This is a genomic window from Ralstonia condita (genome assembly GCF_958405655.1).
GTDB lineage: Bacteria > Pseudomonadota > Gammaproteobacteria > Burkholderiales > Burkholderiaceae > Ralstonia > Ralstonia condita.
Window position 1 is genome coordinate 397,831 of sequence record NZ_CATYWO010000002.1, and the last position, 56,329, is coordinate 454,159.

General features: G+C 64.9%; 55 protein-coding genes (2 of these 55 running past the window's edge). 28 read left to right on the plus strand and 27 right to left on the minus strand.

Annotation, left to right across the window (positions count from 1 at the left end; translation table 11 throughout):
- The 12 genes in view from R2N03_RS08385 to R2N03_RS08440 are tightly spaced (at most 57 nt apart) and all read left to right on the plus strand, a layout consistent with a single transcriptional unit that may run on beyond the window.
- A protein-coding gene (locus tag R2N03_RS08385; protein WP_316657220.1) for a glycosyltransferase family 2 protein crosses the window boundary here: on the plus strand, nt 1–69 show its 3' portion. Its footprint begins 1,653 nt before the window's first position; the window shows 69 of its 1,722 coding nt (coding positions 1,654–1,722); the start codon falls outside the window, past its left edge; its stop codon occupies nt 67–69.
- Nucleotides 62–1,660 (plus strand): HAL/PAL/TAL family ammonia-lyase, encoded by a 1,599-nt coding sequence (locus R2N03_RS08390; protein ID WP_316657221.1) that lies wholly within the window; start codon nt 62–64, stop codon nt 1,658–1,660. The genes R2N03_RS08385 and R2N03_RS08390 overlap by 8 nt, the downstream gene beginning before the upstream one ends.
- A complete protein-coding gene (locus tag R2N03_RS08395; protein ID WP_012430727.1) occupies nt 1,647–2,081 on the plus strand; it encodes an acyl-CoA thioesterase in 435 nt (144 codons plus the stop codon). The genes R2N03_RS08390 and R2N03_RS08395 overlap by 14 nt, the downstream gene beginning before the upstream one ends.
- On the plus strand, nt 2,069–2,725 hold the full coding sequence (locus tag R2N03_RS08400; RefSeq protein ID WP_012430728.1) for a LolA family protein: 657 nt from the start codon (nt 2,069–2,071) through the stop codon (nt 2,723–2,725). Before R2N03_RS08395 ends, R2N03_RS08400 begins: the two co-directional genes overlap by 13 nt.
- On the plus strand, nt 2,722–5,130 hold the full coding sequence (locus R2N03_RS08405) for an MMPL family transporter (protein ID WP_316657222.1): 2,409 nt from the start codon (nt 2,722–2,724) through the stop codon (nt 5,128–5,130). Before R2N03_RS08400 ends, R2N03_RS08405 begins: the two co-directional genes overlap by 4 nt.
- Nucleotides 5,127–6,308 (plus strand): beta-ketoacyl-[acyl-carrier-protein] synthase family protein, encoded by a 1,182-nt coding sequence (locus R2N03_RS08410; protein WP_012430730.1) that lies wholly within the window; start codon nt 5,127–5,129, stop codon nt 6,306–6,308. The genes R2N03_RS08405 and R2N03_RS08410 overlap by 4 nt, the downstream gene beginning before the upstream one ends.
- A 2-nt stretch (nt 6,309–6,310) precedes the next feature.
- Complete coding sequence (locus R2N03_RS08415; protein WP_316657223.1) at nt 6,311–6,784, plus strand: hotdog family protein; 474 nt, start codon at nt 6,311–6,313, stop codon at nt 6,782–6,784.
- The gene (locus tag R2N03_RS08420; protein WP_316657224.1) at nt 6,781–7,509 is read left to right on the plus strand and encodes a 3-ketoacyl-ACP reductase FabG2; all 729 of its coding nucleotides are present in this window, start codon (nt 6,781–6,783) and stop codon (nt 7,507–7,509) included. The genes R2N03_RS08415 and R2N03_RS08420 overlap by 4 nt, the downstream gene beginning before the upstream one ends.
- Nucleotides 7,509–8,735 (plus strand): beta-ketoacyl-ACP synthase, encoded by a 1,227-nt coding sequence (locus R2N03_RS08425; protein WP_012430733.1) that lies wholly within the window; start codon nt 7,509–7,511, stop codon nt 8,733–8,735. The genes R2N03_RS08420 and R2N03_RS08425 overlap by 1 nt, the downstream gene beginning before the upstream one ends.
- On the plus strand, nt 8,735–10,033 hold the full coding sequence (locus R2N03_RS08430) for a beta-ketoacyl synthase N-terminal-like domain-containing protein (RefSeq protein ID WP_316657225.1): 1,299 nt from the start codon (nt 8,735–8,737) through the stop codon (nt 10,031–10,033). The genes R2N03_RS08425 and R2N03_RS08430 overlap by 1 nt, the downstream gene beginning before the upstream one ends.
- Nucleotides 10,030–10,464 carry a hypothetical protein gene (locus R2N03_RS08435; protein WP_316657226.1) on the plus strand — a complete coding sequence of 145 codons (435 nt, stop codon included), beginning with the start codon at nt 10,030–10,032 and terminating at the stop codon, nt 10,462–10,464. Before R2N03_RS08430 ends, R2N03_RS08435 begins: the two co-directional genes overlap by 4 nt.
- 57 nt (nt 10,465–10,521) lie before the next feature.
- Entirely contained in the window at nt 10,522–10,956 is a 435-nt protein-coding gene (locus R2N03_RS08440; protein ID WP_012430736.1) for a hypothetical protein, read from the plus strand.
- A gap of 44 nt (nt 10,957–11,000) precedes the next feature.
- On the opposite strand, the gene R2N03_RS08445 is transcribed toward R2N03_RS08440, so the two are convergent.
- Nucleotides 11,001–11,729, minus strand: a complete 729-nt coding sequence (locus tag R2N03_RS08445) for a class I SAM-dependent methyltransferase (RefSeq protein WP_316657227.1) — start codon at nt 11,727–11,729, stop codon at nt 11,001–11,003.
- A 151-nt stretch (nt 11,730–11,880) separates the two neighbouring features.
- Here R2N03_RS08445 and R2N03_RS08450 point away from each other — a divergent pair, with 151 nt between their 5' ends.
- Nucleotides 11,881–13,140: an NAD(P)/FAD-dependent oxidoreductase gene (locus tag R2N03_RS08450; RefSeq protein WP_316657228.1), complete on the plus strand. Its 1,260-nt coding sequence runs from the start codon at nt 11,881–11,883 to the stop codon at nt 13,138–13,140.
- Between the two features lie 47 nt (nt 13,141–13,187).
- On the opposite strand, the gene R2N03_RS08455 is transcribed toward R2N03_RS08450, so the two are convergent.
- From R2N03_RS08455 to flgB, 12 genes are all read right to left on the minus strand, one after another.
- Nucleotides 13,188–13,931 carry a YoaK family protein gene (locus tag R2N03_RS08455; RefSeq protein ID WP_012430739.1) on the minus strand — a complete coding sequence of 248 codons (744 nt, stop codon included), beginning with the start codon at nt 13,929–13,931 and terminating at the stop codon, nt 13,188–13,190.
- A 62-nt stretch (nt 13,932–13,993) separates the two neighbouring features.
- On the minus strand, nt 13,994–14,953 hold the full coding sequence (flgL, locus tag R2N03_RS08460; RefSeq protein ID WP_316657229.1) for a flagellar hook-associated protein FlgL: 960 nt from the start codon (nt 14,951–14,953) through the stop codon (nt 13,994–13,996).
- A gap of 67 nt (nt 14,954–15,020) precedes the next feature.
- On the minus strand, nt 15,021–16,958 hold the full coding sequence (gene flgK / locus R2N03_RS08465; protein WP_012430741.1) for a flagellar hook-associated protein FlgK: 1,938 nt from the start codon (nt 16,956–16,958) through the stop codon (nt 15,021–15,023).
- Nucleotides 16,959–17,073: 115 nt separating this feature from the next.
- Nucleotides 17,074–18,159: a flagellar assembly peptidoglycan hydrolase FlgJ gene (gene flgJ / locus R2N03_RS08470; protein ID WP_316657230.1), complete on the minus strand. Its 1,086-nt coding sequence runs from the start codon at nt 18,157–18,159 to the stop codon at nt 17,074–17,076.
- Nucleotides 18,160–18,175: 16 nt separating this feature from the next.
- Nucleotides 18,176–19,294 (minus strand): flagellar basal body P-ring protein FlgI, encoded by a 1,119-nt coding sequence (locus tag R2N03_RS08475; RefSeq protein ID WP_316657231.1) that lies wholly within the window; start codon nt 19,292–19,294, stop codon nt 18,176–18,178.
- A 10-nt stretch (nt 19,295–19,304) separates the two neighbouring features.
- On the minus strand, nt 19,305–20,048 hold the full coding sequence (locus tag R2N03_RS08480) for a flagellar basal body L-ring protein FlgH (protein ID WP_316657232.1): 744 nt from the start codon (nt 20,046–20,048) through the stop codon (nt 19,305–19,307).
- Between the two features lie 33 nt (nt 20,049–20,081).
- On the minus strand, nt 20,082–20,864 hold the full coding sequence (flgG, locus tag R2N03_RS08485; protein WP_012430745.1) for a flagellar basal-body rod protein FlgG: 783 nt from the start codon (nt 20,862–20,864) through the stop codon (nt 20,082–20,084).
- Between the two features lie 36 nt (nt 20,865–20,900).
- Entirely contained in the window at nt 20,901–21,638 is a 738-nt protein-coding gene (gene flgF, locus R2N03_RS08490) for a flagellar basal-body rod protein FlgF (protein ID WP_012430746.1), read from the minus strand.
- Between the two features lie 29 nt (nt 21,639–21,667).
- Nucleotides 21,668–22,876, minus strand: a complete 1,209-nt coding sequence (gene flgE / locus R2N03_RS08495) for a flagellar hook protein FlgE (protein ID WP_012430747.1) — start codon at nt 22,874–22,876, stop codon at nt 21,668–21,670.
- 39 nt (nt 22,877–22,915) lie between these two features.
- Nucleotides 22,916–23,563 (minus strand): flagellar hook assembly protein FlgD, encoded by a 648-nt coding sequence (locus R2N03_RS08500; RefSeq protein WP_316657233.1) that lies wholly within the window; start codon nt 23,561–23,563, stop codon nt 22,916–22,918.
- A gap of 37 nt (nt 23,564–23,600) precedes the next feature.
- Entirely contained in the window at nt 23,601–24,008 is a 408-nt protein-coding gene (flgC, locus tag R2N03_RS08505) for a flagellar basal body rod protein FlgC (protein WP_012430749.1), read from the minus strand.
- Nucleotides 24,009–24,165: 157 nt separating this feature from the next.
- Nucleotides 24,166–24,621, minus strand: coding sequence for a flagellar basal body rod protein FlgB (gene flgB / locus R2N03_RS08510; protein WP_316657234.1), 456 nt, complete (start codon nt 24,619–24,621; stop codon nt 24,166–24,168).
- 395 nt (nt 24,622–25,016) lie between these two features.
- Here flgB and flgA point away from each other — a divergent pair, with 395 nt between their 5' ends.
- The 4 genes from flgA to R2N03_RS08530 all read left to right on the plus strand — a co-directional run bounded on the left by flgA (nt 25,017) and on the right by R2N03_RS08530 (nt 28,056).
- The gene (flgA, locus tag R2N03_RS08515) at nt 25,017–25,892 is read left to right on the plus strand and encodes a flagellar basal body P-ring formation chaperone FlgA (protein WP_316657235.1); all 876 of its coding nucleotides are present in this window, start codon (nt 25,017–25,019) and stop codon (nt 25,890–25,892) included.
- 111 nt (nt 25,893–26,003) lie between these two features.
- On the plus strand, nt 26,004–26,324 hold the full coding sequence (gene flgM, locus R2N03_RS08520) for a flagellar biosynthesis anti-sigma factor FlgM (protein WP_012430752.1): 321 nt from the start codon (nt 26,004–26,006) through the stop codon (nt 26,322–26,324).
- 121 nt (nt 26,325–26,445) lie between these two features.
- Nucleotides 26,446–26,907, plus strand: coding sequence for a flagella synthesis protein FlgN (locus R2N03_RS08525; RefSeq protein ID WP_012430753.1), 462 nt, complete (start codon nt 26,446–26,448; stop codon nt 26,905–26,907).
- 453 nt (nt 26,908–27,360) lie between these two features.
- A complete protein-coding gene (locus R2N03_RS08530; protein ID WP_316657236.1) occupies nt 27,361–28,056 on the plus strand; it encodes a LuxR C-terminal-related transcriptional regulator in 696 nt (231 codons plus the stop codon).
- A gap of 112 nt (nt 28,057–28,168) precedes the next feature.
- Here the strand turns inward: R2N03_RS08530 and R2N03_RS08535 are convergent, their stop codons facing one another.
- The 3 genes from R2N03_RS08535 to R2N03_RS08545 form a co-directional block, all read right to left on the minus strand.
- Entirely contained in the window at nt 28,169–29,227 is a 1,059-nt protein-coding gene (locus R2N03_RS08535; protein ID WP_012430755.1) for a porin, read from the minus strand.
- A 260-nt stretch (nt 29,228–29,487) separates the two neighbouring features.
- Complete coding sequence (locus R2N03_RS08540; protein ID WP_012430756.1) at nt 29,488–30,216, minus strand: GntR family transcriptional regulator; 729 nt, start codon at nt 30,214–30,216, stop codon at nt 29,488–29,490.
- 105 nt (nt 30,217–30,321) lie between these two features.
- Nucleotides 30,322–30,612, minus strand: coding sequence for an H-NS histone family protein (locus R2N03_RS08545; protein WP_012430757.1), 291 nt, complete (start codon nt 30,610–30,612; stop codon nt 30,322–30,324).
- A 931-nt stretch (nt 30,613–31,543) separates the two neighbouring features.
- Between R2N03_RS08545 and R2N03_RS08550 the strand changes: the two genes are divergently transcribed.
- The gene (locus R2N03_RS08550) at nt 31,544–34,201 is read left to right on the plus strand and encodes a putative bifunctional diguanylate cyclase/phosphodiesterase (protein ID WP_316657237.1); all 2,658 of its coding nucleotides are present in this window, start codon (nt 31,544–31,546) and stop codon (nt 34,199–34,201) included.
- A gap of 45 nt (nt 34,202–34,246) precedes the next feature.
- Here the strand turns inward: R2N03_RS08550 and R2N03_RS08555 are convergent, their stop codons facing one another.
- The 6 genes from R2N03_RS08555 to R2N03_RS08580 all read right to left on the minus strand — a co-directional run bounded on the left by R2N03_RS08555 (nt 34,247) and on the right by R2N03_RS08580 (nt 40,894).
- Nucleotides 34,247–34,450: a YMGG-like glycine zipper-containing protein gene (locus R2N03_RS08555; RefSeq protein ID WP_012430759.1), complete on the minus strand. Its 204-nt coding sequence runs from the start codon at nt 34,448–34,450 to the stop codon at nt 34,247–34,249.
- 477 nt (nt 34,451–34,927) lie between these two features.
- Complete coding sequence (locus R2N03_RS08560) at nt 34,928–36,514, minus strand: isocitrate lyase (RefSeq protein WP_012430760.1); 1,587 nt, start codon at nt 36,512–36,514, stop codon at nt 34,928–34,930.
- A 508-nt stretch (nt 36,515–37,022) separates the two neighbouring features.
- Nucleotides 37,023–37,619 (minus strand): nucleotidyltransferase family protein, encoded by a 597-nt coding sequence (locus R2N03_RS08565; RefSeq protein WP_316657238.1) that lies wholly within the window; start codon nt 37,617–37,619, stop codon nt 37,023–37,025.
- Entirely contained in the window at nt 37,619–38,053 is a 435-nt protein-coding gene (locus R2N03_RS08570) for an organic hydroperoxide resistance protein (RefSeq protein WP_012430762.1), read from the minus strand. The genes R2N03_RS08565 and R2N03_RS08570 overlap by 1 nt, the downstream gene beginning before the upstream one ends.
- A 119-nt stretch (nt 38,054–38,172) precedes the next feature.
- On the minus strand, nt 38,173–40,416 hold the full coding sequence (locus R2N03_RS08575) for a xanthine dehydrogenase family protein molybdopterin-binding subunit (protein WP_316657239.1): 2,244 nt from the start codon (nt 40,414–40,416) through the stop codon (nt 38,173–38,175).
- A gap of 19 nt (nt 40,417–40,435) precedes the next feature.
- On the minus strand, nt 40,436–40,894 hold the full coding sequence (locus R2N03_RS08580) for a (2Fe-2S)-binding protein (protein WP_012430764.1): 459 nt from the start codon (nt 40,892–40,894) through the stop codon (nt 40,436–40,438).
- Between the two features lie 647 nt (nt 40,895–41,541).
- Here R2N03_RS08580 and leuA point away from each other — a divergent pair.
- From leuA to cadR, 3 genes are all read left to right on the plus strand, one after another.
- On the plus strand, nt 41,542–43,254 hold the full coding sequence (gene leuA / locus R2N03_RS08585) for a 2-isopropylmalate synthase (protein WP_012430765.1): 1,713 nt from the start codon (nt 41,542–41,544) through the stop codon (nt 43,252–43,254).
- Nucleotides 43,255–43,381: 127 nt separating this feature from the next.
- Nucleotides 43,382–43,768 (plus strand): four-helix bundle copper-binding protein, encoded by a 387-nt coding sequence (locus R2N03_RS08590; protein ID WP_012430766.1) that lies wholly within the window; start codon nt 43,382–43,384, stop codon nt 43,766–43,768.
- A gap of 17 nt (nt 43,769–43,785) precedes the next feature.
- Nucleotides 43,786–44,256: a Cd(II)/Pb(II)-responsive transcriptional regulator gene (cadR, locus tag R2N03_RS08595; RefSeq protein ID WP_316657240.1), complete on the plus strand. Its 471-nt coding sequence runs from the start codon at nt 43,786–43,788 to the stop codon at nt 44,254–44,256.
- Nucleotides 44,257–44,307: 51 nt separating this feature from the next.
- Here cadR and R2N03_RS08600 read toward each other — a convergent pair whose 3' ends face one another.
- Nucleotides 44,308–46,659 (minus strand): heavy metal translocating P-type ATPase, encoded by a 2,352-nt coding sequence (locus R2N03_RS08600; RefSeq protein WP_012430768.1) that lies wholly within the window; start codon nt 46,657–46,659, stop codon nt 44,308–44,310.
- 51 nt (nt 46,660–46,710) lie between these two features.
- Nucleotides 46,711–47,259 (minus strand): RBBP9/YdeN family alpha/beta hydrolase, encoded by a 549-nt coding sequence (locus R2N03_RS08605; RefSeq protein WP_012430769.1) that lies wholly within the window; start codon nt 47,257–47,259, stop codon nt 46,711–46,713.
- A 189-nt stretch (nt 47,260–47,448) separates the two neighbouring features.
- Between R2N03_RS08605 and R2N03_RS08610 the strand changes: the two genes are divergently transcribed.
- From R2N03_RS08610 to R2N03_RS08640, 7 genes are all read left to right on the plus strand, one after another.
- A complete protein-coding gene (locus tag R2N03_RS08610) occupies nt 47,449–48,747 on the plus strand; it encodes a CitMHS family transporter (protein ID WP_012430770.1) in 1,299 nt (432 codons plus the stop codon).
- Between the two features lie 4 nt (nt 48,748–48,751).
- Nucleotides 48,752–50,107, plus strand: a complete 1,356-nt coding sequence (locus R2N03_RS08615; RefSeq protein WP_012430771.1) for an acyclic terpene utilization AtuA family protein — start codon at nt 48,752–48,754, stop codon at nt 50,105–50,107.
- A gap of 1 nt (nt 50,108) precedes the next feature.
- On the plus strand, nt 50,109–50,429 hold the full coding sequence (locus tag R2N03_RS08620) for an AtuA-related protein (protein ID WP_012430772.1): 321 nt from the start codon (nt 50,109–50,111) through the stop codon (nt 50,427–50,429).
- 26 nt (nt 50,430–50,455) lie between these two features.
- On the plus strand, nt 50,456–51,355 hold the full coding sequence (locus tag R2N03_RS08625; protein ID WP_316657241.1) for a LysR family transcriptional regulator: 900 nt from the start codon (nt 50,456–50,458) through the stop codon (nt 51,353–51,355).
- A 93-nt stretch (nt 51,356–51,448) separates the two neighbouring features.
- Nucleotides 51,449–51,916 carry a universal stress protein gene (locus R2N03_RS08630; RefSeq protein WP_316657242.1) on the plus strand — a complete coding sequence of 156 codons (468 nt, stop codon included), beginning with the start codon at nt 51,449–51,451 and terminating at the stop codon, nt 51,914–51,916.
- Between the two features lie 113 nt (nt 51,917–52,029).
- On the plus strand, nt 52,030–52,473 hold the full coding sequence (locus tag R2N03_RS08635) for a nuclear transport factor 2 family protein (RefSeq protein ID WP_316657243.1): 444 nt from the start codon (nt 52,030–52,032) through the stop codon (nt 52,471–52,473).
- Between the two features lie 54 nt (nt 52,474–52,527).
- Nucleotides 52,528–53,532 (plus strand): NAD(P)H-dependent flavin oxidoreductase, encoded by a 1,005-nt coding sequence (locus R2N03_RS08640; RefSeq protein ID WP_316657244.1) that lies wholly within the window; start codon nt 52,528–52,530, stop codon nt 53,530–53,532.
- A gap of 4 nt (nt 53,533–53,536) precedes the next feature.
- On the opposite strand, the gene R2N03_RS08645 is transcribed toward R2N03_RS08640, so the two are convergent.
- The 3 genes from R2N03_RS08645 to R2N03_RS08655 form a co-directional block, all read right to left on the minus strand.
- Complete coding sequence (locus tag R2N03_RS08645; protein WP_316657245.1) at nt 53,537–54,076, minus strand: PadR family transcriptional regulator; 540 nt, start codon at nt 54,074–54,076, stop codon at nt 53,537–53,539.
- Nucleotides 54,077–54,497: 421 nt separating this feature from the next.
- The gene (locus R2N03_RS08650) at nt 54,498–54,920 is read right to left on the minus strand and encodes a hypothetical protein (protein WP_012430778.1); all 423 of its coding nucleotides are present in this window, start codon (nt 54,918–54,920) and stop codon (nt 54,498–54,500) included.
- A 196-nt stretch (nt 54,921–55,116) separates the two neighbouring features.
- On the minus strand, nt 55,117–56,329 hold the 3' portion of the coding sequence (locus R2N03_RS08655) for a serine hydrolase domain-containing protein (protein ID WP_316657246.1). 50 nt of this gene lie beyond the right edge of the window; 1,213 of the gene's 1,263 nt are visible here — the last part of the coding sequence; its start codon lies off the right edge, out of view; it ends in the stop codon at nt 55,117–55,119.

Here is a 56,329-nt window from a genome sequence, read left to right on the forward strand (position 1 = left end):
CAATGGTTCAACTTTTTCGATTTTTGGGCGCGTCCCAAAGCCGGGAACAACATGGACGCCCATGGCTGAACACGATCTGAACATGCCTGCACAGGAAGGGGCGCGCTCTCGACTGCCCGCCGTCGTCATCGGCAACCGCCACCTGACAATCGAAGACGTCGTAGCCATTGCGCGTGACGCACACCCGGTGTCGCTCTGCGCCGATACCGCGTGGCGTGATCGCATCGAGCGCGGAGCGCAGTTCCTGCGTGAGCGTCTGGCAGCGGGCGCGACCGTCTACGGAGTCAACACGGGTTATGGCGACGCTTGCCAGGTGAGCGTGCCGGCAGCACTGGTGGAAGCGCTGCCGCTGCAGCTCACGCGCTACCACGGCTGCGGCATGGGCCGCTACCTGGAGCCCGCCGAAACCCTTGCGGTGGTCGCCGCGCGGTTGAACTCGCTGGCGCACGGCTACTCTGGCGTGCGCCATCTTCTGCTGCAGCGGCTGGCGGATCTCATCAACCACCGCATCCTGCCCCGCATCCCGGCGGAAGGCTCGGTGGGCGCGAGCGGCGATCTCACGCCACTCTCCTACGTGGCAGCGGCGCTCGTGGGCGAGCGGGACGTCCTGTTTGCCGGACGCCAGCAGCCCGCCGCCGACGCGTGGCAGCAGATCGGTCACGCGCCAATCACGCTGGCGCCGAAGGAGGGACTCGCCCTGATGAACGGCACGGCCGTCATGACGGGCCTGGCCTGCCTTGCGTATGCGCGCGCCGAACACCTCATCCGGCTGTCTGCCCGCCTGACGGCGCTGGCCACGGTGGCGCTCGACGGCCGCGCCGCGCACTTCCATCCGACCATCTTCCACGCCAAGCCGCATGCCGGCCAGGCCGAGGTAGCAGGATGGATCCGCGACGATCTGGCGCAGTGGGACGACGCATCCGCGCACCGTGTGCAGGACCGCTACTCGATCCGCTGTGCGCCGCACGTGATCGGTGTAGCGCGCGACGCCCAATCGTGGATCCGCCGCGACATCGAGAACGAACTCAACAGTGCCAACGACAACCCGCTGGTCGATCCCGATACGAAGGAGATCCTGCACGGCGGTAACTTCTATGGTGGGCACATCGCGTTTGCGATGGATGCACTCAAGACCGCCGTCGCCAATCTGGCCGACCTGATGGACAGGCAGCTCGCGCTTCTGGTGGATGACAAGTTCAGCAACGGCCTGCCCCGAAACCTGTCGGGTGCCACGGCAGAACGCGCGCCCATCAACCACGGCTTCAAGGCGGTACAGATCTCCTCGTCCGCATGGACGGCAGAGGCGCTCAAGCTGACCATGCCGGCCAGCGTGTTCTCGCGTTCGACGGAGGCACATAACCAGGACAAGGTCAGCATGGGCACGATTGCGGCCCGCGACTGCCTGCGCGTGCTCGAGCTGACAGAGCAGGTGGCCGCCGCCCATACGCTTGCAGCGGTGCAGGCGGTGCGACTGCGCTGCCGGCTGGATCCCTCGATTCAGGTTCCCGCACCCGTACAGGCGTTCATCGCGCGCGTGGGGGCGTTGTCCTCGTTCGTGACCGAAGACCGCCCGCTGGAATCCGACCTGCGCACCGTCGCGCTCGCCATCGAGCAAGGCCGGCTCGGCGATGAACAAGGAAGCCACCATGACCGCACGTGATCTGCCGCCGCTTGTCGCCAGCGCCCGCGTGGAAGTGCCATTCCACGACGTCGACGCCATGGACGTCTGCTGGCACGGCCACTACCTGAAATACTTCGAAATCGGCCGCGCCGCCCTGCTGCGCTGCTTTCACTACGACTACCGGGAGATGCGCGACTCGGGCTTTCTGTGGCCCGTGGTCGAAGCGCACCTCAAGTACATCAAGCCGGCCACGTATGGCCAGCAGATCGAGGTGCGCGCCACGCTGATGGAATACCAAAACCGTCTCAAGATCGGCTACGAGATCGTCGATTGCGCTTCCGGCATGCGGCTGACGAAGGGCCACACCACGCAAGTCGCGGTGTGCGCGCGTACGGGTGAGCTGCAGTTCGTCTCGCCGCCCGTGATGGTCGAACGTGTGGAGCGCGCATGGCCACGCTGATGGGGACCGTACGCGCAGGGTGCATCAGCTTATTGCTGACAACCGCCAGCACATTCGCTCACAGCGCTCCCAGCGCGACGCAACAGAGCAGCGCGCTTGTCTCGCAGGTGGCAGCGCAACTTGCACAGGCCAATGGCGTGCGCGCTCAGTTTGTGCAGACGCAATCGCTGCAGGCCATGCAGCGGCCGCTGGTAAGCAGCGGCACGCTGCTGTTCCTTCGCGAACATGGCGCGATCTGGCGGGTCGAGCAGCCACACCGCATGACGTATGTGATGACGGACGCGGGTGTCACCACGCTCGATGCCGATGACAAGCCCGTGGCGCGCGGCGCACGCAATGCCGCCGGGGTGGCCCAGGTCTCGCGCATGATGCGCGCCATGCTGACGGGCGACCTGTCGGCGCTGTATTCGCAGTTTGACGTCAACGCCCAAGGCAGCGTCAGCCGATGGCATCTGCGGCTGATTCCCGCTCAGCCTCAGCTTGCCCAGGCATTGCGCGGACTTGATCTGGCAGGCGACACCTACGTGCGCAGCATCCGTGTGCAGTCGGCCAATGGCGACGAAACACGCATCGAGTTCACCGGCAGCACGCGCGTGGAGGCACCCAATGCCGCCGAACGCGCCCTGCTTGGGGCGCCCCGATGACGCAGCAGTTGGCGATACGCCCGTCGGTGCAGTCTGCTTGGGCCATCCGGCTCGGCTGGCTCGCGCTGGTGCTGGCCGCCGTGCTCTATTGCGCCGTGCGGCTGCACGATGGCACGGCACTTCAGACGAACCTGCTGGCGTTGTTGCCTGCCACCGAGGCCGATCCGGTCGCGGAACAGGCCGTGGATACGCTGGCGGCATCCCTGGGCGACCGCACCGTGTTCCTGCTCAGCAGTCGCGACGCCGAGCACGCCAAGGCCGCCGCCATTCACCTTGGCGCACAGCTCAAGCGCAGTGGTGCCTTCCGTAGCGTGATTGCCGAGCTTCCGCCATTCGATGCCGGCCAGATCACACGGTCCTACCTGCCCTACCGGTTCGGCCTGCTGAGCGCCGCCGACCGCGCCGCGCTGGATCGCACGTCGACGGCGCTGCCAAGGCTGCTGGCGCAGCGGCTCTATGCGCCCGTCGAGGCCGGCTTGAGCGCCCCGCTGGCCGATGATCCGTTTGGATGGCTCGGGCACTGGCTGGCGGACCTCCCGCTGGCGACGACGCGGCTGGAGCTCGAAGACAACTTCCTCGTCGCACGGCGTGGCGACACGATCAGCGTACTGGTGGCGGGTACGCTCGCTGCCTCAGCCTACGATGCCCAAACCCAGGCCACCGTGCGCAGTGCAGTCGCCCAGGCTCAGCACGCCCTCGCGCAGACTTTTCCCGACGTGACCCTGTTGCGCACCGGCGCGGTCTTCTACGCGGCTGCCGCTCGCAGTGCTTCGGAGCATGAGTTGCATCGGATCGGCATCCTCTCTATGTGCGGGATCGCGCTATTGATGCTGTGGGTGTTCCGCTCGCCGCGCTTTCTGCTGCTTGGATTCCTGTCCACCGGCATTGGCACCGTGTGCGCGCTCGCGACGACGCTGCTGCTGTTCGGCAAGCTGCATCTGCTGACGCTCGTGTTCGGTGCGAGCCTGATCGGCGAGGCGGTGGACTACTCCATCCAGTATTTCGTCACGCACCTCGGCGCCGAAGCCAGCCACGATGCGCGGCGCAGTGCGCGCGATGTCCGCCCGGCACTGCTGGTCGCCCTCGCTACCAGCCTGCTTGGCTATGCGATCCTGGCTGGCGTGCCGTTTCCCGCGCTGCGGCAGATCGCATGCTTTGCCATGGCTGGTATCGGGGCCGCCTATCTGTCGGTTGCCACCCTGCTGCCGGCGCTGCTGCTGCATGCGCCACGACAGCCTCGCCGCACCTACCGCCGCGCGGCGCGTTGGCTGGGGGCTTGGCAGGCAGCGCTGACGAGCCGGAGCGCATGGCTTTGCCTCGCCTTGATTGCCGCGGCCGCGGTGCCGGGCTGGTTGCGCTTGACGAGCGATGACGACATCCACCTGCTGATCCAGCGCGATCCCGAGCTGGCGCAGCAGGAAGCCATCGTGCGCGAAACCATAGGCCTGGAAGGCAGCACGCAGTTCTTCGTCGTACAGGGCAATTCGGCCGAACAGGTGCTGCAACGCGCCGAAGCGCTCCAACGCAAACTGGAAGGCCCGATTGCGGGTGCCCCGATCAAGGGCGTGCAGTCGGTGACACAATTCGTGCCGTCAGCGCGTCAGCAAGCCGAAGACCGGGCGCGCCTCGGCCAGCGCGTCTTCGCAGATCGACAGGCCCTGGCCACCGCATTGCTCGATGCCGGATTTCGCCCGGAAGTCGCTGCCAATTACGTCGATGCCTTCGGCGGCGCCCAGAGCGGTCCGCTGACGGTAGATGCCTGGCTGGCAATGCCTTGGTCGCAGCCCTATCGGCACCTGTGGTTGGGACGGGTGGCCCAGGCGCAAGCGCCGACCTATGCCGCGATCGTCATCCCTGCCGGTGCAACAGTTGCGCAGTTGCCGGCGCTCGCTGCACTGGCTGACGGCGAAGCCGGCATCCGCTTCGTAGACAAGCCCGCGAGTGTCGCCCGCCTGTTCGCGGCTTACCGCGTCGACAGCGGATGGTGGCTGGCCGGCGCGCTCGTGATGGTCCTCGTGCTGTTCTGCGTGCGCTACGGTCCCGCGAACGGTGTACGCGTGACGCTGCCGGTCGTCCTTGCCGTCGGCATCACGTTTGCGGCCTATGGTTACGCCGGCATGCCGCTGAATCTGTTCCATTGGCTTGCCCTGATGCTCGTGCTGGGCGTTGGCGCCAACTACGCCGTGTTCCTGCGTGAAGGCTGTGCGCGTCGGCACGCTGACATTGGCGGCGTGTGGGTTGGCGTGCTGCTGTCGGCGGGGACCACGCTGCTGTCGTTCGGCCTGCTTGGCGCGAGCGCCATGCCGGTGTTGCGCAGCTTCGGGATGACGCTGGCCCTGGGCATCGTCATTGCGGTGGCGCTGGCGCCGCTGGGCATGCCGCTGATCAAGAATCGACACGCATGATGGCTTCTCCCGTCTATCTGCATGCACTCGGCATGGTCAACGCGCTGGGCGATGATGTGGGCGCCATTTGCCTCCGCCTGGCAACCGGGCATGCGCCTGGCATGCTGGCAACCCATCGCCCCGATGGCTCGACAGCCGTCGTCGGACGCGTGCTGGCGCCGCTTGAAGTCCGGCCACCCAGGCAGCTGTCCGCTTACGACTGCCGCAACAACCGGCTGCTGCTCGCCGCGCTTGCACAGATCCAAGCCGAACTGGATGCCGCACACGCCAGGTACGGCCCACACCGGATCGGCATCGTGCTCGGCACCAGCACGTCCGGCATCGATGCGGCAGAGGTTGCACTGCGCCATGCGAAGACGCACGGGACGCTGCCCGAAGCCTTTGACTATCGCCAGATGGAGATCGGCACGCTCGCGCCGTTCGCAGCTGCGGCGCTGGGCGTCACGGGTCCGGCCTATACGGTCTCCACGGCGTGCACGTCCAGTGCCAAGGCCTTCGCATCGGCGCGCCGCCTGCTGCAATTGAACCTGTGTGATGCAGTGGTCGTTGGCGGCGCAGATTCTCTGTGCGAACTGACGCTGCAGGGCTTTGCCTCGCTGGAGTCGACCAGCGCCACGCATACCAACCCGATGAGCCGCAACCGCGCCGGGATCAACATTGGCGAGGGCGCAGCCGTCTTTCTGATGACACGCGAGCCGGGCCCCGTACGCCTGGCAGGCGTGGGCGAATCAAGCGACGCCCATCACATCTCCGCCCCTGATCCGACCGGCGCCGGCGCCGAGCGGGCCCTGTGCGCCGCCCTGGCCGATGCCGGGATCGAGGCCGACGCCCTCGGCTACGTGAACCTGCATGCCACGGCCACGCGCAAGAACGACGAGATGGAAGCGCACCTCATGGCGCGGGTGTTTCCGAACGGCGTACCGACCAGCGGCACCAAGCCACTGACAGGACACATGCTGGGTGCGGCCGGTGCCACCGAACTTGGCTTTGCATGGCTGGCACTCGCGCGCGATGGCACCCCCTTGCCGCGCCACGTGTGGGACGGTGAAGCGGACCCTACCCTGCCCGTGCTCGACCTGATCGAGAACACGCGTCGCCTGGCGTCAGGCCGATACGTGATGAGCAACTCGTTTGCCTTTGGCGGCAGCAATGCGAGCCTGATCCTTGGACAAGGATGAACATGACCGACGCCGAACTCTGCGCCTTGCCGATCGAATCCATCCTGCCCCATCGCGGCAGCATGCTGCTGCTCTCGCGCGTGGACACCTGGGACGAAGAATCGATCGCAGCGGCCGCCGACCTTGATCCGGCTGCCTGGTATGCCGACGCGAACGGCAACATGCCCGCGTGGATCGGCATCGAACTCATGGCGCAGGCCATTGCCGCCCACGTCGGTTTGCTGTCGATGCGAGAGGGCAAGCCGGCGCGGCCCGGCGTGCTCCTGGGGTCTCGCAAGTACGAGACGAGCGTGCCGACGTTCCCGCCAGGCCAGCCGTTGCGTTTGGAAGCGCGTGAACTGCTGCGCAGCGCCGAGGGTCATGGCGCCTACGCGTGCACAATCAGCACTGCTGGGCAGAACCTGGCCACCGCCGTCATCAAGGTGTATCAGCCGACCGATTTCGAAGCATTCATTGAAGGGAGCCTCACGACATGAGCCGCCGTGTTCTTGTGACAGGCGCAAGCCGCGGCATCGGCCGCGCCATCGCCTACCAACTTGCGTCTGACGGATTCGACGTCTCGGTGCATTGCCGCAGTGGCCGCAACGAGGCCGACGCCGTCGTGGCCGACATCCAGGCGCAGGGCGGCAGCGCGCGCGTGCTGCAGTTCGACGTACGCGATCGCCATGCCTGCCGCACGCAACTCGAAGCCGATGTGGAAGCGCACGGCGCCTACTACGGCATTGTCCTGTGTGCAGGCGTCACGCGGGACGCTGCGTTTCCCGCGCTGACCGAAGAGGACTGGGATGTCGTGCTCGAGACCGGCCTGGACGGCTTCTACAACGTCGTCCACCCGCTCACCATGCCGATGGTCCGCGCCCGCAAGGGTGGGCGCATCGTCACCATTGCGTCCGTCTCGGGCGTGATGGGCAACCGGGGACAGGTCAATTACAGCGCCGCCAAAGCCGGACTGATCGGCGCGACGAAGGCGCTGGCGGTGGAACTGGCCTCGCGCAGGATCACCGTCAACTGCGTGGCGCCGGGGCTGATCGAAACCGAGATGCTGTCGCACGTCGAACACCTGGACCATGCCCTGCAGACCGTGCCGATGAACCGTGTGGGCCAGCCGGCAGAAGTCGCCGCGGTGGTCGGTTTCCTGATGTCGGACGCGGCCTCGTACGTCACGCGGCAGGTGATTGGCGTCAACGGCGGGATGATCTGATGCGGCGCGTCGTCATTACAGGCATGGGCGGCGTCACGGCCCTGGGCTCTGCCTGGAGCGAGATCCAATCCGCCATCGAGCAGGGCCGGAATGCCGTGCGCCGCATGCCGGAGTGGGATTACTTCGATACCCTGCACGCCCGCCTGGCCTGCCCGCTGCCGGCCTTCGCGACACCGGCGGAATACCCTCGCAAGAAGACGCGCTCGATGGGCCCGGTGTCTGTGTACGCCGTGCGTGCGAGCGAACTGGCGTTGGCTGACGCCGGTCTGGCAGGCGACTCGTCCATCGCCGATGGCCGCATGGGCGTTGCCTACGGATCGTCATCGGGGTCGGTGCAGCCCATCCGGGCGTTCGGCAGCATGCTCGACACGGGCTCGATGCAAGGCGTCACCTCCAACAGCTACGTGCAGATGATGCCCCACACGACCGCCGTCAACGTCGCGCTGTTCTGGGATCTGAAAGGCCGCATCATCCCGACCTCGTGCGCATGCGCCTCGGGCAGCCAGGCCATCGGTTACGCCTACGAAGCCATTGCCACCGGCAAACAGACCATGATGCTGGCCGGCGGCGCAGAAGAGCTCTCGGCCCCCGCCGTCGCGGTATTCGACACGCTCTACGCCACCAGCACGCGCAACGACGCGCCGCACCTGACACCGCGTCCGTTCGACAAGGCGCGCGATGGCCTCGTGGTGGGCGAAGGCGCGGCCACGCTGGTGCTGGAAGACTACGACCACGCCCGCGCGCGCGGCGCACACATCCACGCCGAGGTGGTCGGCTTCGGCTGCAATTCGGATGGCGCGCACATGACGCAGCCTACCGCTGCCACCATGGGCCAGGCCATGCGCCTGGCACTGCAGGACGCGGCCCTGCCGCAAGAGGCTGTCGGTTACGTGAACGCTCACGGCACCTCGACCGAGTTGGGCGACATCGCAGAAAGCCAGGCCACGGCCGACGTCTTCCGCCCGACCATGCCCATCAGCTCGCTCAAGAGCTACATCGGTCATACGCTCGGCGCGTGCGGCGCGATCGAGGCGTGGTGGACCATCGAGATGATGAAGCGCAACTGGTACGCACCCACGCTCAACCTCGAGAACGTCGACCCGGCCTGCGCACCGCTGGACTACATCGTCGGCAGCGCACGAACCCTTGAGAGCGACTACGTGATGAGCAACAACTTCGCGTTCGGCGGCATCAATACCTCGCTGATCTTCAAGCGCGCCGCCTGATGCTGCCCAGCACTTCGCGCACATCCACCCCGCGTGGTTTACAGGAACGCGTGGTCGTAACGGGCCTGGGCATTGTCAGTTGCCTGGGTAACACGCTCGACGGGGTCGCGGCTGCGCTGCGGGATGGCCGTTCTGGTCTGTCGCACATGCCGGCGTGGCGGGCGATGGGGCTGGGCAGCCAGGTGGCGGGCATCGCTTCCGCTCAGGACGAGCCGCCCTTTGCACGCAAGGTCGATCGCTTCATGGGCGAGACTGCGCGTCTGGCGAGCCACGCCGCACGCAAGGCACTCGTCGATGCAGGACTGGACGCCGCGAGCATGCATTCGCCGCGAGCCGGCATCGTGGCGGGTTCCGGTACTGGCGCGCTGGCCGCCTACGATGCGGCATTGGAGATGGTGCGCGGGCGCGGTGTCGAGCGGGCTTCACCCTACATCGTGCCGCAGGTGATGAGCAGTACCGTATCGGCCAACCTCGCACAGGTGTTCGGCGTGGGCGGCATCTGCTATTCGCCATCGTCGGCATGCACCACGTCGGCTTTGGCGATTGGTCAGGCTGCCCAATGGATCCGCTCAGGCCTGCAGGACATCATGCTGGCTGGCGGCGCCGAGGAGTTGCACGACAGCTACGCGCTGTTCTTCGATGCCATGGGTGCGCTCACCCATGCGTCTGCCGACGCGCCGGAGCGCGCATCGCGGCCGTACGACGTGGCGCGCGATGGTTTCGTGCTGGCATCGGGTGCGGGCATCCTGGTGCTGGAGTCACTGGCGCATGCGCGCGCGCGGGGCGCCCGCATCTACGCCGAACTCACCGGCTTCGGCCAGAGCACCGATGCCGGCTCCATGGTGTCGCCCCGCGCGCAAGGCATCGCCCGCGCCATCCGGGACACCCTCGGCGAGGCGCATATGCCGCTGGACTACATCAATACGCACGCCCCATCGACGCCCGCCGGCGACGTGGAAGAGCTTCTTGCCCTGCGGGCGGTGTTCGGCGCCAAGGTGCCGCCGTTCTCGTCGACCAAGGGGTTGACCGGCCATCCGCCCGGCGCAGCAGGCGTGCACGAAGCCATCTATACGCTGCTGATGATGCGCGACGGCTTCATCGCGGGTTCGACGAGCATCGAAGCCGCCGACCCGGCGGTGGGCGATATGCCGCTGGTACGGCAGACGCGCAGCGCGCGCATCGAACGGGCGCTGTCCATTTCCTTCGGGTTCGGCGGCAGTTGCGCCGGACTGATGTTCGACGCCGCCAACGGCGAATCCTTCACGCAACAACAACAAGTACAGGAATGCTCTCGATGAAAAACCGACTGCTACTGGCCGCCAGTACGCTCGCCATGCTCACCCCGGCGGCGCATGCGCGCACCGAGGTTGTGACCTACCCCATCCAGCCCGTGCTGCAATCGCAGCCGTTCGCACCCGGCGTGGCACTCTATTTCGGTAACCAGGCGCACCCGGCGGTGTTGTCCACCCTGGGCGAAGTCACCAAATCGGCGCATCCGCCGCGCAAGACGGCCACGCAGGTGGAGATCTGCAATGCCACATTGGCCGACGCCCTGCGCCAGCTTGCGAACCCCGCACACGACCGTGGCGCCAATGCCGTCATCAACATCAAGACGAGCTTCCATTCGAACGAAAGCAATGACGAGACGAACTACACCTGTGGCGTCAGCAGCGTGTCGGCCGCGCTGCGCGTGCGCGGCGAGCTTGTCACCGTCGATCCGGCCAAGTAACCCGTCGTCGCAGCACCCTTCCCCAACCCTCGATATCCACCCACCAAGGAGTCTTGAATGAAACGTCACCTGATGCTTGCTGTCCTGTGCGCGGCCACGATGAGCACCGCCTTCGCCCGTAACGATGTCCGCACGTATCCCATTGATGCCGCGCTCAAAAGCGAAGGCGCAGACAAGGTCGGCAGCGACATCGCGCTGGTCTTTGACGGTCAGCAGCACGCTGCGGTCGTGAAATCGATGGGGGAAATCGCCACCAACAAAAAGACCAACGGCGTCGGCCGGAGTGACGAAGCTGCATGCCAGCACGTGTTTCTGTCAGCGGTGCTCACCTTGCAGGAGCGCGCTCGCGAGATGGGCGGCAATGCCGTCATCAATATCAAGAGCAACTACAAGAACAATCTGACTTCCAGCGCGACTGATTTCACATGCGGATCGGGCGCCATCATGTCTGGTGTGGCGCTCAAGGGCGAGGTCGTGACGCTCAAGAAGTGAGCCGCATGGTTGCGCTGCCTGCCAGCCCGACGGGCCGGCAGGCGTCAGGCAAGAGGTTTGACAGCGGCGACGTTGACCAGCGTCTCGCGCCGCTTGCCAGGCTTGGGACGATGCAGGCCCAGACGCTCGAACAAACCAAAGTCGGCTGCCCGGCTCCACCAGAGATACGGCAGCGAAACATGACGCGGCTCGAAATGAAAGCCGCCCGTGCGCAGCATCTGCAGATAACCGTCTGCGCTTTTCTGCACATGCATCGGATGCCGGAACAGCAAGCGGATCACCCAGGATTTGATATACGCATCCGTGGATTCGGCAAACAGCAGCAAGCCGCCCGGTTTCAATACGCGGTGAAACTCAGCCAGCGCGCGCTCCTGCTCGACCAGATGATGAAACGTCTGATGGCAAAACACGATGTCGGCGCACGCATCCGGCAGCGGCAGTGCCGCACAATCGCCCTGCAGGATGTCCACTGGTGTACCGATGGCGCGGGCGGCTTCACGCGCCGCGTCGAGGGATGGCGCGTGACAGTCCACACCGACGATGCGCTGCGGAGCAAACGCTTGCTCCAGCAGGCGGAATGAGATGCCCTGCCCACAACCCACGTCCACCATGACGGGTGCGGCGGGCAGCGGGGTTGTGATCAGACGCCTGAGGTCGTTGATGGCCACACGCAATACATGATGCTCCCACGTGTGCGTGCGCAGAAACCAGACGCCAAATGCGGTTTCCGGAATAGATGAACCAACATGTGCAGGCGTAGACGTAGTTTCCATAATCGAAAAATGACGTGGTGAAAATCGGCGAAGCATGTAAGGCCGGCGCATTGTACCGACAATGAACAACGGTTTTCAAAGCCCATTGAACGACGTAGCATCGCGTTTTATCCCGGCACGCCACCCAACACAATCCATTCACAAATCATCAATGCGTCCAGATATTTCCAACATCGAGAAACACGAGCACATCGACGTCGCCATCATCGGCGCGGGCCCTTCGGGTGCGGTGGCGGCGGCCCTGCTGCGAAAGGCGGGGCGCAATGTGCTGGTGCTCGAACGCCAGCATTTTCCACGGTTCTCGATCGGCGAGAGCCTGCTGCCGCAAAGCATGGCGTATCTGGAACAGGCAGGAATGCTGCAGGCGGTGGTGGAAGCCGGATTCCAATACAAGAACGGCGCGTATTTTGTCCATCATGACAAAAGCGCCGCGTTTGATTTTCGCGATAAACATTCGGCGGGCTGGGGTACGACATACCAGGTCGAGCGCGCGACGTTCGACCAGGTCCTGATCGACTGTGCTGTGCAACAAGGTGCGGAGGTACGCTTCGGCCATACCGTGCGTGCCATGCACACGGGTGATGCCCCCGTGCTGGAAGTGGAGGACGAGGCAAGTCAGGCCTATGCCGTCCACGCCCGCTTCGTGCTGGATGCCAGCGGCTTCGGCCGGGTGCTGCCGCGCTTGCTGAACCTGGAAGCCCCGACCGGCATGCCGACGCGCGCCGCGCTGTTCTCGCACGTGCGCGACGCCCTGCCCGCCGGCAGCACCGACCGCGACAAGATCTGCATTGCCGTGCACCCCGATCGTCGCGATGTCTGGTACTGGATGATCCCGCTGGCCAACGGCCGCTCGTCTGTCGGCTGCGTGGCCGAAGCCAGCTTCCTCGATGTGCCGGAAGCCGAGCGTGAAGCGACGTTGCGTCGCCTCGTCCAGGCCGAGCCGAATATCGGCGCACTGATCGGCGACGCGCCATTCCTGATGCCGGTGCGGCAGATTGGCGGCTACTCGGCCAACGTCGAGCGCCTGTATGGCCCTGGCTATGCGCTGCTGGGCAATGCGGGGGAGTTTCTCGATCCGGTGTTTTCCTCGGGCGTGACGATTGCGCTGCGCTCGGCGGAACTGGCCGCGCGTACCCTCGTACGCCAGCTCGATTGCAAGGCCGTGGATTGGCTTGCCGACTATGACCGCCCGCTGCGCAAGGGTGTCGACACATTCCGTGCCTTCGTCGAGCGCTGGTACACGGGCGAACTGCAGGACATCATCTTCCACCCGCGCCACTCGCCTGGCATCCGCCGCATGATCAGCGCGATCCTGGCCGGCTATGCCTGGGACGAGACCAATCCGTTCGTCGCCGACCCGGTGCGGCGTCTCAATACGCTGCACGAAGTCTGCCGGATGGAAATGGCCTGACAGGCCGACCCGCAACGCTCGCCTGGCCGGTCGCGGCCTGGGCGCGCTTACCGACGGCGTGCCAGCAAGTCATCCACCACCGGCACCACGGCCAGCAGCATCAGGATCGACGCCAGCGGAATGGTGGCGGCATAACCCAGGTGCTTGAATCCCAGCGCGCCCGTCACCCCGCCCACGAAGAACATCGCCAGCAACGAGGCCAGCAGCCGCAGCTTGGGCCGGTTGGCGACCACGGCGGGCAGATTGCGGTGGCCTTGATTCCAGTACAGCGCCTTGCCGATCTCGATCCCGATGTCGGTGGCCAGCCCCGTCACGTGCGTGGTCCGGATCTCAGCCTTCGAGATTTTCGTGATGATCGCGTTCTGCAGGCCCATCATGAAACACAGCAATGCCACCGTGGCCGGTACGAACACCACGCGGTATTGCCCGAGCGACGTGCCCATCAGACCGAAGAGCAGCAACAGCCCGGCCTCGAGCATCAGCGGCAATGCGAATTCGCTGTGCGTGCTGCGGCGGCGTCCCCAGTTGACCATGACGGCCGTGCAGGCTGCGCCGCACACGAACGCCAGCAGCGAGGCAAAACCCGCCAGCACGAGGACCGCGTTGCCCAGAACGAGATCGTCCGCCATCGCCGAAACGATGCCGGACATGTGGGACGTGTACTGCTTGACCGCGAGAAAACCACCCGCATTGGCGGCACCGGCCACGAAGGCGAGCGACTGCCCGAGGCGCCGGTTGGCGTCGTCGGTGCGCTCGGTGCCCGTCAGGCGACGGAGGTATTGGATGGGCATGACCAGTCCAGGCGGTAGTGGAGCCGACATTATGCGCCGCGCCCTGTCACCGCCTCGTCAGGTCAGGGGTTGATGTACTGGAACAGCGACATGCCCTGCATGGCGGTAAACGTCTTCTGCGCAGCCTGCAGCGACACCTGCTGCTGCGAGAACTGCGAGATGGCGCTCGTGTAATCCACCGACTGCAGCTTGGAGATCTGCTCCTTCAACTGCTCGCCGTAGTTCGAGCCGCTGCTGTTGAGCGTGGTGATCTGCGCCTGCTGCGTGCCCACCGTCACCTGCGCCTGCAGTGCGACCTGATAGGCATTGTCCAGATTGCCCTGCGCCGTCTGCACGGCCTTCTGCAGGTTGGCAACGTCAGTGGCCTGGGTGGCGGCGTTGATCGGGGTCGAGAGCGCCGTGATCAGGTTTTCGTATGTCTTGAAGATGCTCTGATTGGCCGACGGATTGGCAGGGTCGGTATTCGGTATGCGCACGAACACGGAATCGCCCGCGACCGAATTCGGCATCGAGATGTTCTGCGAGACCTGCACCGTGGGAGGCTGGCCGGTGCCGACATACTGGACCGAGCCGCCCGAGCTGACAAACGGATCGGTCGTGCCGTTGGCACCGCCGAACAACGCCACGCCCGACGGATCACGCTGGTTGGCGATCGACAGCAATTGCTGATACTGCTGCTTGACCTGCGCCAGCACGCCGATGCGTTGCGAATCCGTCATCAGCGAAGTGTTGGCCCCCACCATCGACTGCTTGCCCTGCTGCAGCGTCGTCACCAGGTTGGTCAACGCCGACGAGACGTTCGTCAGCCGTGCGTCCGTTGCGTCACGGTTGACCTGGTATTGGTCATTGGCGTCCTGCGTCTGCTGCAGTTGCGCCATCTGGCCAAACGCGCTCGGGTTGTCACCCGCGCTATTGAGCGCAATGCCGCTCGCGAGCTGCTGCTGCAACGTCAGCAGGTTCGATTGCGTGTTCTGCATTGAGGCGCTGGACAGCGCGAAGAACTGGGCGGTACTGACTCGCATGATCGATCCGGGCGGATGGCTATAGAGCGTGTAATCGGCAGTCTGGCGTGATTCTTCAGTGGCGCGATCAGCCGTTGGCGATCGACAGCAGCGAATCGAACAGCGAATTGGCCGTCTGCATGACCTTGGCCGCTGCCTGATAGGCCTGCTGGTACTTCATCAGGTTCATCGCTTCATCATCCAGATTGACGCCCGAGACGGATTGCTGCTGCGACGTCGAGCTTGCCAGCAGCGCCTTCTGCGACGTCAGATTGGTACCGGCCGTGTTGGCCTGCACACCCACCTGCGTGACCAGACTGTTCCAGGCCGTACCGATGGAGGCGGTGCCACCGTCGAGCAGCGTGGCGTTGCGCAGACTGGCAAGCGCACTGGCGTTGCCGTTGTCGGTACTGTTGGCCGTATTGGCCGAGATGGTGAAGGTATCGCCGTTGCCGGGCGTGCCGGAGAGCGTCATCTGCACGCCGTTGAAAACGTACGTCGCGCCCTGCGTGTAAGGTGCGGTGCCGCCGGTGTAGGTGGTGGACGTGCCGTTGGCAGTCACCGTCACGGTGCTCGGAAAGCCCGAGAGTGACCCGCCCACCGCCGAACTGTAGGTCAGGCTGATCGGCGACGTGAGCGGCGAACTGGCGTACGTGCTGTTCACACTGAGGGACGACACTGCTGCGCTACCCGTGTTGTTGCTGCCCTGGGTGAGCACCACCGGCGTGGCGGCCGCCACGTCGTGATAATCGGTGGTCAGCGTCTGCATCGTGGCGGCGGCGTCGGCGGTCGGACGCACGAGGAAGGAGTCGCCGCTGTTCATCGTGCCCGACAGGTTGAGCGTGACGCCGTCGATGATGGTCGGCCAGCTCGTCACGGTCTGAGACGCAGAGCCGTCCGGATAGTGCGAGATGGTGTAGGCGCCGCCCTGGTACTTGACCTGGTAGTCGTAACCCTGGCCCGCGTTGGCGTTGGTGATGCTGGCCGTGAGGGTGGCGCTGCCGGTGTTGTTGCTGCTGGCTGCAACGCTGGGCCCGGCCACCGAGAACAGATCGGTACCCAGGTTTCCGTTGGCATCCATGCCCAGCTTGTTCTGCGTGTTTACGTCGGCCGACACGGCTGCGGCGAGACGGCCGAGGCTGTTTTGCGCCGGAATGAGCGTGTTGCGGCGGAAATCCATCAGCCCGCCCAGCGCGCCACCGCCCAGTTGGCTGTCATCGATGGTGACCGTACCAGCCGGACTCTTGTAGCCCACCGACAGTTGCGTCGGGTCGTACTCCGACGGCACTGCCGTCAGCTGATAACTCTGGTTGCCCTGCACCAACGCCTGGCCGTTGCCGACGTAGATGTTGTATTGCCCGTCGCCGGTCTGCACCACGCTCGCCTTGATCGACTGGTTCAGCGTCTGGACAAGCTGATCGCGCTGGTCACGCAGATCGTTCGCAGGCTGACCGGTGGAGGCCTCAGCCTTGGCAATCTGGTCATTCAGGGCGGCGATCTGCTGGGCGGTGCCGTTGACGGAGCTGATCTGCGTCTGCACCTGCGTATTCACCTGCCCGGACAACGCATTCAGCTGCCCGGCAATGGAATTGAAGCGGCTCTGCAGACCGGATGCCCCGTTCAGAAACACCTGACGCGCAGTCGTGCTGGATGGGTTGGAGGCCAGCCCATCGGCGCCATTGAAAAAACTGGTGAGCGCCGAACTGAGGCCACTGTTGGAGTCCGACACGTATTTGCTCAACCCCGAAAGGAGGCTATTGAGCTGGTCAGCCGCGCTCGTGGCGGCCTGGCCGTTCTGCACCTGCGCGGTCAGAAACTGATCGTAGATGCGCTTGACGGTCGTGACATTGGCACCCTGGCCCAGATAGCCAACGCCCGCGTATAGCGGAATATTCTCCGTCTGCACGGCTTCCTGCCGCGAATAGCCTGGAGTATTCGCGTTGGCAATGTTGTTGCCGGTCACCTGCAAGTTGATATCGGCAACCCGCAGGCCGGTCGCGCCAATGTTCAGGAGGGAGCTGCTCATGGTTGTCTCTGTGCGGGCGGCACGATACCGCCGGGATGGGCCCTGGAAACAACATCGGCCGGCTCAGGACAAACTTGAGTCGGCCGACGCAATTAAATGTGATCAAGAATCAACTTCAAACGATCTGTCTGAGCACCGCCATGATCTTGTTGGCGTAATTCGGATCGGTCGCATAGCCCGCCCGCTGCAGGCCCTTGGCGAATGAAGCCGCGTCGTTGCCGTTGCCCGCCGCCACGACATGGCTGTAGCGCGGGTTGTTGGCCAGCAGGTTCGCGTAGTCCTTGAAGGCTTCCGCATACGAGCCGTACGCACGGAACTTCTCCTTGACCTTGTGCGCGACGCCGCCGACGTATTCGGTGGTGGTCACCTCGGCCGTCTTGCCCGTCCATGATCCGCCAGCCTTGATGCCGAACAGGTTGTGCGTGTTGCTGCCGTCCTTGGCATGGATCTCGCGGCGCCCCCAGCCGCTCTCCAGCGCGGCGTGGCCGATCATGAAGTTGGCCGGAATCCCCGTTTCCTGCGCCGCCTGCGTGGCGTGGCCGATCAGCTTGTTGTAGAAGCTCGTCATGCGTTCGCCGCGCGGCTCGGATGCCACGGTGGACAGATCCACGTCGGGCGGTGCGCTGGCGGTGTTGCTTTCGGCTTCGGCCTGCTTGCGCAGGGCAGCCAACGCGCGCTGCACGCGCGCTTCCAGGCCCGGTCGCGGCACGGTGCTGATCCCCGAGCCATCGTCTTCCACGCCGGAGGCGGCAGATGCCGCCATGCTGTTGAGCGACGAGCGCGCGATCGCCTTGGCCGCGTCGGTGGCAGAGCCGCCCGCGCCGGGCAGCGCGGTATTCGTTGCCGTCGTGCCCGACAGGGCTGTATTCACCGGCCCTCCGGCATCCGGGTTCACTCGGTTGGCCTGGCGCAGCATCTGCTTCAGCAGTTGATCCGCCACGCCCACGCCGCGCGCGGCCATGGTCTGCGAGAGCTGCTGGTCAAGCATCGACGTGTACATCTTGCTCGACGACGAATCGAGCAGCCCAGTCTGCGGCGACGCATCGCGCATCTGCTTGAGCATCATGTTCACGAAGATCGCGTCGAACTGCTTGGCGACGGTTTTGGCTGCGCCGGTCGGGTCCGTACGCGCCGCCTGCTTGAGCGACTCGAAACCCTTGGAATCGAGCGCCAGACGGCCGGTGAGGTCGGTCGGGTTCATCTTGGCCTCCCCCGCGTCAGATGATTTCCAGGTCGGCGCGCAGCGCGTTGGCCGCCTTCATCGCCTGCAGGATCGAGATGAGGTCTTGCGGGTTGGCGCCGATCGCATTGATGGCCTTGACCACATCTGCCAGGTTGGTACCGCCCTTCACGTTGATGAGGCTCCCTCCCTGTTGCTTGACCTCGATGTTCGAGCGTGCCGCGGCCACGGTCCGGCCTTGCGAGAACGGCGCAGGCTGGCTCACGACCGGTTCGGTGCTGATGGTGACCGAGAGATTGCCATGGGCCACCGCGCAGGGTTCAAGCTTGACGAGCTGGTTCATCACGACCGAGCCGGTGCGAGCGTTCACCACTACGCGTGCCGCAGCCAGCGCTGGCGTGACTTCGATGTTCTGCAGCTTGGCAACAAACCCGACGCGGTCGGAGGCGAGCGCCGGTGCGCGCACGTTGATCGTGCGGCCGTCGGCGGCCTGCGCGGTGTCCATGCCAAACTGCTTGTTGATCGCGTTGACGATGTTCTGCACCGTGCCGAAATCGGTCGTGCCAGTGTCGAGCTGAATGCTGCCGGCCTCACCCACCGAGGCCTGCACGGCACGTTCCACCGTTGCCCCGTTGGCGATGCGGCCAGCGCCGAGCTGATTGATCTGTACCTTGCTGCCATTGGCTGCCGCGCCTGCGCCGCCAATCACGACATTGCCCTGTGCCAGCGCGTAGAGCTGACCGTCCACACCCTTGAGCGGCGTGAGCAGCAGCGTGCCGCCGCGCAGGCTCTTGGCGTTACCGATGGAAGACACCGTCACGTCAATCGTCTGGCCAGGCCGTACGAACGCCGGCAGCGTGGCCGTCACCACCACGGCAGCCGTGTTCTTGAGCTGGATGCTCGCCCCGGCCGGCACGTTGATGCCGAACTGCGTGAGCATGTTGTTGAAGCTCTGGATCGTGAACGGCGTTTGCGTGGTCTGGTCGCCGCTGCCGTCCAGGCCGACGACGAGGCCGTAACCGATCAGCGCGTTGTCGCGTACGCCGGCAACGGTGGTCAGATCCTTGATGCGGTCAGCATGTGCCGTGGTCGGAACAACCGCCGAAATCGCGCTCAGTGCCACCAGGGCCGCGCCGATGATGCGATGCAAATTCATGGCAGCTTCCTCAGAACGGCGACACGGTCAGGAAGAACCGCGACAGCCAGCCCATCTGCTGCGACTCGGCCACATAGCCCGTGCCGCGATATTCCATGCGTGCGTCCGCCACCTGGGTGGACAGCACGGTGTTCTGGTTGTTGACGGTGGTGGGGTTGACCACGCCCGAGAACTTGATCGACTCGGTGCCCTGGCCCACGGCCATCTGCTTTTCGCCGCTCACCACCAGGTTGCCGTTGGAGAGGACCTCCACGACCGTCACGGTGATCGTGGCGGTGAAGTTGTTCTGCGCGCCATTGGCGCCCTTGCTGTCGAACTTGTTGGTGTCGCTTGCCGACACACCGAGCAGCGACAGCACGCCCGCGTTCATGCCGGCGAAGGTCGGCACCGAAGCGCTCATGCTGCCGGTGCGGTTGACGCTGCCGGAGGTCTGCTTGCTGGCCGCCGTGTTCTCGGTGATGACGATGGTGATGGTGTCGCCGACCATATGTGCACGGCGGTCTTCGAACATGCCCCGGAAGCCTCCGCTGCCCGACGCCACCTCCTGGTAGATCGCCCCGTTCTGGCGCGGCGCCATCACCGGCATCGGCGGGCGCGCGGTGGTCGGGCCCTGCACGATCGGCGCCGGCGGTGGCAGCATGCCGCACGCCGTGGCCAGCAAGGCGGCCGTGCCGAGCACGGCGAGTCGAACCATCCGTAACCGGGACACAGCGCGGCCGCTGTGCGTGGGCGAGTAAACCGGGGGGGTATGCATCGCAGAACTTCCTTGAAAACAACGCCGCCCAGCTTAGAGCTGCGACAGCTTCTCCAGCATCTGGTCGGAGGTCTGCACCGACTTGCTGTTGATCTCGTACGCGCGCTGCGTCTGGATCATGTTGACCATCTCTTCCACCACGTTCACGTTGGACGTTTCCACGTAGTTCTGGTTGAGCACGCCCACGCCGTTCGATCCCGGGTTGGCCAGGTTGGCGGTGCCGGACGCTTCGGTCTCGGCATACAGGTTCTCGCCCATGCTGCGCAGGCCGGCCGGGTTGATGAAGTTGGCCAGCTGAAACGTACCCACCTGCGTGTTGTTGACCGAGCCCGGCGTGGTCACCGTCACCACACCGTCCTTGCCGACCGAGAAGCTCGTGGCGTTCTGCGGCACGGTGATGGCCGGTTGGATCGGGTAGCCGCTGGACGTCACCAGCTGACCCTGGGCGTTGACCTGGAAGCTGCCGTCACGCGTGTAGGCCAGCGTGCCGTCAGGCATCTGCACCTGGAAGAAGCCGTTGCCGTTGATGGCCACGTCGGTCGCATTGCCGGTCTGCTGCAGGTTGCCCTGGGTGTGCAGGCGCTCGGTGGCCACGATGCGCACGCCGGTACCGATCTGCATGCCCGAGGGCAGCGTCGTCTGCTGCGACGACTGCGCACCCGGCTCGCGCACGTTCTGATACAGCAGGTCTTCGAACACGGCGCGCGAGCGCTTGAAGCCGGTCGTGTTGACGTTCGCCAGGTTGTTCGAGATGACATCCAGCTGCGATTGCTGGGCGTCCATCCCGGTCTTGGAAATCCACAGGGAGCGAATCATGTTCGAGTCCTTGGTTAATTCAAATCAGGCCCGCCGTCAGGCGTGGCGCAGCAGTTCATTGGCCGACTGGGCATTCGTGTCGCTCGTCTGCAGCGATTTCATCTGCATCTCGAGCTGGCGCGAAATCTCGATCATGTTGACGAGCGAGTCGGTGAGGTTCACGTTGCTGCCTTCCAGTGCCCCAGGCGTGATGCGTACGTTTTCGTTCACGTCGGCATCCTGTCCGTCGCGCTGGCGGAACAGGCCGTCGGTGCCGCGGTCAAGGTTGGAAGGATCGATGCTGACCAGCTTCAGCCGACCGAGAGACACAGGCGGCGTCACGTTGTCGGCACTGATCGCATTGACCGTGCCGTCCTTGGCGAACTGCACCGTCGTGTTGGGCGGCAGGGTGATCGGGCCACCATCGCCCATCACCGGCTGGCCAGACAGCGTCACGATGGTGCCATCGGGGTTCAGCTGGAACGTACCCGCACGCGTATAGGCCTCGGTGCCATCGGGGGCTTGTACGGCAAAGTAGCCTTGCCCGTCGATGGCCACATCCAGCGCACGACCGGTGGTCTCGATCGGGCCGGGTGTCACGTCCGTGCCGATGGCCGAGGCCATCACGAAGCTGCGCGTGGGCGAACCGTCGCCCTGCACGCCCACCGTATGGAACGCATCGATCTGCGCCTTGAAGCCGGTGGTGCTGGCGTTGGCAAGGTTGTTTGCGCTGGCCGCCTGTTGGTCGAACAGGTGCTTCACGCCAGTCATCGATACGTAGATCGAGCGATCCATGCAAGGCTCCTTGGTGGGCGGTCAGACGATTACATGGTCACCAAGGTCTGCAGGATGGTGTCCTGCGTCTTGATGGTCTGTGCGTTGGCCTGGTACGAGCGCTGCGCGATGATCATGTTCACCAGTTCCTGGCTCAGATCCACGTTGGATTGCTCCACCGCGGAGGACTGCAGCAGACCAAACGAGCCCATGCCCGGCGTCCCGAGGTTGGGGGCGCCCGAGTTGGACGTCTCGACCCACTGGTTGCCGCCGATGTTCTGCAGGCCTTCCGGCGCCTTGAAGTTGGCCATCGCGATCTGGCCCAGCGTGGCGGTACGGCCGTTGGAGTAGCGCGCCGTGATGGTGCCGTCGGTGCCAACCGAGTAGCTGGCCAGGCGGCCCGTGGCGTAGCCGTCCTGCGTGACGCCGGGCGCGGTGTCGTTGTAGCCGCCGCCGTACTGCGTGGTGCCCGTGAAGTCCATGCTGGCGATGCTCATGCCGGCAAACGACACGGCGATCTTGCTGGGCGTCGAGGTCAACTGGCCGTTGCTGTTGAACGTGAGCGTCGTCACCGGGTTGCCGCCGGTGGGGTTGTTGCCATCCACCTGCGAGTACACATCCCAGCCTGTCGCGGTACGCACGTAGTAGTTGGTGAGCATGTGCGCCGTTCCCGTGCCGTCATACACCTGTTCCGACACGGAATGGTTGAACGTGGCCGAGTTGGTGGGCGAGAACGGCGTGGTGGTCGGTGCGGTCGCTGCAGCGTCGAGGTTGATGCCGAACGCCGTGTTGGTGGTCGCGAGCGGGGCCAGGTCGTTGACCGGAATCTGCAGGTTGGTCAGCACGGCGGTGTTGACCTTGCCGGTCGAGTCCACGCCGTAACCGGTCAGGTTCTGGCCGGTGGCAGAAATGATGTAGCCGTTCTTGTCGGTCTGGAACTGGCCGTTACGCGAATACGACACCTGGCCGCTTGCCGTATCGACCATGCGATAGAAACCCGTGCCGTTGATGGCGATATCCAGCGGGTTGCCGGTAATGGTCACGTTACCCTGCGTGAACGACTGCGACACCCTGGTCACTTCCACGCCCTGCCCGACCTGGTTGTCGGACGCGCCCACCAGCGAGCGCGCATACACGTCGCCAAATTCCGCGGTCGATTTCTTGTAGCCGACCGTGTTGGCATTGGCGACGTTGCTGCCGATCACGTCGAGGTTTTTGGAGGCGGCGTCGAGACCGCTCAGGCCTTGCTGGAATCCCATAGTGTTCTCCCGTGGAAGATGAAAAGCGGGTTCGACCCGTTATTGAATGGTGGTGACGTCCGACAGCTTGGCCGTATTGCCCGAGGCCAGTTGCAGTTGCGTCGTGCCGTTGGTGATGGTCACGCCCGTGACCTTGTCAGCGCCAAGGGCGTTGGCCGTGGCTGCCTTGCCACCCAGCGTGGCGGACACCGAAATGCTGTAAGTGCCGTCCGCCACCGAGGTACCGCTGTCGTTCTTGCCGTTCCAGGTGTAGTTGCCCGAGCCGGCGCTCATGCCGCCAAGATCGACCTTGCGGACGGTGTTGCCGCTCGCGTCCTTGATCGTCACGACCACGTCGTCGGCGCCGTTGGGCACCGAGATGCCGAAGTTCGCCGAGCCCGAGGCAAGCGTCAGCGTGGAGGACGGCACCTGCACGGTACGCCCGATCAGCGACGACGCCTGCGTGGCGGCGTTCTGTGTGGCCATGCTCGACATCGTGGTGTTCAACTGCTGGATACCGTTCACCGTGTTGATCTGCGCCAGCTGCGAGGTCATCTGCGAGTTGTCCATCGGATTGAGCGGATCCTGGTTCTGCAGCTGCGCAACCAGAAGCTGCATGAACGTGTTCTGCAGATCGGTGCCGCTGGTGATGGACAGGTTGTTGCTGGTATTCGTGCTGGGGGTGCTGGTGGCGGAAGTGACGGTCATGATCGTGTCTCGCGTGTCTCGGTCGGGCTGGCGCCGCTTACTGACCCAGGGTCAGTGCCTTGGCGGCCATCGTCTTGGTGGTATTGGCGACTTCCACGTTGGCCTGGTACGAACGCGAAGCGGAAATCATGTTGACCATCTCGTCGACCACATCGACGTTCGGCATGGTCACGTAGCCGTCGGCGTCGGCCAGGGGGTTGCCCGGCTGATGCATGCGCTTCATGGGCGTGACGGTGTCTTCCACCACCCGGTCGACCGACACGCCGGTGGCGTAGTCGTCAGACTCCTGTACGGGCGTGAACACCACCTGCTTGGCACGGTAAGCCGTTCCGTTCGGGCCCGTCACGCTCTCGGCATTGGCCAGGTTGGAGGCTACGACGTTCATGCGCTTGGACTGCGCGGTGAGCGCGCTGCCAGCCACATCCATCACCTTGAATAGCGACATGTTGGTTCCGCTGTCTTAAAGCTGTTTCCGGACTGCGTCCGTTGTTGTGTGGGCGCTCTCCGGGCCAGATCAGCCTGGCCCGGGGCGCCGCATCACTCCCGCCCCTCTTTCTCGCCGCGCCTGACTGCTGCGCGATCGTCTTGCCTATTGCGCCGCGCTAGCTGCTCTGAATGGCCGCCAGCATCGACTTGATCTTCTGCGTCACGATGTTCAGGTCTGCCTCGTAACGCACCGTGTTGTCGGCGAAGCGCATGCGCTCGCCGTCCATGTCCACCGTATTGCCATCGATGGACGGCTGCTGCGACGTGCGGTACTGCACGTCGCCCTGCAGCGCCTTGGTCTGCTGCGACAGCGAAGCCTGCATCAGCGCCACTTCACCGGCCGGCGCGCCGTCAACCGTCAGATGGCCTGCAGCCGTTGCCGTCATCGGCAGGCTGTTACCGCTTTGCTGGCCGACCGCCTTCTGCAGCGCCGACTGGAAATCGAAGTCGCGCGCCTTGTAGTTGGGCGTGTCGGCGTTGGCGATGTTCGAGGCCAGAATCTGATGCCGCTGCGAGCGCAGCCGCAGTGCCTGCTCCTGAAAACCGAACAACTGATCCAGCTTGTCGACCATGTTTGCCATTCCTCGCGCGTGGCGCGTGATTGCTTGCGCCACCCGCCGGGTTCGTGTTTCGAATGCCGTGGGACCGAGACACCGGCATTGGCGGCCCCTTCAAAACCGCCAATGCCGTCTCCCAAACCGCTTGTTGCTGAGTTGCCGTCATGCAGCCTCAGTGGCGAAAGCCTGTCTGCGGATCCGGGGGCCGTCGGGAAAACAGCCGCCGGGGCAGGTCGCGCGAGCAAAGAGCACACACCGCGCAACGCCAGGGACTTCACCACGTTGCAAAGTCTAGGGGCCGGTGCGCAAGCGCATTCGTCCGAATAAGGGGGGGATTGACCGACATTTCCGCATTTGGCCCTCGCACACGCGTGGCTACACTTCACCGGACTTTTGATGGAGGGCTTTCCATGTCCACGCGGTTTGCACGCAGCGCGCACCCCCCGACCCGATCAGGCGCCACGGCCGTGGGGGCGGCCGCGCGCGGGCGCGGAATCCTGACCGTTCTGGCGCTGGCGCTGCTGGCAAGCCTCGCCCATCCGATCCTGGCGCGCGCCCAGGGCATGGTGCGGGTCGGCTACCCGCCGGCGGCCGCCAACCTGCACACGCCCGCTCAAGGTATCCAGCCCGCCACCACGACCATTCAGGGTCCGAACGCGATCCAGATGCAGATTCAGCAGCAGTTGCAATCGCAACTGGACATCCTGGGTGGCACGAATGACGCAGGCGCGCCGCGCGCATCCGTAGAGGTCGGCCCGGTCGACCCGCGCATTGCCAACCAGCCGTGCGACCAGATCGACCTGATGCTGCCGGCCGCCAACCGCCTGCGCGGCCGTATACAAGTGGGGGTCCGCTGCCGCTCCCCGCATGCCTGGGCGGCATGGGTCCCGGCCACCATCCAGATCACGGGAACGTATTACGTGGCCTCGCATCAACTGTCGCCCGGCAAGACGCTCGACATGGGCGATCTCGAAGCCCGTACCGGCGACCTGTCCATGCTGCCGCCCTCCGTGGTGCAGCAACCCGCCGACGTGGTCGGCCGCGTGCTCGTGACCAGCGTGGCGGCCAACCAGCCGCTGCGCGCCGAAAGCCTGCGCCTGCCGATTGCCGTGCAAGCCGGCCAGACCGTCAAGCTTGTCGCTGAAGGGGGTGGCTTCCAGGTTACAAGCGACGGGCGCGCCCTGAATCAGGCCGCAGTGGGCCAGGTTGCGCAGGTACGGACCGCCAACGGCAACGTCGTTTCGGGCATCGCGCAGTCTGTTGGCGTGGTTGCCATTCAGTTTTGAGACGAATTAATCACTTGCACAGTGTGATGATCCGTCGATGTTCCCCGCTAAAGTTTGGGTCGGGGTTGGCCGATATGGGTGTTAGGATGAACGCGCTCTTCGGAGACACCCGTGAAAATCAACCATATCGTCAACAACGCACCGGCCGCCGTGCCGACCAAGGACGCCACGTCCGGGTCGACGCGTGCCGCGAGCACGACTCCGGCCAGCACCGCGGCCTCGGGCTCGGCGCGCCACAGTGGCGACACCCCGTCGCTATCGGTCCAACGCGTCTCGCGCCAGGTGGGCAGCGGCGACTTCGACGCCGCGCGCGTCGAGCAGATCCGCAGCGCCATCCAGAGCGGCACGCTCAAGATGGACGCCGGCAAGATCGCCGATGCGGCGCTTTCCGCCGCGCAATCGCTGCTCTCCACGCGATCCAAGAAGGTCTGACGGGAGCTTCCCGTCTTCCGTCCCCCAATTCTGATGACGCCGCCGGCCCACACGGGCTGACTGCGGCGGGGCGGTATGCCAGCCGGCGGCTGCCCAAGCTACCCTGCTGGAGGCAGTAGCCATGGACAACACTCTTCTGATCCGCACCCTCGCCGACGAACAGGAACTGCTGCGCGCCGCCACCCAGACGCTGGAGGCCGAAGCGCAGGCGTTGCGCGACGGCGACATGGCCGAACTCGAGCGCATCACGCAGACCAAGCAGAAGCAGCTCACCGCCCTGGGCGAAGCCGATCGCGAGCGCCGCCTCTGGTGGGCGCAGCATGGCGGCGCCGACCCGTATGGGCTGGTCAAATACCTCCGCTCGGACGACACCGCCAGCCGCCTCTTCGACGAGAATCTCGCGCTCGCACGCACCCTGCGCCAGCGCAATATCGAAAACGGCACCCTCATCGACCTGCGCCTGCGCGCCACGCAGAATGCGCTGTCCGTGCTGCATGCGGCCAACAACGGCGGCGGCACGCCCTATGGCCGGGATGGCAAGCAACCGCTGTCGATGCCGCGCTTCTCGGTGGTTGCGCAGTAAGCCTCGACGCGCCCTCCTGCTGCTGTACGCCGCCTTCCGTGCACGTCAATGCGCGTGAAGTGGGGCTAGCTGCTGCCCTCTGATCCTGCTATCTATAGAGGGGCCTAGTACACGCGTCCATCCGGGTAGATAAAAGGGTTTACATCCCATTGATGGGTGCAACAAGCATGCTGGGGATTTATTCTGCGGATTTTGGCGGGGTTAATCCTCCGCGCCTGGCGACATAAACAAGAAAACCGGAAGGAAATTGCGCCTGAACGGCGTGCCAAGGTTTTGGCCCGGCGGCACCTTACCCAGGTGACCACCGGTTGAACGGGGAAACATACCGAAACCGCGCGCCGTTGCATTTCTACCAGCAACGTCTGTATTGGTTTGGATCGCGCCGATCCAAATCGACGTAGCACCAGCTGATTCCGGAAATGGGCAAACAACCATAACCAGACAGGCGGCGCAGTGAAATCAATCGTAGTCGAGGCCCACCCTTTGGTGCGTGCTGGCGCAACCCATGTTTTGCAGTCCCTGCCGGCCATTTCCGAGGTCGTCAGTGTCGAGCCGGACGAGACCCTCTTCGAAAATCTGGCGGCGCATGCGGACGCCGAACTGGCGCTGGTCGGCCTGCCCATACCGGGTATCGACGATGTGCCGGCCCTTTCCCGGCTGCTGCAACAGCCGCGCCCGAGGCATATCGCCGTGCTGGGTGAAACGGACTCCGCCGCGCATGTGCGCGCGCTCATGCAGTTGAATGTTTCAGCGTATCTGCTGAAAAGCTATTCCGGCAAATTGATCGCAGCGGCATTGGAACTGGTATTGGCAGGCGGGCGTTATGTGCCGGCCTCCGTCGTGCTCGCCCGGCCAGAGGCCATTGCCGCGGCATCGCCCGGCGGGAACAACGATTGCGCAATGCTCGGACTCACCCAGCGCCAATACGAGATCCTGGTATTGCTCTCACGCGGACACCCCGTCAAAACCATCAGCCGCATGCTCGGCATTTCGGAAGCGACGGCCAAGGCGCATATCAACGCGCTCTATCGCCGGCTGGAAGTCCGCAGCCGCACCGAGGCCGTATTCGTCGCCACGCAGCGCGGCGCGATGCTGTTGAATCACCCGCAGCTGGCCGAGCCGCCTCTGCGCCTGGCGCGTACCGGCTGACGCTTTTTCCATCGCCGCCGCATCACAAAAAAGCGGCGCCCCTGGTGGGGCACCGCTGGAAGCACCCACCCGCACTGTCGACATGCGGGCGGCGACAAGGAAAGCAAAAGATTTAGAACTTTGCGCGGACGCCCACGCCGAACGTATCAGCCGACGACAGATCGGACACCTTGTCTCGGAAGTACGCTGCATACACATCGGTGCGCTTGGACAGCGAATAGTCATAGCCGACCGCCCAGGTGTTGCGCTTGACGTCTGCCGCGCCCGTCGTTTTGGTGTACGCGTACGACGCCAGGACGCTGCCCGGGCCCACCGGAATCGACACGCCGAGCTGGCCGCCGTTGCTCTTGGCGTCGCCGGTGCTGATCGTGTTCTTGATGTACTGGTATTGGCCGTACAGCTTGACCACGCCAAAGTCGTAGGTAGCACCCAACTGCCCCGCCGTCTGGCGCGCAAAGCCAGCCACCAGGCTGTTCAGGTCGCCAGGCGCGCCATCGAAGCGCACCTGCTGGAACGCCGCCGTGGCTGCAAAGTTGCCACGGAAGTACAGCAGGCTGCCGCCCCACTTGTTCTGACCGTTGTGGCCGGCTTGCTCGCCCGCGCCGTAGATCAGGTTGGCCGTCAGGCCACCCATGTCAGGCGTCGAGTACATGATCGAGTTGTCCCAGCCCGAATCGCCCACCAGCCCCGAAATGCCCGCAGCACCGGTACGGCCGTTGCCGAGGTAGGTATGGAACACCATCGGCGAGAAGGTGTACGAATCGATGAACGGATTAAACAGGATCGTCGAAACAAAGTACGGCGGGGTGTTACGACCCAGCTTGACCGAGCCCCACGTGTTCGACTCCAGGCCGACGAACGAATTACGGGCAAAGAAATGGTCGCCGTCAAAGCGGCCGGCCTTGCCGGTGTCGGGGCGGAAGAAGGCTTCCAGCGTGAAGATCGCCTTCAGGCCGTTGCCGAGGTCTTCGCTGCCCCTCATGCCCCAGTACGACGTCGACATGCCGCCGGAATTGACGCCCCAGGCACGGTCCTGGCCGAAGTTCTTGGTTGCACCCGCCCAGGCGTCCACCTGGCCGTAGAGCGTGACGGACGATTGTGCCTGGGCCGCGCCCGCGGTCAGGGCTGCGGCGGCCAGCACCGCCAGCTTGAAACGTCGCTTGAATTGCATGATTGATTGCTCCCTCGTGTGGTTCCGTTGTGTTGAATCGGCTGAGTGCGCTTTCCGCGGGCGGGTGGCTCAACCTGCCGCGCAGCGTCGGCGCGAGTGAATGCAACAGCCGTGCCAATACGCTGCCGGCAGGCCGTGGCATCACGGGTGAATACGTTTGCTTGGGAAGGGGCGCAGACTAGCTTGAATACCCCAGGCAGACAAGTCCCCGCATAGGGGTGTGTAGCGCGGTTTCTGCACCGGACTGACGCAGTGTCGGATCAGTCGTTTTGCAGGACGCGGATGTCAACTTCGCGCGTGTAGCGATCGGGCGAGAAATCGCAATACGTCAGCGAAATCGGCATGTCGGCCACGCTGTAGCCGATGCGGCGCACGCGCACCAGCGGTACCCCGGCCTTCACGTCAAGCTGCGCGGCCTGATGGGCATCTGCCACGCAGGCCAGCGGGGCCTCCCGCGAGCGGGCGATGGTCAGGTTGGCGCGCTGGAACACCTGTACGAACAGACGGTCCTCGAAGTCGCGCGCCTCGAGCATGGCCGCCAGCCGCGACGTCAACCACGTGCGCAAGAGCATGACCGGCTGCCCACCCACCTGGGCGCGCCGCTCGACGAAGGCGACTTGCGCGCCCGGCTCAAGCCCCAGGGCGGCCGCCACGGTGTGATCGGCCGGCTCCAGCCGGAACGCACTGACGGTATAGACGGCACCAGGCGTGTACTCGAGCGCCGCATCCGACTGGCCGGGCGCGTAAAGTACCGGCCGATGCGGCCCCACCCGGTCGAGCACTACGCTGCGTTGTCCGCGCGAGCGCTTGAGCAGCCCGCGCGCCGCAAGCTCGTTCAGCGTACGGCGCGCCGTCAGCCGCGATACCCCGTAGCGCAGAGCCACTTCGTTCTCACTGGGCGCAACGCTACCGGCCGGCAACGCTCCATGCAGGATGTCGAGCCGGATGCGATCGGCCAGTTCAAGGTATTTAGGCAGGCGGGGCGTCATGCGCACGTTATACCGGAATGATCGTGGCGCGCGCCAATGAAAACGGCCCACCGCATGAGGTGGGCCATTTCCAATTGCCGTGCGCGCTGGGCGCCAATCAGGCGATCAGGCGATCAGGAACTTGTCGCGATTCTTGCCGATCCAGGCCGGCGCACGGCCGCGACCCGACCATGTTGCACCTGTCTTCGGATCGCGATACTTGGGAGGGACCGGCGCCTTGGCACCGGCACGGCGACCGCGACGCGGCGCCAAGCCCAGGTCTTCAACCGTCAGGCCATATTCGGCAACCGTCTGGCGCACTTGCTGGATCACGGTTTCCAGCTCTTTGGCGCGAGCGGTTTCGATCTGTTCTTCCAACTTGGCCTTTTGGGCAATCAATTCCTTGTATGTCGCCATATACGCTCCGGATAAAGTCTGGTGTGGGTCAGATATTAGATCAATTCTATTCTTAACAGAAACGATTTTTCAACATTGCCCCTCCGTACCGCAAGCGTCCATCAAGCACATGCGCTCGCATCAATCAATTCACGCACATCGGATGCTGTGCAATCCACCACAAAAATCGAATTGAAGCATTGGATTAACGCGCGCGACATCACTTGACTTCAAACCGATACCGCGTTGCATTCCAGCGCCGCATTCACAGCCCTCGCGCAAGTCCGGCACCTTGCTGGCAACGGTGTTTGGCGACCATTGCCGCTGCGCCGCCAGCGTAATCGGGGTTCACACGCAAGCTGAAGACATTGGAATGGACGGGCGCTGATGCTCAAAGTAATTCCCCGCCGATTTGCTGTGGAAGATTTTTCAAAGCGGGGCGTGTCTTGGCAGGCGGCGCAACACGGCAGCGGCCAATGCGTCCGTACCGTGTCGTTTTACCGGTTGCTTCGCGATTTGGCGTGCGGATAGGCCTTCGATTTTGCTGCCTCGGCGCAATTCTTTCTGCCAAGGCCAATTGAACGCATCGATGCGGATTTCATTCTGGCGATAGGTACACCTGTATGAATGCGCGCCCTGAGATGGACGCCGTTGCCCCCCCAAATCGAACGATTCCGCAGCCAAGTGTTCGCGCGTCCAAGCAGGACGAGACCCACTGGCCGCAATCAGGTCAACGGGTCAACACGGGCTGTACCGGGGCCTGACCCATCCGCGCCCCGGCGACCAGTCAGTCCCGGTATGTGTTGTATTCAGCACAAATTAACAATTTGCATGGCGTGAATCTTTTGCGCATGATGAATGTCATGGTCTCCACTTCCGCCGGCCAGCCCCCATTTCGTCGCCTGCGGATCCCTGCGTCACGCGATATCGTGGGCCACACTTTGGTTGGAGCGTGGGATGCAAGACGATTTCCTACCCGCTGTCGGCGCAAAGCCTGCCTGTGCCCCTCTATGTCGTTCTCGAGGGCCGCATCGTGTACGCCAATGCGGCGGGCGTTTGCATGGTGCGCGCGCGCTCTGCAGACGAGCTGCTGGGAGAACCCTTCTCGCGCTTCTTTCTGGATGCGCCGACCTCGCCTGCCGCGCCCGGCACCGTCGAAGCTCACGCCATCGCGCCGGAAGTCGCGGCCACACCGGCGGCACGGCTGGCCTCCGTGAGGTCTCCTGAGGCGTCCACTGAACCGGTGACCGTTCGGCTGACTGTGACGCCCACCCGCTTCGATGGTCTGCCCGCACAACAGGTTGTCGTCCATGGGCTGCCCATGCCGCTCGATGCGCAACTGCCGGGCAAGCCGGCCGAGCGCGTCCTGAGTGCAGAAGCCATCGGGGCGGCGCTACCGCACGAACATCTGGACCATCTTTTGTCCACGTTGCCATCAGCGGCGTCGCTTGGCGAGCGGCTGCATGCCGTGCTGCGCGCGCTTGAGGCGGCACTACCGGACGTACTGTGCGTGGTGGTGCGCGTCGTTTCCGGGCGAGCGAGGCTCTACGGCACGCAGGGTGCGCGCGTGCAACTTGCACGCCGTGGAGAAGCAACCGCGCCCGAGGTCGATATCGAACTTGCTCGCGTCGCGCCGCTGCTGGGCGCGCTGGCGCCCATCGAACTGATCCGCCTGTCCAATGCACCAACCGCCCTGCGTGAGACGCTCACGTGCGCGCTGGGCATCGCGCTGCCCGCGTGGCTGTGCCGCATTCCGGCGCAGCCACGCGACATGTCGATGGGCGACGATCTGCTATGCCTGTTCTATGCCGCGCCCGCGCGCCTCACGCCCGACGACGCTATCCTGCGCAGCGCATGCGCCCACTACACCAGCGCCCTGGTCAAGCTCCTGCGCCTGGAGAGCGAATACCGCCAGGCGCGCGACTTGCGCGATCAGTACCGGCTGGTCGTCAATCACCTGAGCGAGGGTGTGCTCACGCTTTCCACTGACGGGCGCGTGCTCTCATACAACCGCAGCGCGGCGCAGATCCTCCACCTCACAGGCACATCTTGGAAGGGCCGCCCACGCATGTCCCTGAGCGACATGGTCTTTGGCGAAGACGGTGCAATCCTGCCTCGCGCGGCATGGCCAACCACGCTGGCTGCACGGACCGGACGGGCCATCAGCAATGTCGTCGTCGGCGTGCCTGCCGGTAACGGGCAGATCGTCTGGCTGCGCGAGTCGGTCCTGCCGATGTTCTCGCCCGACAGCGCCTCGCCGCATGCGGTGCTGGTCATCTTCACCGACATCACCGCCGAACGCTCGACCTACGAACAGCTGCGCCTGCTGGAAACCAAGGACTCGCTGACCGGCCTTCCCAATCGCGCTGCTTTCATCGAGCGGCTCGATGCGCGCCTGGCACTGCCCTCGACCGGCCAGTCGGCGCTGCTATATGTCGGGCTGGATCACTTCAAGACGGTCAATGAGGCAATGGGCCACCATATCGGCAATCAAGTGCTGAATGTGGCGGCACAACGCATCCGCGCGGAGGCAGGGCAGCGCGCGCTGGTGGCGCGGCTGGGCGGCGACCAGTTCAGCGTGGCGATCGACGATCCCGATGCGGCGGACGCGCTCGCCCTGCAGGTGCTCGGCGCGCTGGCCAAACCGTTTACCGGCGGCGAGCGCGAAGTCCACCTGTCGGCCAGCATCGGCATCGCGGTGTTTCCGGAAGACGGCGGCGACGCCTCCACGCTCGTCAGCCGTGCCGAAGCCGCCATGTATCGCGCCAAGGAGAACGGCCGCAACCGCGTCACGCGGTACTCGCGCGCGCTGGAAACACAGATACTGCGCCGCTTCACCCTGAACGAGCGCATGCGCCGCGCACTCGCGCGCGGTCAGGTGAGGCTGGTCTATCAGCCCAAGTACGCGCTGGCTTCGGGCGAACTCGTGGCGGTGGAAGCGCTCATGCGCTGGTCGGACCCGGAACTGGGCGCCGTCTCGCCCACCGAGTTCATCGCCGTGGCGGAGGAGTCGGGCTATATCCTCGAACTGGGCCGCTGGGCACTGATGCAGGCATGCGCGAGGGGCCAGGCGTGGGAGCGCAATTTTGGCTTCACGGGACGCATCTCGGTCAATGTCTCGGCCCGGCAGTGCGATGCCGGCGTCATCGAGCGCGACGTGGACGAGGCTCTCAAGGCATCGGGACTGACGCCTTCGCGGCTGGAACTGGAGTTGACGGAAAGCGTGCTGCTGGCTGATCGCCTCTCGACGCAGCGGCTGTTGACAAGCCTTGCGGCACGCGGCGTGCGCATCTCGCTCGACGATTTCGGCATCGGCTTCTCGTCATTGTCGTACCTGCGCAGCCTGCCGATCCATAACATCAAGATCGACCGCTCGTTCATCAGCGGCGTGCCGGCGGTGGCCGACTGCGTGGTGCTCACCAAGACCATCATCGCAATGGCTCGGGCGCTGAACATGACTGTGACGGCCGAGGGGGTGGAGACACCAGAGCAATCGGCGTTTCTTGCCGCGCATGCGTGCGACGAAGTCCAGGGCTTCCTGTTTGGCCGGCCGCTGGAAGTGCCGGCGCTCGAAAGTCTGCTGCGCACTCACAGCCGCGCACAGGCATAAAAAAACGGACCGTGCAGGTCCGTTTCTTGTTGGGGCGAGGCGTTGTCAGCGCGTCGATACGTTGCCAACCAGGCCACCCAGCGCGGCACCACCCAGCGTCGCGCCGGGGCCGCCGATCAGGGCCGCGCCGGCCAGTCCGCCGATGCCCGCACCGAGGGCGGTATTGCGTTGGCGCGCCGTCATGTCTGCACAGCCAGTGGCCGTCAGCAGCGTGGCGCCGGCCAGTAATATCGTCAGTACCCGGACCATGTTTTCTCCTTTCTGGACGTCGGTTGCGATCGTGTGACCGCGTACCAGGAGTCTGGTCAAGGCGCGCTGCTCTTGCTGTTTCAAGTTGTAATCAAGCGTTGCATCGTGCGTCGGGAGGCATCCGGACGACCCCTGCCGAATTCGCATGCAACGCCGACAAAAACCCGATGCGATGCGGCTCGGATACGGTTTCCCACAGACTTATCCACATCTTCTGTGCATAACCCGGTTACCCGCCGCGTACCAAGTCAACAAAGCGCTTGACGGGTCCGGGTGAACGTGCAGCGCACATCTCCCCGGCCCGCTCGGCGTGGGTTATCCACATCTCGGGGCGTTGTTACATCGTGCAACAAACCCTTGTCGGTCAACCGCTTGCGAAGGGATCTGCAAGCGGTGTGATCGGTGCTGTGGACAACTTCTGTCCCGCGACGAGACGCCCTGTCCGGGGCGCTCGATGCATCGCGGAAAACGTCCGCTTCAATGGAACTGGTTCATTGTGTTGTCTTTACCAGCCGCCTTCAGCGCAGCTTCGCCGCTGAAGTATTCCTTGTGGTCGTCGCCGATGTCCGAGCCCGACATGTTCTGGTGCTTGACGCAGGCGATGCCTTGGCGGATTTCCTTGCGCTGCACGCCAGCCACGTAACCGAGCATGCCCTGGTCGCCGAAGTATTCCTTGGCCAGGTTGTCGGTCGACAGCGCGGCGGTGTGGTACGTCGGCAGCGTGATCAGGTGGTGGAAGATGCCGGCTTCGCGCGATGCATCAGCCTGGAACGTGCGGATCTTCTCGTCGGCGAGCTTCGCCAGTTCGCTGTCGTCGTACTCGGCGCTCATCAGTTGGCCGCGCTCGTAGGCCGACACGTCCTTGCCGGCTTCCTTCATGGCGTCATACACCTGCTGACGGAAGTTCAGCGTCCAGTTGAACGACGGGCTGTTGTTGTACACCAGCTTGGCGTTCGGGATGACCTTGCGGATTTCCTTGACCATGCCACCGATCTGGCCGATGTGCGGTTTTTCGGTTTCGATCCACAGCAGGTCGGCGCCGTTTTGCAGCGAGGTGATGCAATCCAGCACGCAACGTGCTTCGCCCGTGCCGGCGCGGAACTGGAACAGGTTGCTCGGCAGGCGCTTCGGACGCAGCAGCTTGCCGTCGCGCTTGATGACGACGTCACCGTTGCCCAGCTGGTCGGCCGACAGTTCTTCGCAATCGAGGAACGAGTTGTATTGGTCGCCCAGGTCGCCCGGCGTGTTCGTCACGGCGATCTGCTTGGTCAGGCCGGCGCCCAGCGAGTCGGTACGGGCGACGATGATGCCGTCGTCCACGCCCAGTTCCAGGAACGCGTAACGGATCGCGCGGATCTTGGCGAGGAAGTCTTCATGCGGCACGGTGACCTTGCCATCCTGGTGGCCGCACTGCTTCTCATCCGACACCTGGTTTTCGATCTGGATGCAGCAGGCGCCCGCTTCGATGAACTGCTTGGCCAGCAGGTACGTGGCTTCTGCGTTGCCGAAGCCGGCGTCGATGTCGGCAATGATGGGCACCACGTGGGTGACGTGGTTGTCGATCTTTTCCTGGATGGCGGCCTTGGCGGCTGCGTCCTTCGCGGCGTCCAGTTCGCGGAACAGGCCACCCAGTTCACGGGCGTCGGCCTGGCGCAGGAACGTGTACAGCTCGCGGATCAGCGCGCTGACAGAAGTCTTCTCGTGCATCGATTGGTCCGGCAGCGGGCCGAACTCCGAGCGCAGTGCGGCGACCATCCAGCCCGACAGGTACAGGTAGCGGCGTTCGGTGCTCTTGAAGTGCTTCTTGATGGAAATCATCTTCTGCTGGCCGATGAAGCCGTGCCAGCAACCCAGGGACTGCGTGTACTTGGCCGGATCGGCGTCGTAGGCGGCCATGTCGGCGCGCATGATCTTGGCGGTGTACTTGGCGATGTCCAGACCCGTCTTGAACTTGTTCTGGGCACGCATGCGCGCAGCGTACTCGGGGTTGATCGCGTTCCATGCGCTGCCGTAGGTTTCTTTCACATCGGCAACTGCCTTGATGTCGTCTTGATACTGGGCCATGTCAATTTCCTGGAAATAAAGCGCGTTTCAAAAGAAAGGGTTGCATGTGCAGCTCCGGATACCGAAGCGAGCAGCGTGGAAATATTGTAAGGCTCCCCTGACGCAACGCAGCAAGGTCTTATATAAGACATAAGAGTTAGTTTCTCTTTATTTTTCAGATAGATAGGCATCGTTTTTTGCAATGCGGAACGCCTTTTCAGCAAACGGGAAGACAGCGCCGGAAAATTCCGATCATAATTTCACGATATGAAACGCGCTTTCAGTAAATGAGGTGGGCATACGCTTGGGGGAGATGACCCCGTGGGAAGACTGTCGGGGGCATATGCCCTGCGCAGGGCAGTTCTCCTCCGATCGCGCCGCCACGTGGCGTAGGCACGTGGATACCGCCGGATTTCTGACTGCCATGGCGGCTCTTCTGACGGGGGAATCTGGCGGCGCCATCCCGGGTCAGCAGACCGTGATGCGCGGCGGAGCCTTGCTCAGGGACCGGCCAGGCCGTCTCGTTGCATCACCGCGCCAGGTCGGCCGGCGTATCGATATCGCGCAGGGTGCCTGCGTCGTTGGTATTGATCCGGATGAGCGTGCCCGGATGGATCAACCGCCGGGCGCCCTCGTCACCGTCGAGCGACGTCAGGCCAGCGAAGAATGCCGCGCCGAAACCGATCGGGTGACCGCGCTGCCCGGCATGAAAAGGGGCGACGCAATGGCTCGCGTCAACAGCACGGGCGATCTCGGCGATGGTGCCTGGGGCAATCCACGGCATGTCGGCCAGGGCGATGACCCAACCGCCCGCCTCCGGGCGCGCCGCCACGCCGGCGGCCAGGCTGGCCCCCATGCCACGTGCGGCATCGGCGCAGAAAACAACCTCGCAGCCGGCCTCGGCCAGCAGCGCAGCCAGCAGCTCAACCTGCGCGCCATGCGTGGCCGCGGCAGGCACCACCGCGACCACATCGCCCAGCGCCTGCTTCAAGTGCCGCGCGGCTTGCACCGCCACGGGGGTGCCGTCCGGCAGCGGCGCCATCAACTTGTTGGCCACGCCTGTCGGGTCAAAGCGGCTGCCGCGGCCTGCGGCCAGCAAGACGCCGACAACAGGCCGCAACGCCATCACACCACCTCCGTCTTGAGCGTGACTTCCACGTTGTTGCGCGTGGCGTTCGAATATGGACACACCTCATGTGCCTTGGCGACCAGGGCCTCGGCATCCCCATGAGAGAGGCCGCTGATGCGTGCGGTCAGCCCGACCTTCAGGCCGAAGCCGCCTTCCGGACGCGTACCGATGCCCACATCGCAGTGGATCTCGATGTTGCTCGGATTGAGCTTGAGCATGCTCTTGGCAACAAAGTCACACGCCGAACCGAAGCACGCGGCGTAACCCGCGGCAAACAGGTCTTCCGGCGTGGTCGTGTCGGGCTTGCCAGGGCCTCCCATCGACTTCGGCACGGACAGGTTGTGCGAGACCTGGCCATCTTCGGTCTGCGTGTGGCCGTTGCGGCCACCGGTGGCGGTGGCGTGGGCGGTATACAGAATATTCAATGCCATGACGTGCCCCTCTGCGGGATGAACAACGCGTTGCCGGACGCAAGAAACGGTCCGCTGAACAAGAAAGCCGGCACACATTGCTGCATGCCGGCTTTCATCACATCACGCGACGATGACGATCACACCGCGTCAAACGGCAGCTTGCGCAGCCGCTTACCGGTGAGTGCAAACACCGCATTGGCCACGGCAGGCGCGATCGGCGGCGTGCCGGGTTCGCCCAGGCCCGTCGGATTGTCTTCCGATGGCACAAAGAACACGTTCACCGGCGGCGCATCGGGCATGCGCACGGGCGGGTAGTCGGTGAAGTTGCTGTTCTTCGTCGCACCGTTTTCGATGTCGATGGCAAAGCCCGGCTGGATCATCGCCAGGCCGAACACGCAGGCGCCCTGGATCTGCGCTTCCGCGCCCATCGGGTTGACCACGCGATTGGCATGCACGCCAGCCGTGACGCGATGCACACGCGGCTTGCCCTGGTCGACCGACACCTCCACCACATACGCGATCACCGACTCGAACGAGGCATGCACCGCGACGCCCCACGCCTGGCCCTTGGGCAGCTTGCGCTTGCCGTAGCCGGACTTGTCGACGGCCAGTTGCAGCGCGGCGCGATGGCGTTCATGTTCCTTGCCGGTAAAGCGCGCCAGGCGGAAGGCCACCGGGTCTTGCTTGGCCGCATGCGCGACCTCGTCGACCATGGTTTCCATCACGTAGGCCGTGTGCGTGTGGCCCACGGAACGCCACCACAGCACCGGCACATCCACGTTGGGATGGTGCACCGTCAGCTGCATCGGGAAGCCGTAGTCGTTCTCGATCACGCCCTCGACCATGGTCTCGTCCACACCGTTCTTGACCATGAAGGCTTCGAACGGCGTGCCCTTGAGGATCGACTGACCGACGATCACGTGGTCCCAGCCGACGACCTTGCCGCTGTTGTCCACGCCCACGTTGACGCGATGCAGATGCATCGGGCGGTAGTAGCCGCCGCGGATGTCGTCTTCGCGGCTCCAGATCACCTTGACGGGGCCGTTATGCCCGGCAGCCGCGCAGGCCTTCGCCACGTTGGCGGCTTCGACCACGTAGTCGGACGTGGGGATCGCGCGCCGGCCGAAGCCGCCGCCCGCCATCATCGTGTTCAATTCGACCTTTTCGGGCGACACGCCCAGCACCTTGGCGATGGCGCCCTGGTCAATGGTCTGGAATTGCGAGCCGACCCACACCTTGGCTCCGCTGATCTTGCCGCCGTCCTGTTGGACGTCGATCGTGCAGTTCAGGGGCTCCATGGGCGCGTGGGCGAGATACGGGAATTCGTATTCGGCCTGGATACGGGTGGCGGCGGATGGGATCGCGCTCACATCAGCGGCCCTGGCCACCGTACCGGGCTGGCCGGCGAGCTTCTTGTATTCCTCCATCAGCGCCGGCGTCGACACCTTCGAGCCGGCGTCTTCCCACGTGACCTGCAGCGCGTCGCGGCCCTGCTTGGCCGGCCAGTATCCGTCGGCAATGACGGCCACGCCCGTGCCGCCACGGTCGGTCGGGATCTGCAGCACATCGACCACACCCTTCACCGCCTTGGCCGCAGCCACGTCGTACTTGGCCACCTTGCCGCCAAAGCGCGGCGGGCGGGCCAGCACGGCCACCTTCATGTTGGGCAGGCGCGTGTCGAGGCCGAACTTGAGCGAGCTGTCGAGCTTCGCGCGCGCATCCAGTCGGGGCGTCGGCTTGCCGACAATGCGGAACTGCGACGGATTCTTCAGCGTGACCTGCGCGGGCACGGGCAGCGCCATCGCCGCTTGCGCGAGTTCGCCGTACGTGGCGCGGTGGCTGCCCGACGTGACCACGCCATTGGCGGTGCGGCACGTGGAGGGATCAACCTTCCAGCGCTCGGCGGCAGCAGAGATCAGCATCGCCCGCGCGCGCGCGCCCAACTCGCGGTATTGCTGGAACGAATGGTTCAGCGCGGTCGAGCCGCCCGTCATCTGAATGCCGAAGCCCGGGTCCTTGTAGGCATCGGCTGCAGGCGCGAGCACACCGCGCACGTTGCGCCAATCGACGTCGAGCTCTTCGGCCAGTGCCATCGGCAGCGCCGTGTGCACGCCTTGGCCGAACTCCAGCCGGTTCACCGCCACGGTGACGGTGTTGTCCGGCGCAATGATGATGAACGCCTGAGGCGGTGATGGCGGCTTGGCCTTGGCATCCTGTGCGCCGACCAACACGGGCGCGATGCCCAGCGCCAGGCCCCCGCCGGCCAGCGTGGTGAGTTTCAGAAAGCTGCGGCGGTCGAGCGTGGCCGCGCGTGCGTCGGCCAACGCCGGTTGCTGCTGCGCGCCGCCACCGGCCAGCGCTTCAAGATTTCGGATACGCATCGGGGATTCTCCGGTGGGGTCAGGCCAGCGATTTCGCGGCATCGTGAATCGCCGCACGAATGCGCTGATACGTCGCGCAACGGCACAGGTTGCCAGCCATGGCGCTGTCGATATCGGCGTCAGTCGGCTTCTTCTTGGTGCGCAGCAAACCCACCGCGCTCATCATCTGGCCGCTCTGGCAGTAGCCGCACTGCGCCACATCGTGCTTGACCCAGGCATCGAGGACGGCCTTGCCGATCTTGTCGTCGGCGATATGTTCGGAGGTGGTGATCTGCTGGCCGACCACTGCGGAAATCGGCAGCACGCAACTGCGTGTGGGCTGGCCGTTCAGGTGCACCGTGCAGGCACCGCACGATGCGACGCCGCAACCGAATTTCGTGCCGGTCAGGCCAAGGTTGTCGCGCAGCGCCCAGAGCAGCGGCGTCGACGGATCTGCATCAACTTCCACCGGTTTACCGTTGACATTCAACGTGACCATTGGGGGATTCTCCTTGTGGGGCGTGAGGGAGTCGTACCGTTATGAACCCTTTGATACTGCGGGCTGGCGGCATGAACGGGGTGTATTAAAGCAGGTTCGGCCGGGTTTTGCTGGCGGCCACTTCACATGGGGCCGGCCTGGCATGTGCGGGGCGGCTGATCCATCTTGATGCACCCGCGCTCGCGGCCCTATCCGTGCGGAAAGCGAGGCAAACCGCCAACAACCTGCCCCGGCGCCTTGACAACATCGTCGCCGCGCCAGCATCATCAACCAATGAACTTCCAGCAGACCACCCTCCTCTCCGCTCAAGCGCGCACCCTCTCGTGCGTGCGCGGTCTGCTATCCGCCTCGCTACTACGCGTGTAAGCGCGTAGACCTCTCTTTCCCCCTCGTTCCGGTGTTTGACCGGTCCGTGCCCTAAGCGGCGACGGGCCTTGTGTGTGGCGCAGTCCGTGCGCCGAATCGTTGGAGCCGCTCATGCCCGCCTCGATCCTGCTTTCGCTACGACTACCGACCGGTTGCCAGACCACGCGCCCGTGGCTGTCTGGCCGCCACATCCCGAACCCGATTCCGGCCACCCCGGACGCTGCCCGCGCGGCCGTCCCCGTTGTACGAAACCGATCTCGATCTCACAGGACGCACTCACCATGTTGAAGAACCCCGCCACCAAGTACCGCCCCTTCCCCGCTATCGCCCTCGCCGATCGCACCTGGCCCAACAAGACCATCACCCGTGCCCCGATCTGGATGAGCACGGACCTGCGCGACGGCAACCAGGCCCTGTTCGAGCCCATGAACGCCGAGCGCAAGATGCGCATGTTCAAGATGCTCGTGCAGATCGGCTTCAAGGAAATCGAAGCTGCTTTCCCCGCCGCCTCCCAGACCGATTTTGATTTTGTGCGCGAGCTGATCGAGGGTGGACACATCCCCGACGGCGTGGCCATCGAAGTGCTGACGCAGGCGCGCGAAGACCTGATCCGCCGCACGATGGAATCGCTGCGCGGCGCCAAACGCGCCATCATCCACGTCTACAACGCAACCGCGCCGGTGTTCCGCCGCACGGTGTTCAACACCGACCGCGAGGGCGTCAAGCGCATTGCCGTGCAAAGCGCCAAGCTGATCCGCGAGATTGCTCAGACGATGCCCGAGACGCAGTGGACGTACCAATACAGCCCCGAAGTCTTCAGCGGCACCGAACTGGATTTCGCGCTGGAGGTGTGCAACGCGGTGACCGAGGTCTGGGAGCCGACGCCCGAGCACAAGATCATCTTCAACCTGCCCGCCACGGTGGAGATGGCCACACCCAACATCTACGCCGACCAGATCGAATGGATGCACCGCAACCTGGCGCGCCGCGATTCGATCATCCTCTCCGTGCATCCGCACAATGACCGCGGCACGGCCGTGGCAGCGGCTGAACTGGCCGTGATGGCGGGCGCCGATCGCGTGGAAGGTTGCCTGTTCGGCAACGGCGAGCGCACCGGCAACGTGGACATCGTCACGCTGGCGTTGAACCTGTATTCGCAGGGCGTGGATCCGGAGCTGGATTTCTCGCACATCAATGACGTGGCACGGACCTGCGAAGACTGCACGCAGCTGCCGGTGCACCCGCGCCATCCGTACGTGGGCGACCTGGTGTTCACGGCGTTCTCGGGCTCGCACCAGGACGCCATCAAGAAGGGCTTTGCGGTGCAGAAACCCGATGCGCCGTGGGAAATGCCCTACCTGCCCATCGACCCGGCCGACGTGGGCCGCACGTATGACTCGATCATTCGCGTGAACAGCCAGTCGGGCAAGGGCGGCATCGCGTATCTGCTGGAATCCGGCTATGGCGTGGCGATGCCGCGCCGCCTGCAGGTCGAGTTCAGCAGCACGGTGCAAAAGCTGACCGATGCCAGTGGCCGCGAAGCCACCGGCGCCGACATCTGGGCGCTGTTCCAGCAGACGTACCTGCGCAGCGATGGTGCGATCGGCTACGTATCACACCGCCTGACCGAGCGCGACGATGGCAGCCAGCACATCCGCCTGGTCGTCAACATCGACGATCACGAGCATATTTGCGAAGGCAGCGGCAATGGCCCGCTCGATGCGCTGGTGCATGCGCTGTCGCATGTGCTGACCGCACCGGTCTCGATCCATCACTACGAGGAACGTGCGCTGGGCCAGGGCGCCAACGCCGATGCCATTGCGTTTGCGGAACTGGCGGCAACAGGCGTGGCGGGCAGCGTGTTCGGCGTGGGCGTGGATGCGAACCTCACGACCGCGTCGATTCGTGCCGTGGTGGGCGGGGTCAATCGCCTGATCGCACGCACCGGCCAAGGCATGCTGCGCCGCAGTAGTGCCCAGGCAACGGTAGCGTAACGCGCAGGTCGGCCTCACGCTGTGGTGCGCGAGTTGCTAAATTGAAGGGATGGGTCCCAGGCGACGCCTGGGCTCATCCTGTCCAAAGCGCGCGAGCGTGCACATCCACCGCCCAAGGAGAACCGACATGACCAATCGTCCGACCGCGAAAGAGAATGCCAAGCGTTTTGCCAGTGTGGTCCAGGCGCTCCAGGCCTGTGAAAACGCTTGCAATCATTGCGCGACGGAATGCAACAAGAACGGCCACGCCGAAGCCATGGCACGCTGCATCAGCGTGTGCACGGATTGCGCGCAATACTGCGCCGTGACCCGCGCCTTCCTGGAGCGCAACAGTGAGTTCGCAGAGCTGCTGCTCGAAGACTGCGCCGAGATCTGCAGCCAGTGCGCCGAAGCATGCGATCATCACGACCAGGGCCATTGCACGGCCTGCGCAGCGGCGTGTCGCGCCTGCCTGGACGCTTGCCTGAAGGTGGCCGGTGTCGAAGCCGTAACCACCGAACCCACCGTCTTCTGACCTTCCCGCAAACGCGTATGAAAATTGGCGAGCTCGCCCAGCGCACGGGCATCAGCATCGAAACCATCCGCTTCTATGAGGCGCAGGGCCTGCTGCCGCCGCCGGCGCGCGCCGCCAACAACTACCGCGTCTACTCAGCCGAACATGCCGAGCAACTGGCCTTCATTGCGAAGTGCCGGTCGCTCGACATGGCACACACTGAAATCCACCGGCTGCTCGAATTGCAGGCCAACCCGCAGGCCTCGTGCGAAGAGATCAACAACCTGCTCGATGAACACCTGCGCCACGTGGAAACGCGCATCGCCGAACTGACCGAGCTCAGGCGCCAGATCGAGGCGATTGGCCGGCGCTGCACGACGGCGGCGTCCGTGGCCGAATGCGGCGTGTTGCAGTCCCTGCATGAAGAGGCGGTCGCAGCGAGCCCTCACGGCCACGACCACGGCGACGCCGAACACAGCCATCGGCACATCCGCGGGGTGCATCGCTGACCGGCGCCCTGCGCTTGCCATCAGGGCGCCCAGGCAGAAGCGGCCGAGCGATCACGCAGCGCGGGTGCGCATCACCCGCAGCCCGTTGAAGACGACCAGCAGGCTTGCGCCCACATCGGCGAAGATCGCCATCCACAGCGTAGCCTCGCCCATCACCGCGAGCGCGAGGAACACAGCCTTGATGCCCAGCGCCAGGGCAATGTTCTGACGCAGCACCGCAACCGTGCGACGGCTGATGCGGATGAAGCTCGCGAGCTTGCGCGGGTCGTCGTCCATGATGGCGACATCGGCGGCTTCGAGCGCCGTTGCGGTACCGGCCGCGCCCATGGCAAAGCCAATATCGGCACGCGCAAGCGCCGGTGCGTCGTTGATGCCATCGCCCACCATGCCGACGGAACCATGCTGCGCGGCAAGTTCCCCAACCACGCGCTGCTTGTCTTCGGGCAGCTGTTCTGCGCGCACCTGATCGATACCGACCGTCCTGGCGATCGCCTGCGCCGCGCGGCGGTCATCCCCGGTAATCATGACAGGCAGCACGCCCAGCGCGCGCAAATCGGCGATGGCCTGGGCACTTTCCGGGCGCTCGCGGTCGCGCACGCCGAACAAGGCCACGGCGCCGCCTGCATCGCACAGCGTGACGGCGGACATGCCCTCGGCCTGCAGCCGATCGGCCGCCGCGCGCCAGGCCGACGTATCGAAGCCGCGGTCTGCCACGAGGGCCGCGTTCCCAAGATGCCAGCGCACGCCGCCGAGCGTGCCGGCCACACCATGACCAGGCAGCACGGAAAGGTCTTGGATGGCGCCTGCCGCGACCGCGCCGTGTGCGGCTGCGGCCTGCACGATCGCCACCGCAATCGGGTGTGTCGTGTTGGCGTCCAGCGCTGCAGCCACCGCAAGCGCGCGCAGGTGTGCCGCGTCCGTCGTTGCATGCAGTTCAGCGACGGCTCGGCGCGAACCGTCCGGCAGCATCACGGCGTCAAGCACGGGGCGCCCTGTGGTGAGCGTGCCGGTCTTGTCAAGCGCCAGCGCGCGCAGGCGCCTGCCACTCTCCAGATAGACGCCACCCTTGACGACGATGCCACGCCGCGCAGCCGCAGCCAGGCCGCTCACGACCGTCACGGGTGTGGAAATGACCAGCGCGCACGGGCAGGCAATCACCAGCAGCACGAGCGCGCGGTACGTCCACGCCAGCCAGCCTTCGGTAGTGACCAGCGGCCCGATGACGGCAACCGCCAGCGCCAGCACCATCATCGCCGGCGTGTAGATGGACGAAAACCGGTCGACAAAGCGCTGCGTGGGCGCGCGCTGCGCCTGCGCTTGCTGGATGGCGCCGGCAATACGGGCAAGCGTACTGTCGGCCGCCACGGCCGTGGCCTGCGCCTCGATCACGCCATCGGTGACGATGGTGCCGGCGAGGACGATGTCGCCAATGGTCTTCTCCACTGGCAGGCTCTCGCCGGTCACGGGGGATTCGTCGAGCGCCGCACGGCCGCTGACAATGCGCGCGTCGACCGGCACGCGGCTGCCCGTCCGCACACGCAGGCGCGCGCCGATGCCGACTGCTTCAACCGCCACGTCGCGCCATCCGCCATTGCCGTCAGCCAGTTCTGCAGTGTCGGGCGCAATGGCGGTGAGCGCGCGCACTGCATCGCGGGCGCGCACGAGCGCACGGGCCTCGATGGCCTCCGCCACGGCAAACAGGAAGATCACCATGGCCGCCTCGGCCCACTTGCCGATCAGCAGCGCGCCGATCACGGCCACCGCCATCAGGAAGTTGATGTTGAACGTGAGCGCGCGCAAGGCAATCCAGCCCTTGCGCAGCGTCGGGCCGCCGGCCAGCGCGATGGAGGCCAGCGCCAAGGCCAGCACCGGCCATGCATGATCACCCAGCGACCAGGCGATGACCTCGGCGCCAAACGCGGCCACGCCGCCCGCGCCCAGCAGCCACGTGCGGCGCGAGATGCCGGCAGGTTCCGCAGGCGCGGCGGCAGCGCGATCGTGCGCTTCCAGCACCTCGCCACCCATGCCGATGGCGCGCAATGCTTCGAGGAAGGGCGTCACGTCATCTACGGTGTGATGGATGGTGAGATGGCGCTCCAGCAGGTTGAACTCCAGCGCGACCACACCCTCGGCGCTGCCCAGCTTGGTGCGGATCATGCGCTCCTCGGTCGGGCAGTCCATCTGCTCGATGCGCACGGTCGTGCGGCCGCTGGCCCTGGCGCGTGCGGCGGCATCAACAGGCGCATCCGCTTCGTGCGCGTGGTTGTGATCGTGGTCATGAGCATGACGGGAGGTGTCTGTCGCAACCAACTGATAGTGGACGCAGCACCCACCACAGCCGGACGTTTCCGGCTTGGCGGCATGGTCGCGGGAAGGCAGGGAGGGGGCGTGATCCGGTTTCATGCCTCCATTCAAAACCCTGAAGAAGCTCCAGGGTCAAGCCTGCCTTTCCTTTCAGGTGGGGCTTTTGGTCCACTTGGCAACAATGGCGCGCGCTTCCGGCCAGTCGCCCAGGCCCGATTCCGCGTTGATATGGCCGCGCGCACCCAGATCGATGGGCTGGGCGCCCCACACGTCAGCCTGATGGCGGCTCCACGCGGCATCGCTGAACGGATCGTTGCCACTGAAAATGAGCGTGGCCGGAAACGGCAGGCGCCGCTGCGGCACCGGGCGGAAATCGGCCAGTTCCGGCGGCGCGTCAGCGCGGTCAAGCTGCGGCGGGGCGACCAGCAGGGCACCGCGTACGCGGCCCGTGTGAGCGGACACCGCCGCCCAATGCGCGGTCAGCATGCAGCCCAGACTGTGCGCCACCAGCACGACGTCGCCCGGCGCGGCCGCAACGGCCGCATCGAGAGCCGCGACCCAGTCGGCACGCTTGGGGGTGAACCATTCACGCTGCTGCACTCGACGGTCGCCATGCCGCCGCTCCCAGCGGGATTGCCAATGTTCAGGGCCGGAGTTCTGCCAGCCGGGCAGGATCAGGACGGTCGCAGGGGCGCTCATGTGACGTTGGATCGGGCATCGAAAACGCGACAGATTCTGCCGCCATTCGGCGAGCCATGCCGGAGCCATTCATTCAACAATCCAATCAATCGATCCAAATATTCTGTTTCACAGGCAGATCGCCAACTTCTACAGTCGCTCCTAAATCCCGCCAACAGGGGTTCCGAATCCAAAAACTCGGAGGAGACCATGCTCGCACTGCTCGGGCTGCTGACCATCGTCGCGCTGTTTGTCGTCATCCTGACGAAGCGCATGTCACCGCTGGTCGCGCTCATTGCCATTCCCGTCATCGCCGCGCTCGTGGGCGGCTTCGGGCTCAACACCAGCAAGTTCATCATCGGCGGCATCAAGGACGTCGCGCCCGTGGCGGGGATGTTCATCTTCGCCATCCTGTACTTCGGCATCGTCACCGACGCCGGCATGCTGGACCCGATCATCGACCGCATCCTGCGCACTGTGGGCAGCCGCCCGCCGCGCATCGTGGTGGGCTCGGCGCTGCTGGCCCTCCTGATTCACCTGGACGGCTCGGGCGCGGTGGCGTTTCTGATCACCATTCCGGCCATGCTGCCGCTGTATGACCGGCTGGGCATGGACCGCCGCATCCTGGCGTGCGTGACGTCGATGGCCTGCGGCGTGAACTTCCTGCCGTGGACCGGGCCAATGATTCGCGCATCCGCATCCCTGCACATGCCCGTCACGGACATCTTCAACCCGCTGATCCCGGTGCAGATTGCGGGGCTCGTTTTTGTGTTTGCGTGCGCATGGCTGCTGGGCAAGCGTGAAGAAAAACGCCTGGGCCTCACCAACCACGCTGGTGGCGCGCAAGTCGTCGCGCGCCCGCTGTCAGATGCGGAACAAGCGCTGCGCCGCCCGCGCAATTTCTGGATCAACATCATCCTCACCGTCGTCGTGATGGGCGTGATGGTGAGCGGTAAGGTCGACCCGGTGGTGATGTTCATGCTGGGCGTCGTGGCTGCGTTGCTGATCAACTACCCCAACGTCGATCAGCAACGCCAACGCGTGGACGCCCACGCCAAGGCCGCATTGATGATGGCGAGCATTCTGCTGGCTGCCGGCGTGTTCACCGGCATCATGAGCAAGTCCGGCATGCTCACGGCGATGGCGAAGACGGCGGTCGACTTCATTCCGTCCGGCATGGCACACCACATTCCGGTGGTGCTGGGGGTGCTGTCGATGCCGCTGTCGCTGTTGTTCGATCCGGATTCGTTCTACTTCGGTGTGCTGCCGGTTGTGGCAGAAGCCTCGAAGATGCTGGGGGTTGCACCGGTGCATGTGGCGCAGGCCGCCGTGCTTGGCCAGATGACTACCGGCTTCCCGGTCAGCCCGCTCACGCCGGCGACCTTCCTCGTGGTGGGCCTGTGCGGCATCGAGCTGGCCGACCACCAGAAATTCTCGATCCCCTTCCTGTTCGGTGCCTCGCTGCTGATGACCGCAGTGGCCGTGGTGCTGGGCGTGCTTCCGTGGTGATGGCATGAAGACCGTGTTGAAAACACTCCGCATCGGCGGCGGCGCCGGTTATTCGGGCGACCGCATCGAACCGGCGCTGGAACTCGCAGAGCACGGCGACATCGACGTGCTGATGTTCGAATGCCTGGCCGAGCGCACCATCGCGCTGGCGCAGCAGGTGCGCCGCAAAGACCCGTCGCATGGCTACGACCCGCTGCTCGAAGCGCGCATGCGTGCCGTGCTGCCAGCGTGCGCAGCGCGCGGCATCCGCATCGTCACCAACATGGGCGCGGCCAACCCGCAGGCGGCGGCGGAGCGCACGCGCGACATCGCCCGCGAGCTGGGCCTGAAGCTGCGCGTGGCGGCCGTGACCGGCGACGATGTGTTCGACCTTCTGCAAGCCCGCGGCCAGGACTTCACGCTGATGGATGGCGGCGCACCGGTCGCATCGCTGCACGCGCGCATGGTGTCGGCCAATGCGTATCTCGGTGCGCAAGGCATTGTCGATGCGCTGGCGCAAGGCGCGGACGTCGTCATCACCGGACGCGTGGCCGATCCGGCGCTCGCGCTCGGGCCGCTCGTCCACGCCTTTGGATGGCGCATGGACGATTGGCACCGCCTGGGCTGCGGCACGCTTGCCGGGCATTTGCTCGAATGCGCGGGGCAAATCACCGGCGGCTACTTTGCCGACCCCGGCATCAAGGACGTACCCGACCTTGCGCGCCTGGGCTTTCCGATTGGCGAAGTGGGTGAAGACGGCTCGGTGCTCATCACCAAAGTCGCCACGGCTGGCGGCCTCGTCACCGAAGCCACGTGCAAGGAACAGTTGCTGTACGAGATCCATGACCCGGCGCGGTATCTGACACCTGACGTGGTCGCGGACTTCTCCAACGTGCGCATGCACAGCGGCGGCAAAGACCGCGTCGTCATTGAAGGCGCCACCGGCACACCGCGCACGGGCCAGTTGAAGGTCTCCATCGGCTATCTCGACAGCTATATCGGCGAAGGCCAGATCAGCTATGCCGGCCCCAACGCGGTGGCGCGCGGCAAGCTGGCGCTCGACATCGTGCGCGAGCGATTGGCGCTGACCGGCGTGCAGACGACGGAGGCGCGCTTCGAGCTGATCGGCGTGGATGCGCTGCACGGTGCAGCCCTTTCCCGCACCGATGCCGAACCGTACGAAGTGCGCGTGCGCGTGGCCGCGCGCACCGAGTCGATGGCCGAAGCCGTGCGCATCGGCAACGAAGTCGAAACCCTGCTGACGTGCGGCCCGTCCGGCGGCGGCGGCGCGACCAAGAGCGCGCGCGAGATCATCGCCGTGGCGTCGACGTTGATTCCCGCTGAACTCGCCCCACACGCCGTACACATTCTGGAGAGCTGACATGCCCCGCACCCTCCGCGACCTCGCCCACACACGCGCCGGCGACAAGGGCGACATCTCGTGCATCTCCGTCATCGCACTTCGTCCGGAATGCGCCGAAGACTTCGCCGTGCTCGAACAACACGTCACGGTCGAACGCGTGCGCGCGCATTTCGCTGACCTCGTCCGCGGCGATGTCGAGCGCTACGTGCTGCCCCAGCTCGGCGCGCTCAACTTCGTGCTGCACGGTGCGTTGGCCGGCGGTGTGACACGCTCGCTGGCGCTGGATGCGCATGGCAAGTCGCTGTCCAGCGCGCTGCTCACGCTGGAGATTCCCGGCTAAGCTGGCGCACCACGCCCGCCATCGCCATGAACCTTTCCGTCAAGCAGCTCCGCGCCTTCGCCGCGCTACGCGAGCACAAGAACTTCACGCAGGCGGCACAGACGTGTCACCTGTCGCAGTCGGCCTTCAGCGCGCTCATTCAGAACCTGGAGGCCGACGCAGGCGTGCGCCTGTTCGACCGCAATACGCGCCATGTTGAACTGACGCCCGAGGGCGAAGCCTTTGCAGAATCTGCGCTGCGGCTGCTGGCCGATTTCGAGGCGACGTTTTCCGAGCTGCGCGATCGCGCCGCAGCCCGCACGGGGCGCGTAACGGTGACCGCCTTGCCGTCAATCGCGGCGGGCATTCTGCCGGGCGTGCTGGCCGCGTTCTCTGCACAGCATCCGGGCATTCAACTGGCGCTGCACGATCAACTGTCGGACCCGTGCATCGACATGGTCCGGCGCGGGTCGGCGGACTTCGCCATTGCGGCCATGGGCGCCGACATGGCGGGCCTGACCGCGCAACCGTTCTGCACCGACGACTTCCACCTCGTCTGCCACCAGGATCACCCGCTGGCGCGCAAGCCGGCGCTGGCCGTGGGCGACCTGGTCGACACGCCGTTCATCCACCTCGCGCGCAACACGAGCATCCGGCAATATCTGGATGCGGCGCTGCACCCGACCAAGCTGCGCAGCGGCATGGAAGTCGAACACCTGGCCACGGCGGCCGCGCTGGTGGCGGCCAACCTGGGCATCACCGTCATTCCCGCGCTGGCGCTGTTCCAGTTCCGTTTGCCGGCGCTGGCGGTGCGGCCGCTGCCGCTGCCTGGGCTCGTGCGCACGCTGTATGTCATCCGGCGCGACGGGCGCAGCCTGTCGGTGGCGGCGCAAGGGCTGCTCGACTTGCTGCTGGCGCACCCAGCGCGCACTGCCGCATCGGTTTGATGCGGAGCAACCCGGGCACACCCGGGGTGCAGCCTTGCCCACTTGCGCTGCTACAGTGACGCCATTCTCATTCCGATCCTGCGGAGCGCCCCTATGCATCAACGCATTCTTGCCGCCTTCGACGGCACCCACGAAGCCCATCTGGCAGTCGAGGAAGCTGCCGCCCTCGCCCGCGCCTTCAATGGCCGCGTCCGGGTCGTCTGGGCGATCGGCTCACCCAACATGCCGGAGTCGCGCGAAATCTACAGCGTCGACAAGTTACGCGAAGAGGCGCATCGCACAGCCAGCGCTTCACTGGTCGAACTCCAGCGCCAGTTCGACGCGGAAGGCACGGTTGCAGAAACCGGCGTGCTGATGCTCGAAGCAACCGACGACGACATCGGTAGCGCCCTCGAACACGAAGCCGTGCGCTGGCAGGCCGACACCATTGTGGTCGGCTCGCAAGGCAAGCACGGCCTTGCGCGCATCCTGCTCGGCAGCGTGGCCGAACGCACCGTGAAACTGTCGCATCGCACGGTCATCGTGGTGCGCGCACAGCACACCGATCAGCCTGCTGGCTGAGCGCCTTTGGGTTCGAATCGGCACACTATGCAACCTGTTGCATAGCACTAGGTGCTGTGCTATGTTGCCCCCACACTGATGCAACTTGTTGCATTTCCCGTGGAGGAGACACCGTGACCCAGCCCATTCCCGCCGCTCTGCCCGCCTCGTCGCAGGCCACGCTCAACGCGTGGCACGCCATGCTCGAGAGCGGCAACATGGACGCGCTCGACGAGCTGTTCGCCGATGAGGTCGTGTTCCGCTCCCCGGTGGCGCACACGCCGTATCCGGGGCGCGCGGCAACCACGCTGGTGCTGCGCACCGTCAACACCGTCTTTGAAGACTTCAAATACCACCGCAGCTTCGCCACCGACGATGGCGCCAGCGTGGTGCTCGAGTTCAGTGCCAATGTGAGCGGCAAGGCTCTCAAGGGCATCGATATGATCCGCTTCAACGCCGCTGGCAAAATCGTCGAGTTCGAAGTCATGGTCCGCCCTGCCACTGGCTTGCAGGCGCTTGGCGCGGCCATGGGCGCCAAGCTGGGCGACAAGCTCGGTCTGCTCAAGGCCGGTGCCTGAACAGCCTTCCCCGATTCCCGTTCCGATTCCATACCAAGACCAACGGAGACTGTCATGTCGCTCCCGCCGATCCTGAAAAACCGCCTGTCCGTGCCCGTGGTGGGCTCGCCGCTGTTCATCATTTCCAACCCTGACCTCGTGATCGCGCAGTGCAAGGCGGGCGTGGTCGGCTCGTTCCCGGCGCTGAATGCGCGCCCGGCAGAGCTGCTGGAGACCTGGCTGCAGCGCATTACCACGGAGCTGGCCGAATACGACGCGCAGCACCCCGACAAGCCGTCGGCACCGTTTGCCGTCAACCAGATCGTGCACAAGTCGAACGACCGCCTGGAGCACGACCTGGAGCTGTGCGTGAAGTACAAGGTGCCCATCGTCATCACCTCGCTGGGCGCGCGTGAAGACGTGAACCAGGCGGTGCACAGCTACGGTGGCATCGTGCTGCACGATGTCATCAACAACAAATTTGCCAAGAAGGCGATCGAGAAAGGCGCGGATGGCCTGATCGCGGTGGCGGCGGGCGCGGGCGGCCATGCGGGCACGACCTCGCCGTTTGCGCTGATCCACGAAATTCGCGAATGGTTTGACGGTCCGCTGCTGCTGTCGGGCGCCATCGCCAACGGCAATGCGATCCTGGCAGCATTGGCAGCGGGTGCGGACCTGGCCTACGTCGGATCCGCATTCATCGCCACCGAAGAAGCCAACGCGGTGGAAGGCTACAAGCAGGCGATCGTGGAAAGCACCGCCAGCGATATCGTCTACACGAACCTGTTCACCGGCGTGCACGGCAACTACCTGCGCAAGAGCATCGAAGGCGCCGGCCTGGACCCGGACGCGCTTCCGGAATCCGACCCGAGCAAGATGAACTTCGGCTCGGGCGGCGGCGCCAAGGCCAAGGCATGGAAAGACATCTGGGGCGCCGGCCAGGGCGTGGGCGCGGTCAAGCGCGTGGTGCCGGCAGCGGAGCTCGTCAAGCGCTTTGCTGAAGAGTTTGAAGTGGCACGCCGCCGCCTGGGCAATATCGAGGCGCTGCGCGCCCCGGCAGGCGATAAGGCAACCGCCTGAATCGTCAGGCCGTCGTTACCGAGGCTGGCTCCAGCAACGGCAGCACTTCGCCTGCCCACGCGAGCCAGCCTTCTTCATAGACGATGCCGCGCTGAAGCACCGCGTGCCGCAGCCGCTGCGCGCGCGTGAGATCCGCACCGGAGAAATCGCGTTCCTCGATCTCGCGGAAGGTGTTCAGGCGCGTGCGATGCTGCGTGATCAGACGCTGCATCTCGTCGGCAAAACCGAGCGGGCCGATCACCGCCTCGGCGCGCAGCTTCACCAGCACTTCTTCGCGGTTGTCCGACGATACCGTCGGCTCCAGCACCCACCGCGCAAGCTCGTCCCGGCCGGGCGGCAAGACGGTGTAGGTCTTCTTGCGGCTGTCTTCCTCTTCTTCCGCGCTTACCCAGCCGGCCTCTGCCATGCGGCCAAGCTCGCGGTAGATCTGCTGATGCGTGGCGCTCCAGAAATAGCCCATCGATTTGTCAAAGCGGCGGGCAAGCTCGTAGCCGGACGAGGGCTTTTCAAGCAGGGATGTGAGCAGCGCGTGTTGGATGGACATAAGCCAGGAAGTGGCACAAGTCCTGTTTCTGCAAAGAGAAGGCAGCGATGTTCGCCAGAATTCCCAGACGCAAGGAACAAGGGCTTGCAGGGCAAGTAGAGTCAATGGGCCGGGACGGGGTTTTGAACACCATCGCCAGAACCGATCCACGAACTTTACAGAACAGTGACGAGCAGGTCATGCATTGTTTGTTGCCTTGGCCAGGCATCAAGTCATGCGGATGCCCGTGGCTATGCCTATTGCGTTCTGGCGCGAAGGCAAAGTCGAGGCCATGGCAAGCGAGCCAATGAATCCATCCCGCCCCTCCTGAATGACGCGTTCTGTTCTGCCTGCAACGGCGTCAAACCATGTGCGGCAAGGCAGGCGCATCCCGTCGGCGTGAAAGAGACCCGCCCCCCTGCGGGACCATTCTGACGAACGACTAGCGCTGCACGCACGCTTCGGTGCCGTAGTTGCCGCCCTTGAATTCGGGTTCAAAGTAGAACTTCTTGAAGCTCCACTTGCCTTGCTTTTTGCGGAACGATGCGATGCCCGTGCCGTAATCCTTCGTGGCCTGGTCAGTCAGCGCGAAATGGATGGCCATCTGGGTGCCATTGGAGGCCGCTTCCCCCGGATACGCGCCATAGCCGGGCACCTCGAGCTTGAAGCGGTAGGCACCGTAGCTTGCCGTGCTCTGTTCGCGCACCAGTTCGAGGGTCACCGTGCCGGTGTACGCGCCTTCGTGCGCGTCCATCCCCTTGCAGGTGTAGACGCCGCTCAGGTCGGGACCGGTGAAGGCGGGGGCTGCGATGGCGGTAGCAGCCCCGACTGACAGCAAAACAAGGACGACCGTCTTCTTCAACATCGGATGGACTCCCGCAGAACCTTTTTGATGAATGGGAGTTCAATTTTATCTGGCCTCGAAGATGCCCACAGTCCGCATGGGTCGGCACGCGGTCCTGGCAACCTGCCCGCCTCCGTGAGCCTGAAGACACGCACCGGCGTCGCCGATCGCGGTGACGTGCCCTCCCCTCGTCCGAACCGGGCCGCAGCGGCGACGCTCAGCGCGCGCCCCCCTCCGACTCCGTGATCGCGCTGTAGACCAACGTACGCAGTTGCCGGCGTACCGGGTACGCCGATGACGGCAACACCTGCGTCAGGAACAGGCCGATCAGGTCTTCCCGTGGGTCGACCCAGAAGAACGTGCCAGCCGCACCGCCCCAGAAGAAATCGCCCGTGCTGCCCGGGATCAGGGTTGCCGGCTGTGCCACCGTGGTCGCAAAGCCGAGCCCGAATCCGACGCCGTCGTAAGCGGCTTCGCTGAACATGGAGTGCCGCGACATGCTGGAGATGTCCGCCCCGCCGGGCAGGTGGTTGGCGGTCATCAGCTCCAGCGTCTTCGGACCCAGCAGGCGCACGCCATCGAGCTCACCGCCTTGCAGCAGCATGCGAGCAAAGCGCAGGTAATCTGCTGCGGTGGACACGAGGCCGCCCCCGCCCGAAACAAAGCTTGGCGGCTTGAGGTAGACACTGGTGCGCGGATCGTCCTGCAAGGCCGGCCGCTCGGCCACCACCTTCGAGCCGAGCGACCCGACGGCGTAGCAGGCGCACAGGCGTGATGCCTTCTCTTCCGGCACGTAGAAGGCCGTATCGACCATGCCCAGCGGATCGAATATCCGTTCCTTCAGGAAGGTCTCGAACGGCATGCCGCTGATCTTGCCGACCAGATAGCCGAGCACGTCGGTGGAGACGGAGTAGTTCCACGCCTCGCCGGGCGAGAACTCCAGCGGCAAGCCCGCGAGCTTGTCGATCATGTCGTCGAGCGTGCCGGCGGTGGCGATGTCACCGAGTTTCAGCCGGCGATATGCCGCGTCGATGTTGGTGTTCTGGTGAAAGCCGTAAGTCAGGCCCGAGGTATGGCGCAGCAGGTCGACCATGCGCATCGGCCGCGCCGCCGGGCTCGTCTGGAAGCTCTCCATGAAGCCGCCCGCATACACGCCCAGGTTTTGCCATGCCGGGATGAATTTGCTGACGGGGTCATCGAGTGCGACCTTGCATTCCTCCACCAGCATCATGAACGCGACCGACGTGATGGGCTTGGTCATCGAGTAGATGCGGAAGATCGCATCCTCGGTCAGCGGCACCTGGCGCTCGCGGTCGGCCTGACCGAGCACGGCGTTCAGCACCCGCTCGCCACGCCGCCAGACCTGGACGAGGGCACCCGGCAGTTTGCCGGGTGCGATGTACGCATCGTCGATGAAACGGCCGACCCGA

Bases quoted from the DNA above. Each gene is read 5' to 3' on its own strand.
- R2N03_RS08560 (WP_012430760.1), bottom strand. From the start codon at position 36,514: ATGGCCCAGTATCAAGACGACATCAAGGCAGTTGCCGATGTGAAAGAA.
- R2N03_RS08405 (WP_316657222.1), top strand. From the start codon at position 2,722: ATGACGCAGCAGTTGGCGATACGCCCGTCGGTGCAGTCTGCTTGGGCC.
- R2N03_RS08425 (WP_012430733.1), top strand. From the start codon at position 7,509: ATGCGGCGCGTCGTCATTACAGGCATGGGCGGCGTCACGGCCCTGGGC.
- R2N03_RS08570 (WP_012430762.1), bottom strand. From the start codon at position 38,053: ATGGCATTGAATATTCTGTATACCGCCCACGCCACCGCCACCGGTGGC.
- R2N03_RS08620 (WP_012430772.1), top strand. From the start codon at position 50,109: ATGCCCCGCACCCTCCGCGACCTCGCCCACACACGCGCCGGCGACAAG.
- R2N03_RS08500 (WP_316657233.1), bottom strand. From the start codon at position 23,563: ATGACCGTCACTTCCGCCACCAGCACCCCCAGCACGAATACCAGCAAC.
- R2N03_RS08625 (WP_316657241.1), top strand. From the start codon at position 50,456: ATGAACCTTTCCGTCAAGCAGCTCCGCGCCTTCGCCGCGCTACGCGAG.
- flgB (WP_316657234.1), bottom strand. From the start codon at position 24,621: ATGGTCGACAAGCTGGATCAGTTGTTCGGTTTTCAGGAGCAGGCACTG.
- R2N03_RS08395 (WP_012430727.1), top strand. From the start codon at position 1,647: ATGACCGCACGTGATCTGCCGCCGCTTGTCGCCAGCGCCCGCGTGGAA.
- R2N03_RS08645 (WP_316657245.1), bottom strand. From the start codon at position 54,076: ATGTCCATCCAACACGCGCTGCTCACATCCCTGCTTGAAAAGCCCTCG.
- R2N03_RS08390 (WP_316657221.1), top strand. From the start codon at position 62: ATGGCTGAACACGATCTGAACATGCCTGCACAGGAAGGGGCGCGCTCT.
- R2N03_RS08650 (WP_012430778.1), bottom strand. From the start codon at position 54,920: ATGTTGAAGAAGACGGTCGTCCTTGTTTTGCTGTCAGTCGGGGCTGCT.
- R2N03_RS08610 (WP_012430770.1), top strand. From the start codon at position 47,449: ATGCTCGCACTGCTCGGGCTGCTGACCATCGTCGCGCTGTTTGTCGTC.
- R2N03_RS08415 (WP_316657223.1), top strand. From the start codon at position 6,311: ATGACCGACGCCGAACTCTGCGCCTTGCCGATCGAATCCATCCTGCCC.
- flgE (WP_012430747.1), bottom strand. From the start codon at position 22,876: ATGGGATTCCAGCAAGGCCTGAGCGGTCTCGACGCCGCCTCCAAAAAC.
- R2N03_RS08450 (WP_316657228.1), top strand. From the start codon at position 11,881: ATGCGTCCAGATATTTCCAACATCGAGAAACACGAGCACATCGACGTC.
- R2N03_RS08400 (WP_012430728.1), top strand. From the start codon at position 2,069: ATGGCCACGCTGATGGGGACCGTACGCGCAGGGTGCATCAGCTTATTG.
- R2N03_RS08445 (WP_316657227.1), bottom strand. From the start codon at position 11,729: ATGGAAACTACGTCTACGCCTGCACATGTTGGTTCATCTATTCCGGAA.
- leuA (WP_012430765.1), top strand. From the start codon at position 41,542: ATGTTGAAGAACCCCGCCACCAAGTACCGCCCCTTCCCCGCTATCGCC.
- R2N03_RS08615 (WP_012430771.1), top strand. From the start codon at position 48,752: ATGAAGACCGTGTTGAAAACACTCCGCATCGGCGGCGGCGCCGGTTAT.
- R2N03_RS08420 (WP_316657224.1), top strand. From the start codon at position 6,781: ATGAGCCGCCGTGTTCTTGTGACAGGCGCAAGCCGCGGCATCGGCCGC.
- R2N03_RS08630 (WP_316657242.1), top strand. From the start codon at position 51,449: ATGCATCAACGCATTCTTGCCGCCTTCGACGGCACCCACGAAGCCCAT.
- R2N03_RS08475 (WP_316657231.1), bottom strand. From the start codon at position 19,294: ATGAATTTGCATCGCATCATCGGCGCGGCCCTGGTGGCACTGAGCGCG.
- R2N03_RS08455 (WP_012430739.1), bottom strand. From the start codon at position 13,931: ATGCCCATCCAATACCTCCGTCGCCTGACGGGCACCGAGCGCACCGAC.
- R2N03_RS08535 (WP_012430755.1), bottom strand. From the start codon at position 29,227: ATGCAATTCAAGCGACGTTTCAAGCTGGCGGTGCTGGCCGCCGCAGCC.
- R2N03_RS08440 (WP_012430736.1), top strand. From the start codon at position 10,522: ATGAAACGTCACCTGATGCTTGCTGTCCTGTGCGCGGCCACGATGAGC.
- R2N03_RS08605 (WP_012430769.1), bottom strand. From the start codon at position 47,259: ATGAGCGCCCCTGCGACCGTCCTGATCCTGCCCGGCTGGCAGAACTCC.
- R2N03_RS08575 (WP_316657239.1), bottom strand. From the start codon at position 40,416: ATGCGTATCCGAAATCTTGAAGCGCTGGCCGGTGGCGGCGCGCAGCAG.
- R2N03_RS08590 (WP_012430766.1), top strand. From the start codon at position 43,382: ATGACCAATCGTCCGACCGCGAAAGAGAATGCCAAGCGTTTTGCCAGT.
- R2N03_RS08545 (WP_012430757.1), bottom strand. From the start codon at position 30,612: ATGGCGACATACAAGGAATTGATTGCCCAAAAGGCCAAGTTGGAAGAA.
- flgJ (WP_316657230.1), bottom strand. From the start codon at position 18,159: ATGAACCCGACCGACCTCACCGGCCGTCTGGCGCTCGATTCCAAGGGT.
- flgA (WP_316657235.1), top strand. From the start codon at position 25,017: ATGTCCACGCGGTTTGCACGCAGCGCGCACCCCCCGACCCGATCAGGC.
- R2N03_RS08430 (WP_316657225.1), top strand. From the start codon at position 8,735: ATGCTGCCCAGCACTTCGCGCACATCCACCCCGCGTGGTTTACAGGAA.
- R2N03_RS08435 (WP_316657226.1), top strand. From the start codon at position 10,030: ATGAAAAACCGACTGCTACTGGCCGCCAGTACGCTCGCCATGCTCACC.
- flgC (WP_012430749.1), bottom strand. From the start codon at position 24,008: ATGTCGCTATTCAAGGTGATGGATGTGGCTGGCAGCGCGCTCACCGCG.
- flgF (WP_012430746.1), bottom strand. From the start codon at position 21,638: ATGGATCGCTCGATCTACGTATCGATGACTGGCGTGAAGCACCTGTTC.
- R2N03_RS08640 (WP_316657244.1), top strand. From the start codon at position 52,528: ATGTCGCTCCCGCCGATCCTGAAAAACCGCCTGTCCGTGCCCGTGGTG.
- R2N03_RS08580 (WP_012430764.1), bottom strand. From the start codon at position 40,894: ATGGTCACGTTGAATGTCAACGGTAAACCGGTGGAAGTTGATGCAGAT.
- flgK (WP_012430741.1), bottom strand. From the start codon at position 16,958: ATGAGCAGCTCCCTCCTGAACATTGGCGCGACCGGCCTGCGGGTTGCC.
- R2N03_RS08525 (WP_012430753.1), top strand. From the start codon at position 26,446: ATGGACAACACTCTTCTGATCCGCACCCTCGCCGACGAACAGGAACTG.
- flgL (WP_316657229.1), bottom strand. From the start codon at position 14,953: ATGCGAGTCAGTACCGCCCAGTTCTTCGCGCTGTCCAGCGCCTCAATG.
- R2N03_RS08555 (WP_012430759.1), bottom strand. From the start codon at position 34,450: ATGGTCCGGGTACTGACGATATTACTGGCCGGCGCCACGCTGCTGACG.
- R2N03_RS08410 (WP_012430730.1), top strand. From the start codon at position 5,127: ATGATGGCTTCTCCCGTCTATCTGCATGCACTCGGCATGGTCAACGCG.
- flgG (WP_012430745.1), bottom strand. From the start codon at position 20,864: ATGATTCGCTCCCTGTGGATTTCCAAGACCGGGATGGACGCCCAGCAA.
- R2N03_RS08600 (WP_012430768.1), bottom strand. From the start codon at position 46,659: ATGAAACCGGATCACGCCCCCTCCCTGCCTTCCCGCGACCATGCCGCC.
- R2N03_RS08540 (WP_012430756.1), bottom strand. From the start codon at position 30,216: ATGACGCCCCGCCTGCCTAAATACCTTGAACTGGCCGATCGCATCCGG.
- R2N03_RS08565 (WP_316657238.1), bottom strand. From the start codon at position 37,619: ATGGCGTTGCGGCCTGTTGTCGGCGTCTTGCTGGCCGCAGGCCGCGGC.
- cadR (WP_316657240.1), top strand. From the start codon at position 43,786: ATGAAAATTGGCGAGCTCGCCCAGCGCACGGGCATCAGCATCGAAACC.
- R2N03_RS08480 (WP_316657232.1), bottom strand. From the start codon at position 20,048: ATGCATACCCCCCCGGTTTACTCGCCCACGCACAGCGGCCGCGCTGTG.